Source organism: Lysinibacillus sphaericus, from assembly GCF_001629735.1.
Classification (GTDB): domain Bacteria; phylum Bacillota; class Bacilli; order Bacillales_A; family Planococcaceae; genus Lysinibacillus; species Lysinibacillus pinottii.
Genome location: NZ_CP015224.1, coordinates 230,686 through 288,356, shown reverse-complemented (window position 1 = coordinate 288,356; position 57,671 = coordinate 230,686). Strand labels below are relative to the sequence as shown.

General features: G+C 38.3%; 55 protein-coding genes (2 of these 55 only partly in view). 4 read left to right on the top strand and 51 right to left on the bottom strand.

Features of this window, described 5'->3' with window-relative positions; genetic code table 11:
* The 36 genes from dprA to A2J09_RS01150 form a co-directional block, all read right to left on the bottom strand.
* Window positions 1–148: the beginning of a DNA-processing protein DprA gene (dprA, locus tag A2J09_RS01325; protein ID WP_012293253.1), read on the bottom strand. Its footprint begins 749 nt before the window's first position; 148 of the gene's 897 nt are visible here — the first part of the coding sequence; it begins with the start codon at window positions 146–148; its stop codon lies off the left edge, out of view.
* 167 nt (window positions 149–315) lie between these two features.
* Window positions 316–1,218, bottom strand: coding sequence for a succinate--CoA ligase subunit alpha (sucD, locus tag A2J09_RS01320; protein ID WP_012293252.1), 903 nt, complete (start codon window positions 1,216–1,218; stop codon window positions 316–318).
* Between the two features lie 17 nt (window positions 1,219–1,235).
* Window positions 1,236–2,396: an ADP-forming succinate--CoA ligase subunit beta gene (sucC, locus tag A2J09_RS01315; RefSeq protein WP_025113922.1), complete on the bottom strand. Its 1,161-nt coding sequence runs from the start codon at window positions 2,394–2,396 to the stop codon at window positions 1,236–1,238.
* Between the two features lie 162 nt (window positions 2,397–2,558).
* A complete protein-coding gene (locus A2J09_RS01310; RefSeq protein WP_012293250.1) occupies window positions 2,559–2,861 on the bottom strand; it encodes an EscU/YscU/HrcU family type III secretion system export apparatus switch protein in 303 nt (100 codons plus the stop codon).
* Entirely contained in the window at window positions 2,858–4,747 is a 1,890-nt protein-coding gene (locus A2J09_RS01305; protein WP_036160958.1) for a hypothetical protein, read from the bottom strand. The genes A2J09_RS01310 and A2J09_RS01305 overlap by 4 nt, the downstream gene beginning before the upstream one ends.
* A gap of 50 nt (window positions 4,748–4,797) precedes the next feature.
* Complete coding sequence (locus A2J09_RS01300) at window positions 4,798–5,559, bottom strand: ribonuclease HII (RefSeq protein WP_012293248.1); 762 nt, start codon at window positions 5,557–5,559, stop codon at window positions 4,798–4,800.
* 154 nt (window positions 5,560–5,713) lie between these two features.
* Window positions 5,714–6,586, bottom strand: coding sequence for a ribosome biogenesis GTPase YlqF (gene ylqF / locus A2J09_RS01295; protein WP_012293247.1), 873 nt, complete (start codon window positions 6,584–6,586; stop codon window positions 5,714–5,716).
* A gap of 57 nt (window positions 6,587–6,643) precedes the next feature.
* Entirely contained in the window at window positions 6,644–7,207 is a 564-nt protein-coding gene (gene lepB, locus A2J09_RS01290; protein ID WP_012293246.1) for a signal peptidase I, read from the bottom strand.
* 105 nt (window positions 7,208–7,312) lie between these two features.
* Window positions 7,313–7,657 carry a 50S ribosomal protein L19 gene (gene rplS / locus A2J09_RS01285; protein ID WP_008181294.1) on the bottom strand — a complete coding sequence of 115 codons (345 nt, stop codon included), beginning with the start codon at window positions 7,655–7,657 and terminating at the stop codon, window positions 7,313–7,315.
* A gap of 116 nt (window positions 7,658–7,773) precedes the next feature.
* A complete protein-coding gene (gene trmD / locus A2J09_RS01280; protein ID WP_025113917.1) occupies window positions 7,774–8,511 on the bottom strand; it encodes a tRNA (guanosine(37)-N1)-methyltransferase TrmD in 738 nt (245 codons plus the stop codon).
* Complete coding sequence (gene rimM, locus A2J09_RS01275; RefSeq protein ID WP_031418980.1) at window positions 8,511–9,026, bottom strand: ribosome maturation factor RimM; 516 nt, start codon at window positions 9,024–9,026, stop codon at window positions 8,511–8,513. The genes trmD and rimM overlap by 1 nt, the downstream gene beginning before the upstream one ends.
* 368 nt (window positions 9,027–9,394) lie before the next feature.
* A complete protein-coding gene (locus tag A2J09_RS01270; protein WP_004269410.1) occupies window positions 9,395–9,628 on the bottom strand; it encodes a KH domain-containing protein in 234 nt (77 codons plus the stop codon).
* A 15-nt stretch (window positions 9,629–9,643) separates the two neighbouring features.
* Entirely contained in the window at window positions 9,644–9,916 is a 273-nt protein-coding gene (gene rpsP, locus A2J09_RS01265) for a 30S ribosomal protein S16 (RefSeq protein WP_004269411.1), read from the bottom strand.
* Window positions 9,917–10,010: 94 nt separating this feature from the next.
* Window positions 10,011–11,369, bottom strand: coding sequence for a signal recognition particle protein (gene ffh / locus A2J09_RS01260; protein ID WP_012293243.1), 1,359 nt, complete (start codon window positions 11,367–11,369; stop codon window positions 10,011–10,013).
* A 12-nt stretch (window positions 11,370–11,381) separates the two neighbouring features.
* The gene (locus A2J09_RS01255) at window positions 11,382–11,717 is read right to left on the bottom strand and encodes a putative DNA-binding protein (RefSeq protein WP_012293242.1); all 336 of its coding nucleotides are present in this window, start codon (window positions 11,715–11,717) and stop codon (window positions 11,382–11,384) included.
* 326 nt (window positions 11,718–12,043) lie between these two features.
* Window positions 12,044–13,390: a signal recognition particle-docking protein FtsY gene (gene ftsY / locus A2J09_RS01250; RefSeq protein ID WP_012293241.1), complete on the bottom strand. Its 1,347-nt coding sequence runs from the start codon at window positions 13,388–13,390 to the stop codon at window positions 12,044–12,046.
* Window positions 13,391–13,392: 2 nt separating this feature from the next.
* Window positions 13,393–16,968, bottom strand: coding sequence for a chromosome segregation protein SMC (gene smc, locus A2J09_RS01245; protein WP_012293240.1), 3,576 nt, complete (start codon window positions 16,966–16,968; stop codon window positions 13,393–13,395).
* A gap of 3 nt (window positions 16,969–16,971) precedes the next feature.
* Window positions 16,972–17,736, bottom strand: coding sequence for a ribonuclease III (gene rnc, locus A2J09_RS01240; protein WP_012293239.1), 765 nt, complete (start codon window positions 17,734–17,736; stop codon window positions 16,972–16,974).
* 396 nt (window positions 17,737–18,132) lie between these two features.
* Window positions 18,133–18,369: an acyl carrier protein gene (gene acpP / locus A2J09_RS01235; protein ID WP_008181678.1), complete on the bottom strand. Its 237-nt coding sequence runs from the start codon at window positions 18,367–18,369 to the stop codon at window positions 18,133–18,135.
* A 58-nt stretch (window positions 18,370–18,427) separates the two neighbouring features.
* On the bottom strand, window positions 18,428–19,174 hold the full coding sequence (fabG, locus tag A2J09_RS01230) for a 3-oxoacyl-[acyl-carrier-protein] reductase (RefSeq protein WP_012293236.1): 747 nt from the start codon (window positions 19,172–19,174) through the stop codon (window positions 18,428–18,430).
* Window positions 19,167–20,120, bottom strand: coding sequence for an ACP S-malonyltransferase (gene fabD / locus A2J09_RS01225; RefSeq protein WP_036160954.1), 954 nt, complete (start codon window positions 20,118–20,120; stop codon window positions 19,167–19,169). Before fabD ends, fabG begins: the two co-directional genes overlap by 8 nt.
* A 17-nt stretch (window positions 20,121–20,137) precedes the next feature.
* Window positions 20,138–21,130 (bottom strand): phosphate acyltransferase PlsX, encoded by a 993-nt coding sequence (gene plsX, locus A2J09_RS01220; protein ID WP_031418975.1) that lies wholly within the window; start codon window positions 21,128–21,130, stop codon window positions 20,138–20,140.
* A 2-nt stretch (window positions 21,131–21,132) separates the two neighbouring features.
* Complete coding sequence (gene fapR, locus A2J09_RS01215; RefSeq protein ID WP_031418974.1) at window positions 21,133–21,705, bottom strand: transcription factor FapR; 573 nt, start codon at window positions 21,703–21,705, stop codon at window positions 21,133–21,135.
* 129 nt (window positions 21,706–21,834) lie between these two features.
* Window positions 21,835–23,880 (bottom strand): ATP-dependent DNA helicase RecG, encoded by a 2,046-nt coding sequence (gene recG / locus A2J09_RS01210; protein ID WP_031418973.1) that lies wholly within the window; start codon window positions 23,878–23,880, stop codon window positions 21,835–21,837.
* A 132-nt stretch (window positions 23,881–24,012) separates the two neighbouring features.
* Window positions 24,013–25,116 carry a mandelate racemase/muconate lactonizing enzyme family protein gene (locus A2J09_RS01205; RefSeq protein ID WP_012293230.1) on the bottom strand — a complete coding sequence of 368 codons (1,104 nt, stop codon included), beginning with the start codon at window positions 25,114–25,116 and terminating at the stop codon, window positions 24,013–24,015.
* 33 nt (window positions 25,117–25,149) lie between these two features.
* Window positions 25,150–26,301, bottom strand: a complete 1,152-nt coding sequence (locus A2J09_RS01200) for a M20 metallopeptidase family protein (protein ID WP_012293229.1) — start codon at window positions 26,299–26,301, stop codon at window positions 25,150–25,152.
* A 12-nt stretch (window positions 26,302–26,313) separates the two neighbouring features.
* Window positions 26,314–27,717 carry a YfcC family protein gene (locus A2J09_RS01195; RefSeq protein WP_012293228.1) on the bottom strand — a complete coding sequence of 468 codons (1,404 nt, stop codon included), beginning with the start codon at window positions 27,715–27,717 and terminating at the stop codon, window positions 26,314–26,316.
* 285 nt (window positions 27,718–28,002) lie between these two features.
* On the bottom strand, window positions 28,003–28,863 hold the full coding sequence (locus A2J09_RS01190; RefSeq protein ID WP_012293226.1) for a LysR family transcriptional regulator: 861 nt from the start codon (window positions 28,861–28,863) through the stop codon (window positions 28,003–28,005).
* A gap of 162 nt (window positions 28,864–29,025) precedes the next feature.
* Complete coding sequence (gene sdaAA / locus A2J09_RS01185; RefSeq protein WP_012293225.1) at window positions 29,026–29,934, bottom strand: L-serine ammonia-lyase, iron-sulfur-dependent, subunit alpha; 909 nt, start codon at window positions 29,932–29,934, stop codon at window positions 29,026–29,028.
* A 14-nt stretch (window positions 29,935–29,948) separates the two neighbouring features.
* On the bottom strand, window positions 29,949–30,611 hold the full coding sequence (sdaAB, locus tag A2J09_RS01180) for an L-serine ammonia-lyase, iron-sulfur-dependent subunit beta (RefSeq protein ID WP_031418969.1): 663 nt from the start codon (window positions 30,609–30,611) through the stop codon (window positions 29,949–29,951).
* Window positions 30,612–30,963: 352 nt separating this feature from the next.
* Window positions 30,964–32,613, bottom strand: a complete 1,650-nt coding sequence (locus A2J09_RS01175) for a DAK2 domain-containing protein (RefSeq protein WP_012293222.1) — start codon at window positions 32,611–32,613, stop codon at window positions 30,964–30,966.
* A gap of 18 nt (window positions 32,614–32,631) precedes the next feature.
* A complete protein-coding gene (locus tag A2J09_RS01170) occupies window positions 32,632–32,991 on the bottom strand; it encodes an Asp23/Gls24 family envelope stress response protein (protein WP_012293221.1) in 360 nt (119 codons plus the stop codon).
* 382 nt (window positions 32,992–33,373) lie between these two features.
* Entirely contained in the window at window positions 33,374–34,978 is a 1,605-nt protein-coding gene (locus A2J09_RS01165; protein WP_012293220.1) for a M20/M25/M40 family metallo-hydrolase, read from the bottom strand.
* Between the two features lie 37 nt (window positions 34,979–35,015).
* On the bottom strand, window positions 35,016–36,443 hold the full coding sequence (locus tag A2J09_RS01160; protein ID WP_012293219.1) for an amino acid permease: 1,428 nt from the start codon (window positions 36,441–36,443) through the stop codon (window positions 35,016–35,018).
* A 110-nt stretch (window positions 36,444–36,553) separates the two neighbouring features.
* Window positions 36,554–37,315 carry a dimethylarginine dimethylaminohydrolase family protein gene (locus tag A2J09_RS01155; protein ID WP_031418968.1) on the bottom strand — a complete coding sequence of 254 codons (762 nt, stop codon included), beginning with the start codon at window positions 37,313–37,315 and terminating at the stop codon, window positions 36,554–36,556.
* Between the two features lie 16 nt (window positions 37,316–37,331).
* Window positions 37,332–38,204: a dimethylarginine dimethylaminohydrolase family protein gene (locus tag A2J09_RS01150; protein WP_031418967.1), complete on the bottom strand. Its 873-nt coding sequence runs from the start codon at window positions 38,202–38,204 to the stop codon at window positions 37,332–37,334.
* 294 nt (window positions 38,205–38,498) lie between these two features.
* Between A2J09_RS01150 and A2J09_RS01145 the strand changes: the two genes are divergently transcribed.
* Together A2J09_RS01145 and rpmB are read left to right on the top strand one after the other, a co-directional pair.
* Complete coding sequence (locus tag A2J09_RS01145; protein ID WP_031418966.1) at window positions 38,499–39,242, top strand: IclR family transcriptional regulator; 744 nt, start codon at window positions 38,499–38,501, stop codon at window positions 39,240–39,242.
* Window positions 39,243–39,429: 187 nt separating this feature from the next.
* Entirely contained in the window at window positions 39,430–39,618 is a 189-nt protein-coding gene (rpmB, locus tag A2J09_RS01140; RefSeq protein WP_004227417.1) for a 50S ribosomal protein L28, read from the top strand.
* A 119-nt stretch (window positions 39,619–39,737) separates the two neighbouring features.
* On the opposite strand, the gene spoVM is transcribed toward rpmB, so the two are convergent.
* From spoVM to A2J09_RS01070, 15 genes are all read right to left on the bottom strand, one after another.
* The gene (gene spoVM / locus A2J09_RS23275) at window positions 39,738–39,839 is read right to left on the bottom strand and encodes a stage V sporulation protein SpoVM (RefSeq protein ID WP_099805045.1); all 102 of its coding nucleotides are present in this window, start codon (window positions 39,837–39,839) and stop codon (window positions 39,738–39,740) included.
* Window positions 39,840–39,857: 18 nt separating this feature from the next.
* Window positions 39,858–40,511 (bottom strand): thiamine diphosphokinase, encoded by a 654-nt coding sequence (locus tag A2J09_RS01135; RefSeq protein ID WP_031418965.1) that lies wholly within the window; start codon window positions 40,509–40,511, stop codon window positions 39,858–39,860.
* Window positions 40,508–41,176: a ribulose-phosphate 3-epimerase gene (rpe, locus tag A2J09_RS01130; protein ID WP_012293214.1), complete on the bottom strand. Its 669-nt coding sequence runs from the start codon at window positions 41,174–41,176 to the stop codon at window positions 40,508–40,510. Before rpe ends, A2J09_RS01135 begins: the two co-directional genes overlap by 4 nt.
* A 2-nt stretch (window positions 41,177–41,178) precedes the next feature.
* A complete protein-coding gene (gene rsgA, locus A2J09_RS01125) occupies window positions 41,179–42,063 on the bottom strand; it encodes a ribosome small subunit-dependent GTPase A (RefSeq protein ID WP_012293213.1) in 885 nt (294 codons plus the stop codon).
* Between the two features lie 11 nt (window positions 42,064–42,074).
* Window positions 42,075–44,063, bottom strand: coding sequence for a Stk1 family PASTA domain-containing Ser/Thr kinase (gene pknB, locus A2J09_RS01120; protein ID WP_012293212.1), 1,989 nt, complete (start codon window positions 44,061–44,063; stop codon window positions 42,075–42,077).
* Window positions 44,064–44,065: 2 nt separating this feature from the next.
* Entirely contained in the window at window positions 44,066–44,815 is a 750-nt protein-coding gene (locus tag A2J09_RS01115; protein WP_031418963.1) for a Stp1/IreP family PP2C-type Ser/Thr phosphatase, read from the bottom strand.
* A gap of 6 nt (window positions 44,816–44,821) precedes the next feature.
* Window positions 44,822–45,964 carry a dual-specificity RNA methyltransferase RlmN gene (gene rlmN / locus A2J09_RS01110; protein WP_012293210.1) on the bottom strand — a complete coding sequence of 381 codons (1,143 nt, stop codon included), beginning with the start codon at window positions 45,962–45,964 and terminating at the stop codon, window positions 44,822–44,824.
* Window positions 45,964–47,325: a 16S rRNA (cytosine(967)-C(5))-methyltransferase RsmB gene (gene rsmB / locus A2J09_RS01105; RefSeq protein ID WP_012293209.1), complete on the bottom strand. Its 1,362-nt coding sequence runs from the start codon at window positions 47,323–47,325 to the stop codon at window positions 45,964–45,966. The genes rlmN and rsmB overlap by 1 nt, the downstream gene beginning before the upstream one ends.
* Window positions 47,322–48,263 carry a methionyl-tRNA formyltransferase gene (gene fmt, locus A2J09_RS01100; RefSeq protein WP_012293208.1) on the bottom strand — a complete coding sequence of 314 codons (942 nt, stop codon included), beginning with the start codon at window positions 48,261–48,263 and terminating at the stop codon, window positions 47,322–47,324. Before fmt ends, rsmB begins: the two co-directional genes overlap by 4 nt.
* Before the next feature lies 1 nt (window position 48,264).
* Entirely contained in the window at window positions 48,265–48,759 is a 495-nt protein-coding gene (gene def / locus A2J09_RS01095) for a peptide deformylase (RefSeq protein ID WP_031418961.1), read from the bottom strand.
* Between the two features lie 89 nt (window positions 48,760–48,848).
* On the bottom strand, window positions 48,849–51,260 hold the full coding sequence (gene priA, locus A2J09_RS01090) for a primosomal protein N' (RefSeq protein WP_012293206.1): 2,412 nt from the start codon (window positions 51,258–51,260) through the stop codon (window positions 48,849–48,851).
* Entirely contained in the window at window positions 51,257–52,267 is a 1,011-nt protein-coding gene (gene coaBC, locus A2J09_RS01085) for a bifunctional phosphopantothenoylcysteine decarboxylase/phosphopantothenate--cysteine ligase CoaBC (RefSeq protein WP_031418956.1), read from the bottom strand. The genes priA and coaBC overlap by 4 nt, the downstream gene beginning before the upstream one ends.
* A gap of 100 nt (window positions 52,268–52,367) precedes the next feature.
* On the bottom strand, window positions 52,368–52,595 hold the full coding sequence (rpoZ, locus tag A2J09_RS01080; protein ID WP_008173785.1) for a DNA-directed RNA polymerase subunit omega: 228 nt from the start codon (window positions 52,593–52,595) through the stop codon (window positions 52,368–52,370).
* A gap of 3 nt (window positions 52,596–52,598) precedes the next feature.
* Window positions 52,599–53,216 (bottom strand): guanylate kinase, encoded by a 618-nt coding sequence (gmk, locus tag A2J09_RS01075; RefSeq protein ID WP_008173787.1) that lies wholly within the window; start codon window positions 53,214–53,216, stop codon window positions 52,599–52,601.
* Window positions 53,217–53,259: 43 nt separating this feature from the next.
* Window positions 53,260–54,135, bottom strand: a complete 876-nt coding sequence (locus A2J09_RS01070; RefSeq protein ID WP_031418953.1) for a YicC/YloC family endoribonuclease — start codon at window positions 54,133–54,135, stop codon at window positions 53,260–53,262.
* Between the two features lie 258 nt (window positions 54,136–54,393).
* Between A2J09_RS01070 and A2J09_RS01065 the strand changes: the two genes are divergently transcribed.
* Window positions 54,394–56,088 carry an Rqc2 family fibronectin-binding protein gene (locus A2J09_RS01065; RefSeq protein WP_036162599.1) on the top strand — a complete coding sequence of 565 codons (1,695 nt, stop codon included), beginning with the start codon at window positions 54,394–54,396 and terminating at the stop codon, window positions 56,086–56,088.
* A gap of 252 nt (window positions 56,089–56,340) precedes the next feature.
* Window positions 56,341–57,671 carry the 5' portion of a methyl-accepting chemotaxis protein gene (locus A2J09_RS01060; RefSeq protein ID WP_012293202.1) on the top strand. The gene runs 355 nt beyond the window's last position, so 1,331 of the gene's 1,686 nt are visible here — the first part of the coding sequence; the start codon lies at window positions 56,341–56,343; the stop codon falls past the right edge of the window.

Here is a 57,671-nt window from a genome sequence, read left to right as displayed (position 1 = left end):
GTAAAATATTCGCGATTTCACCATAATGAGCTTCTTCAAAAGTGTTTAAAACGTTCACTGGGGACAATAATCGTTGAAGTTTTTGAAGAGGTAAAGGATATACATAATGCAAAGCTAGTAATCTCTGTGTATCTACTGCAAGAATCATTTTACAAACCTCCTTTATAATAGAAGAAAGTAAATGACCGCATGGTGTTTTGAACACAACTTTGTGTGTAATTTTCAATACAGGAAATAGGAAATTGATAATGAAGGAAGATAAACAGTGTATAAATAAGGAAAAAGATGTAGCCACTATGTGCTACATCTTCCATTTTAATGGGTTTTACACTTTTCGTATAGCCCTTTTTCTTTAATTACTTTAATAAGTGTTTCACCAATAACAGATGGTGTTTCTGCTACCTCAATGCCTGCCGCATTCATAGCTTTAATTTTCTCTGCAGCTGTTCCTTTACCGCCAGAAATGATAGCACCTGCGTGCCCCATACGTTTACCTGGAGGTGCAGTTTGTCCACCAATAAAGCCAACGACAGGTTTCGTCATATTGGCTTGAATCCATGCAGCCGCTTCTTCCTCAGCTGTACCACCGATTTCACCAATCATAACTACTGCATATGTTTCTGGGTCATTATTAAACGCATCAAGTACATCGATGAAGTTTGTACCATTTACAGGGTCTCCACCAATCCCAACAGCTGTTGTTTGACCAATACCAGCTTGTGTTAATTGATGTACTGCTTCATACGTTAATGTACCAGAACGAGATACAACTCCTACATGACCTTTTGTATGGATATAGCCAGGCATGATACCGATTTTACATTCATCAGCTGTAATAACACCCGGACAGTTCGGACCTACTAGGCGAGTCTTTTTACCTTCCATGTAACGTTTAACTTTCACCATATCAAGAACCGGAATATGTTCTGTAATACAGATTGTTAATTCTAATTCAGCATCAACAGCTTCTAAGATTGCATCTGCTGCAAACGGAGCAGGAACGTAGATAACTGAAGTTGTCGCGCCTGTTGCAGCTACAGCTTCTGCCACTGTATTGAAAACAGGAACTCCTTCGATTTCAAGTCCACCTTTACCTGGTGTTACACCTGCTACGATCTTAGTACCATACTCAAGCATTTGCTTCGTATGGAAAAGAGCTGTTTCGCCCGTAATCCCTTGTACAATTACCTTCGTATCTTTGTTAATAAATACAGCCATTGTTCTCCCTGCCTTCCTTAGCCTACTAGTCCCACAATTTTTTGTGCACCGTCAGCCATTGAATCCGCTGCAACGATGTTTAAACCAGATGCATTTAAAATTTCTTTTCCAAGTTCTACATTCGTACCTTCTAAACGTACAACTAGTGGCACAGCTAAACCGATTTCTTTAGCAGCTGTCACAACACCCTCAGCGATAATGTTACATTTCATAATTCCGCCAAAAATGTTTACAAAAATGCCTTTTACGTGTGGATCAGAAAGGATAATTTTGAAAGCTTCAGTTACTTTTTCAGCTGTTGCACCGCCCCCTACATCAAGGAAGTTGGCCGGGCTACCGCCGTAGTAGCTAATTGTGTCCATAGTCGCCATAGCAAGACCAGCACCATTAACCATACAGCCAATGTTACCATCTAATGAAATATAGCTTAAATCATATTTTGATGCTTCGATTTCTTTTGGATCTTCTTCATCGAAATCGCGTAATTCGACAATATCTTTATGTCGGTATAATGCATTGGCATCAAAATTGAACTTAGCATCTAGTGCTACTACCTCGCCTTGTCCAGTTACAACAAGTGGATTAATTTCAACAATTGATGCATCTTTGTCGATAAATGCTTGATATAAACCTAACATTAATTTAACAGCTTTCCCTACAAGGTTTGCTGGAATATTCATATTAAACGCCATACGACGTGCTTGGAAACTTGTTAATCCAACCACTGGATCAACTACTTCTTTGAAGATTTTTTCCGGATTTGTTTCCGCTACTTCTTCAATATCCATACCGCCTTCTTCGGATCCCATCATTGTAACGCGGGAAGTTGCACGGTCTAAAACTAAACTTAAATAGTATTCTTTTTGGATATCAGAACCTTCTTCAATATATAAGCGTTTTACTTCTTTTCCCTCAGGACCTGTTTGATGAGTCACTAAAATTTTCCCTAATAATTCTTTTGCGTACGTACGTACCTCATCAAGGTTTTTAGCGATTTTTACACCACCTGCTTTACCGCGTCCACCTGCATGAATTTGCGCCTTGACTACAGTTACATTAGAGCCAAGTTCCTTCGCTACTTTCACTGCTTCATCAGGGGAAAAAGCAACTTTTCCGTTTGGTACAGCTACACCATATTTTCTCAGAATCTCTTTCCCTTGATATTCATGGATATTCATAATACATCCTCCCATCAAACATTTGCATAGAATTGTTTTACTAACATAGTCTATTCTAACGAAACATTCTGATAAAGTCTACACTTTGTCTTTTGTTCGAATTTTCTCTATTATTATGACGTATTCTTCTATTTTGTGTACTAAAACAGCTTGCAAAAATAATCAGAATACTTCATTTTTTCTATATTTTCGCGCATGTTCTTGATCCAAACGATAAATAAAAGCAAAAACCTCTGCCACAGCCTGATATAATTCCTCAGGAATGGACTCGTTTAAATCTAATTGACCAAGCAGTTGAACTAGGTTAGGATCCTCATAAATCGGCACATTATGCTCATTAGCCCTTGCCAAAATGTTCTCGGCAATTTTCCCTTTTCCCTTTGCTACAACAGTTGGACTATCGAATTGACCAAGTTTATACGTTAACGCAATTGCCTCTTTACGGGTGAATTTTTCTTCGCTCATACGCGGATATCCACCCCACTCTGTTCCTCTTGCTGTTCTATTACAGGACTACTTTTGACCACTTGCCCCTTGTCAAATTGCTTCATAAAAACGCCTGATAATTGATAATTTTTCTCTGCCAGCCCATTTTTTAATGCTGCCTTTAGTGGTTCTGCAAGAGATTGAATCTCCAAATATTCATTAAAGACCGTTACTGTAACCACTCGATTTTGAACCTGCATATCAATGACCGTTTCTTGCATGGAGGCCATTTGTAAATAAAATAATACCCTTGCATAGTTGGCATCAATCTTACCATCATCCTTCATGCGACCATTCCATTGCAATGTTGCATCCATTCTCTTACCGAAAAACTCAAGCGGTACTTGCATAATTAATTGATGTTGGTGTCCATTTTCTCCTGAAGATAGTTGCATCCCATTCATTCGTGTCATTAGCATTTCTGCCGCTTCCTTCAATTGCGGTGTCATATTAGTTTCCTGCAATAATGTATGAAGCTGTGGTTTTAATTGATGTGCAATCATTTGTAAATCCGCTGATTTATTTCCGAGTGTCGCCTCATAGCTTACCCCTAAATTTTTCAATACCGTTTTCATAGCATGCTCCATTGCCTTACTATCCATCGAATTTTGAACAAGAGCGTCTGCTTGTGTCACTATTTGTTGAACAAAGGGCTGTGAAGAAGCGATGCTATTTTTTACGAGATTACGCATCAGGGCTTCATTTTGTAATGGAGAAGCTACCTCTTGCTTTACTAAAGACAGTAGATGATCTTTTACTGACAGTCCTTTTATGTCCTGTGTAAATAAATGATTAGACATATTTTGCGAAAAGGCTTTTAATAATTGATCTTGCATTTGCTTAGCAAAAATATCTAATGTTTGCTTGGTAACAGGCAATTGATTAAAACGATCAATTAGTTGATTAATCTGTTGCTTTTGATCATTTGTTAAAAAGTGCTGATTGGTTGTCCATGATTTAAGCTGTTCAATCAGCTGAGCAGCATTTTCAGGCTTGGTTGTTAGGATAGCTTGAACGACTTGACCCGCTTGCTGCATTTGCTGAGAAGCTTTTGCATCATTCATACTTGACCAATTTTGCAATGTAGCCTGATTCGGTATTATCCCAGACTCCTTTAAGATCGACAGAGCTTGCATTTTTTCACTGGTTGTAGCGGTATTATTTGTTAAATTTTCGAGAACTTTCGCAAGAACCACGCTACCCGTTTCTACTTCAAATGGCTTTGCAATAGCTTGTACTTGTTGCATTAAATTTTGCTTAAGCTGTTCAGGTAAGGCTGTATCTCTTGCTAGAAGCTGTGCAAAGTTTTCCATAATAGCCGCCATGCCAGAAGTCTTCTGTCCACTAATTAGCGCTTGAAAGACCTCATTAGTCATGGGCATTTTAAGCTCTATCATTTTTTGAATCGTTTGCAAAGCATCCATTTTAGATATACCTTCTGGTAATGCCTTTAACCACATTTCAGCTTGTAATAGCTGATCTTTTGAAATAGGTAGCTCCGCCTTCATAAAATGTCCTAATAATTGCTGCATCTCTGCTGTCTTAGGTAAATTCATGGATTCTAATAGCTGATTAATTTGCTGGCTTGGTGAAGTGGTGGGCGTCATCGGTCCTGACACCACTTTTAATTCTGCTTGTGGGTCTGTTCCTGTTACCTGGAAAAAATGGGCATCTCCAGCTTTTAATGGAACTTCAAGTTTAGCTATAAATTTTTGATTTCCTACTTGTATCTCTGCCATTTGATCAGGGTATAATTTCTTAATCGTTCCATGAAATACTTGCCCTTGTTTTAAGGCAAGTGGTTGATTACTTGCAGTTATTTGATTTTGTTGCATCTGGATTGGATTAAATGATGTGGCTGTCATATAAGATACTCCTTTCATCAATTACTCCTTCGGTAATTGGTACTAACGTATTATTCAAACATGGATTTGATCGGCTCGAACGATTTACGATGGTGTATCGTTGGTCCGTATTCTTCTAGTGCCTTTAAATGCTGCTTTGTACCATAGCCTGCATGTTGTGCAAAACCATACATAGGAAAATCTTTATCTAATTGTTCCATGTAATCATCTCGGGCTGTTTTAGCTAGAATGGAGGCTGCTGCTATTGCTAAGCTTTTGGCATCTCCTTTAATGATGGAATCCTGAGGGATAGCCATAGGTAATGTCATGGCATCTACTAAAACGTAATCAGGTTTTCTCGATAACGATTCCACACTTGCCTTCATAGATTGTTTGGTCGCCTCATAAATATTAAGCTCGTCTATTTGTTGAGCCGATTGGAAGTGAATAAAATAACTAATAGCATGTTTTTTAATTAAAGCGGCAAAGGCATTTCGTTTATCCTTCGATAATTGCTTAGAATCATTCAAACCAACTAGAGCCTCACTATTTGTTGGCAAAATTACAGCTGCTGTAACGACGGGCCCCGCTAGAGGACCACGCCCCGCCTCATCTACACCTGCAATTAATGCATCTATTCCCCCATAGCTTAAATCGAATGCCACTTTTTCTTGATGTTCCTGAATCAATTGCCGCTTTTTGTCTTGCTTCTTCTGCCAAGTAAGCCAAGCCTTTTGGACACCTACTCGTTCATCTTCCGCAATACCCGACATCCACTCTTGCCATTCTTCCGCATCTTTTAGTGCAACTGTAATTTCTTTAATACTTTTCACTTTCTTACTCCTTCTTGCCTCTACGCATTAAACCTAAATCCATTTCAGTCATTATGTAGCTCAGATTTTTCCTCTATATAATTATTATCGGTAGAAAAATTCATTCCTAAAAGAAAAACTGCCACGAAGAGGGTGTGACAGTTTCCAAAACTTTTTATTGTTCCGATTCTTTTTCTAGTTGTTCATTAACAAAATCAAATGTTAATTTGCCTAATTGCAAGCCACGAATATCTCGCACGATTAGTTGAGCTACTTGATCATAATCAATTTCTCCACCTGCACCAAACACACGTCGAAGTTTCCCAATATGGTCAAAAGTTTCAACCAAGTCTTCATGGATGAACCCAAAGCCGTAACGCTCCTCCATACGCTTTGGATAATGAACGGATAAGAAGCGTAAGCCATATACTGCTAAGTCTTCCATGTTTGTTATGGTGTCTTTAATAGCACCCGTTAAAGCTAATTTAAAGCCTACTTCTTGATCTTCGAATTTTGGCCATAAAATCCCTGGCGTATCTAATAGCTCAAGTTCTTTCCCAACCTTAATCCATTGCTGCGCCTTTGTTACACCTGGGGTATTCCCAGTTTTAGCAATATTTTTTTTCGCCAAGCGATTAATCAATGTGGACTTCCCAACATTCGGTATTCCAACAATCATTGCACGAATAGCTCTAGGCTTCATCCCTTTTGCTTTCATGCGATCAAACTTTTCTTTTAATATTTCCTGTGCTGCCTTCGTTACTTGTTGTAAGCCTTTACCCTCAAGCGAGTTAATAGCGACTGCTTTATGACCACGCTGTGCAAAATATTCTACCCATTTACGTGTTTCTTGCTCGTCTGCCATATCTGCCTTATTCAAAACTAATAAACGAGGTTTTTGATTGATGACTTCGTCAATCATTGGATTACGAGACGATAAAGGTAAACGTGCGTCTATTAACTCAAATATAATATCAACAAGCTTTAATTTTTCCGTTACTTCACGTCGGGCCTTTGCCATATGCCCTGGAAACCATTGAATTGTCACTGCTGTGCCTCCTAAACTAAAAGAAAAAGGGAGTTCCTAAACGCTCCCTTTCTTGCATTACTTTACAATTTTTATGTCATTAAACGGCCAGAAAATCAAACTTGTGTTGCCGATGATTTCCTTTTGATCTACTAGACCAATATGTCGACTGTCTTTACTATTTCGACGATTATCCCCCATGACAAAAACATACCCTTTTGGAATCTCATCTAATGAAACATCGATGTCTTTTAAGGTAAAGTCTTCTGTTAATGTTCCCCCTGTAATTTGAGCTTTATAAGCATCTAAATAGGGCTCATCAATTGGCTCACCGTTGATATATAATTGATCATCTTTATATTCCAGTGAATCTCCTGGCAATCCAATTACACGTTTAATGTAATTTTTTTGTTCAGGTGCATGAAACACAACAATATCAAAGCGTTTCGGTTCACCAATTTTATAACCAATTTTATTCACAATCATGCGGTCGCCATCTTCAAGGGTTGGCATCATGGACTCACCATCAACTGCAATTGGTGTAAATAAAAAATATCGTATAATTGCAGCAATCGCAAATGCAATTAATAGCGCTTTTGTCCATTCCCATAATTCATTCTTTTCTTTCACCTGTTTTTCCATTGAGAAATGCCCCCTTGTCTAACACTATTTTAGTTGATAGGGAATTAAGATGACAAGCAAAAAGAAAAGGAGCTTGCGTACAAGCCCCTCACTTTTAAGTCATAATTATCGAATTTCTTTAATACGAGCAGCTTTACCACGTAGGTTACGTAGGTAGTAAAGTTTAGCACGACGTACTTTACCACGACGTACAACTTCTAAGTTAGCGATTTTTGGTGTGTGTACAGGGAATGTACGCTCAACACCTACACCGTAAGAAATTTTACGAACTGTGAAAGTTTCGCTAATACCGCCACCACGACGTTTAATTACTACACCTTCGAAAAGCTGGATACGTTCACGAGTACCCTCTACTACTTTCACGTGTACCTTAACAGTATCACCAGGACGGAAAGCAGGTAGATCCGTGCGAAGTTGAGATTTTGTAATTTCTGTAATAATGTTTGACATTGTTTTCTCTCCTTAGACAGATGCTCTTGCACGCAATCTATGCCACAGCGGAACACCGTAATTCAGTACTTCACATAGAAGTACAGATTAAATGTTATCATAAATATACTAGGCAATCAAGCATCTTGTTGATTGTTTTTAAGTTTTTCTAAATACAATTTTTGCTTGTCAGTTAAAGGATATAGATCAAGTAAATCAGGACGACGTTCAAAGGTTCTTTTCAACGATTGCTCCTCACGCCATTGCTCAATTTTTGCGTGATTGCCCGATAATAAAACATCTGGCACCTTCATTCCTCGAAATTCTGCTGGTCGAGTATAATGAGGATGCTCTAAGAGACCAGTTGAAAAGGAATCTTGTATATGTGAATCTTCTTGGCCTAATACACCTGGTAATAGGCGTACAACACTATCGATAACCGTCATGGCTCCTAGTTCTCCACCTGTTAAAACGAAATCCCCAATAGAAATTTCATCTGTTACAAGGTGCTGGCGTATACGTTCATCATAGCCTTCATAGTGACCACATAAAAAGACTAATTCCTTCTCTTGTGACAATTCTTCTGCTTTTTTTTGGGTGAATCGTTCTCCTTGAGGGCACATTAAAATGATGCGTGGTTGTTTTCCTGCACAAATTGCTTCTACAGCGCTAAACATCGGCTCAGGCTTTAAAACCATGCCTGCTCCGCCACCATATGGATAGTCGTCAACTTGATTGTGCTTATTCCCCGAAAATGTACGGATGTCGGTTACCTCTAGCTTGACCGCATTTTTTTCTTGAGCTTTCTTTAAAATAGAAGCCCCGAAAACACCTGAGAACATATCGGGAAAAAGGCTCAGCACATGAATATTCATCATAATAAACCTTCCATTACGTGAATGACAATTTTCTTCTCATCCACATCAATATCTTTCACGATATCTTCTATATAAGGGATATAATGCTCCTTCTTTGAGCCTTTAACCACCCATACATCATTAGCACCCGTTTGTAGAATATCGTTCACAACACCAATTGTTTCGCCTTCTTCAGAAACAACTGTACAACCTATAATCTCATGGAAAAAGAATTCATTTTCTTCCAGGAGATCATCAGTCATTTGATCTTTTGTCACTTTTAACAAACCTTCTTTAAACGGCTCGACCAAATTGATGTTATTCATGCCTTCGAATGTTAATAAAATAAAGTTTTTATGACGACGCACAGATTGAATCGTTACCCAAGTTGGCTTTTTATCGTCCTTTTTAAAGGCAGCAAGCTTATTCCCTACCGCAAAACGCTCTTTTTCAAAGTCTGTTGTCGATAATATACGCACCTCTCCTCGAATACCGTGTGTATTGACAATTCGACCTACATTAAACCATTCCATTCAACTATCACCTCATTAAAACGTACTACTCTCTCCAATTGCATTCGCTTTCTACCTTTTCCCGTAGTTAGCAAATTTACTTCGGAAAAATGTAGGTTCAGCTAAGACAATCAATTGTCTCGTCCATATTAATATAATCAATTGCCTCTAGCTGTAATCTTAGTTAAAACTTTATGCCCTGTTTTTCCTAAATAAAAAGAACAATTCTAGGCGAAATAAAGAAAAAAGGAAGGAACCTACAAGCTCCCTCCTTCTTAGTCCAGATATTACGCTTCATGCTAAAGGCCACTTCGAACTCCTAAGCGACATGTAAACACACCTATCAGGACTCAATTGTACTCGTTGCAAGAGCGCGAAAATCTTTTCTATTAATCCAATATATCGACGTAGGTCTTCTTTTGATGGTGACTACCTGCCGCTGAATAAACAATTGTACGAATTGCTTTCGCTACTCGCCCTTGCTTGCCTATGACTTTCCCTCGATCCTCTGGATGAACAAAAAGTTTATAAACAATTCGATTTGCATTTTCATCCGTCTCAATACGAACTTCTTCTGGATAATCGACTAACGGTAAAACGATTGCTTCAATCAGCTGCTTCAAAGACGTCGCCCCCGATTATTTACTGAATTTTTGGTTATGGAATTTCTCCATGATACCTTGTTCTGAGAACAGGTTACGTACTGTATCTGATGGTTTTGCACCGTCAGCTAACCATTTAAGAGCTTTCTCTTCATCAATGTTTACAGTAGCTGGTTGAGTTAGTGGGTTGTAAGTACCAACTGTTTCGATTTGACGGCCGTCACGTGGTGAACGAGCGTCTGCAACTACGATACGATAGAAAGGAGATTTTTTAGCTCCCATACGTTTTAAGCGAATTTTAACTGCCATTTTAATAGCACCTCCGAATAAGTTTCACACAAGATAGTATATTATCAATGTTTAGGTTGTTTGTAAAGTGTTTTTTCTTAACACCTAAAAATTATTATTTAAACAATGAATCAAAGCCTGGTAATTTCATTTTTTTCTTGCCCTTACCACTTGCCATTCCAGTCATTTGCTTCATCATTTTTTTCATTTCATCAAATTGCTTAATCAGACGATTCACCTCTTGAATAGAGGTCCCTGAACCTTTAGCAATGCGCTTTTTACGGCTGCCATTAATCAATTCAGGATTCGTCTTTTCAGCAGGCGTCATGGAGTAAATAATCGCCTCTACACGCCCCATTTGCTTATCATCAACTTTGACATTATCTAAGCCTTTGATTTTGTTTGCACCAGGGAGCATCTTTAAAATTTCATCTAGAGGTCCCATTTTTTTAACTTGCTGTAGTTGCTCCACGAAATCATCAAATGTAAAGGATTGAGTCTTGAATTTTTCTTCTAACTCTTTGGCTTTTGCCTCATCTACATTTGCTTGGGCCTTTTCGATCAGCGATAGAACATCTCCCATACCTAAAATACGAGACGCCATACGTTCAGGATGGAAAGGTTCTAGCGCATCCATTTTTTCGCCCATACCGACAAACTTAATCGGTTTCTGCGTTACAGAACGTATAGATAATGCCGCACCACCACGAGTATCACCATCAAGTTTCGTTAACACAACTCCTGTAATACCAATAGCCTCGTTAAAGCTTTCTGCTACGTTCACGGCATCTTGACCTGTCATTGCATCAACAACAAGAAAGACCTCATCTGGCTCTTTTAATGCGCGTATATCTTTTAATTCTTGCATCAAATCCTCATCGATGTGCAAACGGCCGGCCGTATCGATAATTACGACATCGTGATGGTCTTCTTTCGCCTTTTCAATTGCCTGACGCGCAATCTTTACAGGAGAAATATCAGTGCCTAACGAAAAAACTGGTAATGAAAGCTGTTTACCTAATGTTTCTAATTGTTGAACAGCTGCTGGACGATAAACGTCGGCTGCCACTAACAATGGTTTACGATTATATTTTTTTCGTAGAACATTAGCCAATTTACCTGTAGTTGTCGTTTTCCCTGCTCCTTGGAGACCGACCATCATAATAACAGTTGGAGGCTTCGTATTAAATTTAATTGGGCTTTGCTCGCCACCCATTAATTCGGTTAATTCATCTTGTACAATTTTAATGACTTGTTGACCTGGTGTTAAGCTTTGCATAACATCTACACCAACAGCACGTTCACTAACCTTTTTTACAAATTCCTTGACTACTTTTAAGTTAACATCCGCCTCAATTAAAGCAAATCGGACTTCACGCATCATTTCTTTGACGTCTTGCTCTGATACTTTCCCTTTGCCCTTAATTTTTTGGATCGTTCCTTGGAGTCGTTCCGCTAATCCTTCAAAAGCCATCGCTTTCGCCTCCTAATCCCATTCTTTCAGCTGTTCAATAAGCGCTAACTGCTCTTCAGCTGTCATACTTTGTTCTGTTATCCCCATTGTTAGCTGTGAAAGCATTTGGGTACGTTGTTGAAATTTTTCAAGTAAACATAATTTTTCTTCATATTCCTCAAGCATTGCTTCTGTTCGACGAATATTATCGTAGACAGCTTGGCGTGAAACCCCATACGATTCAGCGATTTCACCTAGTGAGTGATCATCCAAATAGTATAGTTCCATATAACTTCTTTGCTTATCTGTTAATAATGCTTGATAAAAGTCGAAGAGAAAGTTCATGCGTGTTGTTTTTTCAAGTAGCATCGAATATTTCTCCTCCTGCTATTTAGTCATTTGTATCATATCGAAAAGCGCCCGTCTGTGTCAAGGTAATCTCCTTGTCTAAAAGCCTCATTTACTTACTTTTGGGCATTTCTTGCCTTGAACTAGTATTACTTCCCAACATGTCAATTCAATTTTTCATAGGCGAGCGTTTCTACACGATTACACCCTAGGAAATGAATGTCACATTTCTTATGGAGAGGTTAATCTAACATTAATGACCTATAAAAAAACAAACATTCATCCCCTCCGATACATGAAGGAGATGAATGCTAAATCAAGATAAAATGGCAAAGCCAATTTATCTGTTATTCTTCATTGTTTTGTAATTCTTTATCTAAACCATCAGCAAATAACCCATAGACATATCGTTCTGCATCAAATGGCTGTAAATCGTCCATTTTCTCTCCAAGACCTACAAATTTCACAGGAATGTGTAATTTATTACGGATTGCAAGCACAATACCACCCTTAGCTGTACCGTCCAGCTTTGTTAAAACGATACCTGTCACATTCGTTGCTTCTTTAAATGTTTGTGCTTGAACAAGGGCATTTTGACCAGTTGTTGCATCTAACGCTAATAATACTTCATGCGGAGCACTTGGGATTTCACGGGAAATGACACGATGTACTTTTTCAAGCTCGTTCATTAAATTCACTTTGTTTTGTAAGCGTCCAGCAGTATCACAAATTAACACATCTGCTTTTCTGTTTTTAGCAGCACGAATTGCATCATACATAACTGCTGCTGGATCAGAGCCCTCAGATTGTTTAATCACCTCACAGCCTACACGATCTCCCCACACTTGTAATTGATCAATAGCACCTGCACGGAATGTATCACCTGCAGCTAAAACGACTGTTTTGCCTTGGGACTTTAGACGATGAGCAAGTTTACCAATTGTCGTTGTTTTCCCTACACCATTCACCCCAACAAATAGAATGACTGTCAGTTCACCATCAGGCTGCATATTTAATTCAATTAAATCTTCTTCACCTTGCTCATATATTTCTACAAGCTTTTCAGAAATTAAAGTTTGTATACCATTTGTATCTTTTATATTTTTACGTTGCACTTCGAAACGTAATTTATCCATAAGTTCCATGACCGTTTCAAAACCAACATCGGCCTGTAATAAAAGGTCTTCTAATTCCTCAAAGAAATCCTCATCTACTTTACGATAACGCGCAACAAGGTCGTTGACTTTCGATGTAAAGGAATTACGTGTTTTTTCAAGGCCGGCTTTAAATTTTTGCGTAATAGACCAAGCAGAAGGTTTTTTCTCCTCAGCTGGTTGTTCCTCAATAACTTGTAGTTCTAGCTGCTCTTCTTCCTCGCTTGGAGAAGGCTCTAAATCTTTTGTACCTTCGATGTCTGAAGATTGTTCGGATTCTTTTGTCTCTTCAATTTGTGAAGATTGTTCGGATTCTTTTGTCTCTTCAATTTGTGAGGGTTGTTCGGATTCTTTTGTCTCTTCAATTTGTGAGGGTTGCTCGAATTGCTCAGAAGGTTCTTCAATCACAGTCATTGGTGACTCACTGTCTCCTTCTGATTCCTGTTGATGAGAATCCACATCATGTTCAAGAGCCTCTAGTTTTTCTTCCTCCGCTGGATTCCCCATCAATTTATCTTTTAAACGCTTAAAAAAGCTCATCCTTATTTGCTCCTTTGCTCCGCAAGTACGGGTTCGTCTTCTAATTTTACTGATACGAGTTTCGATACACCTGACTCCTGCATAGTTATACCATACAGGACATCCGCTCCCTCCATCGTTCCTTTACGATGGGTAATGACAATGAATTGTGTTTCACCACTAAACTTTTTCAAATATTGGCTGTATCTCACAACATTTGCTTCATCTAAAGCAGCCTCGACTTCATCGAGAATACAAAATGGGACTGGTCTTATGTTTAAGATGGAGAATAATAAAGCGATCGCCGTTAGCGCACGTTCACCACCAGAAAGTAAACTTAAATTTTGTAATTTTTTCCCTGGAGGTTGAGCAACGATTTCAATGCCTGTTTCTAGTAAATTTTGCGGGTCAATAAGCACTAAATCGGCTTGCCCCCCACCAAACAATTCACGGAACACAAGTCTAAATTGTTCTCGAATTGCAAAGAACGTTTCGCTAAAGCGCATTGTCATTTCTTCATCCATTTCTTTAATGGCTTCATGCAATGTTTCTTGCGCCGCAAGCAAATCCTCTCGCTGTTCAGTTAAGAAAGTATGTCGTTCGAGTACTCTTTCATATTCTTCAATCGCACCTAAATTAACAGGTCCAAGCTCTTCAATTGATTTTTTAAGCAATTTAACACGTCGGCGTATAAATTCCTCATCTTCTATAGCCCGTGCTTCTTCTTGTGCTTCTTCGAAGGTTAGCTGATAGTTTTCCTCAAGCTGTTCTGTGAAATTGTCCATCTCAAATTCAACACGGTTTCGTTTCAACTCATTTCCACGTATCGCTTCAAGATATCCTTTATGGATTCGTTGTAATTCCTTCAGCTGCGCCTCTAGCGTTGAAAGTTCATTCTGTTGCCCTACTTTTTCTTCTTTTTTCTGAGAAATTGCCTGTTGTAGCTCATCTCTTCTAGCCTTCCAAGTCATCACCTGTTCATCGACCTCTTCATCACTTAAATAATTTGTCGATTCATCAGATTGAAGCCATAATATTTCCTGAGAAATATTTTCAACTTTTTGTTGAGCTTTGTTTAATTGTAGGGCTAAATCAGCTGTAGCTATTTGAACTTGTGACATTTGTTCCTGCATTACAGCTAATTGTGAGCGTTTTTCTGCCAATTGCTCTCGTAATACATCTTTTTCTGTCTCACTTTGTAGTTTAACCTTACTTAATTGCTCAACCGTTTCGTTGATTTCGATTAATTCTACTGCAAGCGCGCTTAAACGTTCCTCTGCTTCTTGCTTTTGAGCCAATAATGCCTCTTCTCGTGTTTTTACATCTTGTGTTTCAGTCGAGGCAAAAGTTACTCTAGCCGACAAGCTTTTCTCCACAGCTTCTAACTCACGTAAACGACCCGCCTGCTGCATCTCATCTTTTCGTAATTGCTCCCCTTCAAGCTTCAGCAGCTCTACTTGATCACGAATTGTTGCTAGCTTTTCCTTTTCCGCTGCAACAGCCTGTTCGGCACCATAAATGGAAGCTTGTAGAGACTCTAGCTTTAGAACTAAACCATCTAATTCCGCTTTTCTTGTAAAGAGTGAAGATTGCTGTTTCAAAGCACCACCCGTTAACGAGCCCCCTGCATTAACAATATCTCCATCAAGCGTAACAACTCGATAACGGAACCCACATAATCTAGCAATTTGACTTGCCCCTTCAAGATTTGCTGCAACGATGACATTCCCTAGAAGGTTTTCAACAATCGTTCGATTATCTTCATTGAAAGTCACTAACGCATCCGCCATTCGAACAAATGCTGGGTGCTCAGTGGCCAATTGGATAGTCGCTAGATTAATTTTGCGTGATTTCATTACTGTTTTCGGTAAGAAGGTCGCACGTCCAGCTCGCTTTTGTTTTAGCCAATGAATAGCCTGTTGGGCATGGCGTTCATTAGTTGTGACAATGTGCTGAGAGGCAGCTCCTAAAGCGGTTTCTATTGCTTGTGAATATTTCCCCTCAACTTGAATTAACTCAGCTACGGCACCCTCAATACCTTGTAATTCCCCTTTATCTCGTGCCAGTAGTACTTCTTTAACACCTTGGAAAAACCCTGAAAAGTCAGCTTCAAGCTCCGCTAACGTGTCTTTTCTAGCTTTAAGTTGCTGCTGATGCTGATAAGCTTTATACAGCATATCTTGCTTCTCAGTAAAGGTTGAATTAACATTTTTCAACTGTATTTGCAAAGCATCATATTGGTCTAGCTTTTCTTGCAAATCATTTGTTGTTGTAGTATGTACTGCTACTAGCTGTTCTTTTTCAGCAATAATTTGCATAAGCTCTTGCCCAATTTCATCAGTTTGGTCAGACATTCGTGTTGCCATAGCTTTTTGTTGAGCCAACTGCTGATCGATATTTTTTAACTCATTTTTGATGGTCGCTTCTTCATTCAACGAATCGATATATCGATTTTTTTGCTCCTCAATTTCTTGTTCAATTTCTTTTACCGAGCGATTTAATGATTGCTCTAACTGTTTAATGCTCTGTTTTAGCACCGACACGGCTTGTTGTTTTTCTGAGAATACAGCTTTTTTCTCTTGCTCCTGAATAAGCAATGCCTCTACTTCTGCTTTTGCTTCTTGTAATGACGTATTCAGTTGCTGTAATTGATTGGACGCATTTTGACGCTTTTCAGCCATTAGCGCCTTTCGTCCATCCCATCGTTCTACCTCCATTGTGGCATTAACTAGGTCAGCTTGTGAAACATCCAAATATTCATCAAGCTCTTTTAATAGCTTACGAATATGAATTGTCTGTTTATCGAAAGCTGCAATATCTTGAGCTTGCTTTTGCTCTATCTCAGATAGGTTTGTGTATTCTTCTTTTAGCGCACGCAAAGACTGTGCACAATTTTTAAAATCATGCACAAGAATGGCAATATCAAAATCTTTTAGCTCAGTAGACATTTGTACATAGTCTCTTGCACTAGATGCTTGCATTTCGAGAGGTCCTAGACGACTGTCTAATTCATGAAGAATATCTAATACACGATACAAATTTTCATCTGTCTCAACAAGTTTATGCTCTGCTTTTTTCTTTCTTATTTTATACTTTAGTACGCCAGCTGCCTCTTCAAAAATCGAACGACGGTCATCAGGTCGGCTATTTAAAATTTCATCGACACGACCCTGTGAAATTATAGAAAAAGCCTCTTTTCCAAGGCCTGAATCCATAAACAAGTCCGTAATATCCTTCAGGCGACACTGCTGGTTATTTAATAAATATTCACTATCACCTGAACGGTATACGCGTCTTGTTACGCTGACTTCTGTATAGGAAAAAGCAAGTTGCTCGTCGGTATTATCTAATATTAGTGTTACCTCTGCAAAGTTGAGCGGCTTCCGAGAGTCACTCCCTGCAAAAATTACATCTTCCATCTTTGATCCACGTAACGACTTTGCCGATTGCTCTCCAAGTACCCAACGTATTGCATCTGTGACATTACTTTTTCCACTGCCATTTGGTCCGACAACCGCTGTAACACCGGGTACAAAGTCAATACCAATGCGCTCCGCAAATGATTTAAAGCCAATCACTTCTAGTCGTTTTAGGAACATCTTTTAAGCCTCCTCTTTTGCAGCTTCTTCTCGCATCATACGCATAGCACATTGTGCAGCTTGCTGCTCGGCTTCTTTTTTCGATTTTCCTCGACCAATACCAAGCTCTTGTCCGTTCAGTAAGACGCTTGATACAAAGGTACGATTATGTGCAGGACCTTTTTCATCAATGATTTCATAATGAAGAAGTCCATTATTTGTTTGCTGTACCATTTCTTGCAATTGGCTTTTAAAATCCATCACATGCGAAAAAGCACCGACTTCTACTTTTGGGAACACGATACGTTCTAAAAATGACACGACCGTTTGTAAATCTTGATCTAAATATAAGGCACCTACAAATGACTCAAACACATCTGCAAGTAGTGCTGGGCGTTCCCGTCCACCTGTTAATTCTTCACCTTTTCCAAGTAAAACAAAGCGACCAAAGCCTAGTTCATTTGCAAAAATAACTAGAGATGGTTCACAAACAATGGATGCTCGTAACTTTGTTAACTCACCCTCGCTCATATTGGGGTATTTCTCAAAAAGATATTTAGAAACAGACAGTTCAAGTACTGCGTCCCCTAAAAATTCAAGACGCTCATTATCCGTAAATAGCTTACGGCGATGCTCATTCACATAAGATGAATGCGTGAATGCTTGATACAATAAATTTTTATTAATAAATGTGATATTTAATTCATGCTGTAGCAGCTCGAATTGATTGCGTACTTTTTCAGGAAGTACGCCAGATTTCTGCATAGTTCCTTTTCTTTTCATAGCCATTGAACAAATCTGCCTTCCTAATAGTTTCTACCGTTTTAGTGTACCTTTTTCAAAGCGTTTATGCAAAAGTATTTCGGCATAAACACAATATTTTGGAAAATTTTCAGCAAATTTATTTCCAAAATCAATTAAGCCTTGGCACATTTGTGTCCCAATCGATCTTCGGGATGTAAATCCACTATATAATTGAAACAAAAAGAGGACGTCTATAGATCGAAAACCGATCTATTTCGTCCCCTTTGAATACATCTTGTCTATTAGATCTGCTTCCCTGTAAAGAAAAGCAGGAAACTATTTCTCCTTTATTCAACCAATCATAAATACCATTTGTATAATTACGATAACCATTACACCAATAAGGGTGATAAATTTCTGCTAAATAAAGTACAAACGAAATTAGTTTATTTTACTTTCGATGTATGAAATTGCAGAACCTACTGTTGAGATTTTTTCAGCATCTTCATCAGAAATTTCCATATCGAATTCGTCTTCAAGCTCCATTACAAGCTCAACTACGTCTAATGAGTCAGCACCTAAATCATCACGGAAAGAAGCTTCAAGTGTTACTTCGCTTTCTTCAACACCTAAACGGTCCACGATTACTTTTGTTACGCGTTCTAATACTGTAGACAAATGATTCACCTCCCCTCAAATGATTATACAAAAAATTAGCGCTCCTGCCTAATTGAAATTACATGACCATACCACCGTCTATATGAAGCGTTTGTCCAGTCATATAGTTTGCGTCATCGGATGCAAGGAAAACAACTGCCTTTGCAATATCCTCTGGTTGCCCTAGTTTTGCAAGCGGAATTTGAGTTAGCATCCCTTGTTTAATATCTTCTGGTAACTGATCTGTCATTTCAGTTTCGATAAAACCAGGTGCAATAGCATTAACTAAAATATTGCGAGACGCTAATTCCTTCGCAGTTGTTTTTGTTAACCCAATAACACCCGCTTTAGCAGCTACATAGTTTGCTTGGCCCGCATTTCCAGCTACGCCAACAATCGATGAAATATTAATAATTCGACCAGCACGTTGCTTCATCATTTGACGTGTTACCGCTTTGGTACATAGGAAAACACCCTTAAGATTCGTATCTAAGACATCATCCCATTCATTTTCCTTCATGCGCATAAGTAAATTATCTCTTGTAATACCAGCATTATTCACTAAAATATCAAGGGAGCCAAATGTTTTCACAGCTGTATCCATTAATGCTGTCACTTCTTCTGTTTGAGAGACGCTAGCTTGTACAGCAATTGCCTCACCACCACCTTCTTGAATTATAGCAACCACTTCTTCAGCTTTTGCTTGCGAGCCACTATAATTCACGACAACTTTCGCACCTTCGTCAGCAAGCTTTAATGCAATAGCACGACCTATTCCTCGTGAAGCTCCTGTTACAACAACTACTTTTCCCTCAAGTTTACGCATTGATTGACCACTCCTTTGACGCTTCTAGAACCGCTTCTAATGATGCCTCATCATAGACACAATAGGCAGCAACAGAGCGATCGATTTTTTTCAATAGACCACTTAATACTTTACCCGGGCCACATTCAATAAAGACATCCACACCTTGTGCAATCATTTCGCGCATAGATGCCTCCCATTGAACAGCACTATAAACCTGTTCAACAAGCTCTTGTTGAATAGCCGGAACATCCGTTAACTCCTTAGCCATCACGTTCCCTACAACAGGAATTTGCGGAGCCGCTAAAGTAACATCAACCAACGCAGCTTTCAGCATCTCTGACGATGGTCGCATCAGTTCAGAATGGAATGGACCACTTACAACTAATGGTATTGCACGCTTAGCCCCTGCATCTTTTGCAGCGCTTGATGCCTTCTCAACACCCTCTTTTGTTCCTGAAATAACAATTTGCCCCGGGCAATTAACATTGGCGACCTGCACAGGATGACCTGTTGCAGACACTTGCTCAGTTACTTCATTTAATGCTTCTAATTCCATGCCTAAAATCGCTGCCATAGCACCTTGTCCAGCAGGTACAGCTTCGTTCATATAGAGTCCACGTTTATGCACAATCTTCACGGCATCTTCAAAGGACATGACGCCCGCAATAACCAATGCACCATATTCTCCAAGGGAGTGACCTGCTGCATAATGCGGTTGAATTCCGGCTGCACGTAGCTTCTCTGCTACCATTACACCTGTAGTTAATAGCGCTGGCTGAGCATGATATGTTAAAGTTAATTCCTCCGCTGGACCTTCTAACATTAGCTTAGATAGCTCCAAATCGAGAGCTTGGTCTGCACGATCATAGAAGGCTTTACTTTCCGCTGCATTTTCAACAAACTCTTGCCCCATTCCCACTACTTGCGAACCTTGTCCCGGAAAAATAAATGCTATTTTCGTCATTTGAAAAATCCCCTTTGTTAATCAATTTCTATGTGGCGTACTGTTTCTGTAATTGTCGAAATAACAGTATGTTCAACCATTGTGTTTGCTTGGCGGATAGCACTAAAAATCGCTTTCGCATTAGATGATCCATGAGCCTTTATTACAGGTGCCTGTAAGCCAAACAATCCAGCCCCACCGTATTCTGTATAGTCCATTTTATGTTTTAAGTCACGTAAATTATTTTTCATAAGGACCGCCGAAATCTTCGTTTTTGTTGAGGACATAAACGCCTCTTTTAACATTGAAAATAAAGCGCCCGCCGTACCTTCAATTGACTTCAACACCATATTCCCCGTAAAGCCATCCGTAACAACAACATCAGCTACTCCTTCAAGTAAATCACGTGCCTCTACATTACCAATAAAATTCAAATTCGCTTCTTTTAATAAATCAAAGGTTGCTTTCGTTAATTCATTTCCTTTTTTATCTTCAGTACCGATATTTAATAAGCCGATTCGAGGTTTTTGTAACCCGCCAACTTTTTTCGCATAAATATCGCCCATAATCGCATATTGTACTAGATGTTCTGGACGGGCATCTGCGTTAGCACCTAAATCAAGCATTAAAAAGCCCTTACCATCAAGTGTTGGTAATGTCGTCGCTAAAGCTGGTCGGGCAATTCCTTCAATACGACCTACTTTAAATAAACCACCTGCCATTAAAGCACCTGTATTTCCTGCTGAGAGACAAGCATCTGCTCTACCCTCATCCACTGCATCCATCATGCGCGCCATGGAAGAATCTTTTTTTCTACGAACAGCACGTGCTGGATCGTCGGTTCCTTCAACTACTTCCTCACAATGTACGATCGTTAATCGATCATGCTGCTTTAAAAATGGCTCAAGCTTCTCTTGCTGTCCATATAATTGAATTTCTAAATTTGGAATTTGCTCTAATGCCAAGAGTGCACCTTCAATTACTGATTTTGGTGCATTGTCTCCACCCATTCCATCTAGCGCTAATTTCATTATTACTCACCTTTACCTTTCGTACGGTACATATCAAATTCACCAACAAAAACGGTTTCGCCATTAACAGTAGATGTTACCTCAACTTTTGTCCGATGATTTTTATCATCTCGTCCGATAACAATCGCTTTTGTAATAACACGATTTCCAGCACGAACAGGTTTCACAAACGTAATAGTAGAATGTACTGTCAATGCTAGTTCATCGTTAATAACGGCAACCGCTAAAGAGTTTGCTTGTGCGAACAAATGATGTCCACGTGCGATGCCGTTGCGCTGGAAAACATGCTCTTCTTTCACATCAAAAATCGAAAGTGCTCGATTATCTAATTCAATATCAACAATTTCTCCGATGACCTCATCAATCGGTAGAGATTTCACTTCATTTTCATAGTTTTTTGAAGCGACATCTTTAATACGCTCTCGTAATTCTGGTATGGATAATTCCATACGGTCTAAGCGAATTGTTTGAACACTTACCTGAAACTGTGTTGCTAGCTGTTCATCTGTGACGAATGGATTTTCAGCTATCGTTTCAGTTAGTAGTCGCTGTCGTTCTTTTTTTGTTCGTCTCAACATCATTCGCCACCTTTTGAGTTGTTATTAGCACTTGGTACTAATATCAGTATATAGAGGTTAAAAAAAGAATGCAAGACTTGTTTTAAAATCAAGTGCCTGCATTCTAGCGTGAATCATATTACTATATTAATCGAAGCGCTCCCCTTGCATAACGCCAGAATCTTCTAACATTTTGCGTAAGTACTGATAGTCGTCATCATGCCAAAAGGCATCGGTTTCCAGCATCATAGTTGCATCTTTGCGAGCGGTTTCAAGAATCCGATAATCATGGACTAAATCAGCTACTTTGAAATCTGGTAAACCACTTTGCTTGCGTCCAAAAAAATCCCCTGGCCCTCGCAACTCTAAATCTTTTTCAGCTAAGCGGAAACCATCATTTGTTTCTGTCATAGACTGCATTCGCTCTTTTCCTTCGTCAGATTTAGGATCAGCAAGTAAAATACAATAGGATTGATGCTCACCTCGTCCAACACGTCCACGTAACTGATGCAATTGCGCTAAACCAAATCGTTCAGCGTCATAGACAATCATAAATGTCGCATTCGGTACATTCACCCCTACCTCAACGACTGTCGTTGAAACTAAAACCTGTATGGAACCATCACTAAAAGCACGCATGACAGCATCCTTTTCATCTGCTGATAAACGTCCATGCATTAATCCCACTTGATAGCGGCCATTAAAATAAGTCGCTAGCTGTTCATAAATTTCAACTGCATTTTGAACATCAAGCTTATCGGATTCCTCAATGAGAGGACAAATGGCATAGGCCTGTCTTCCAGCGGCTAGCTCTCCTTCTAGTTTTGACATGACCGATCCGAATTGCTCTTTTTTCATCCAATGTGTTTCAATTTGTTTACGCCCTGCCGGCATTTCATCAATCATCGACACATCCATTTCTCCAAATGCTGTAATGGCAAGTGTTCTTGGAATAGGAGTCGCTGTCATAAAGAGCACATCTGGGTTTTCCCCTTTATCTCTCAGTATACGTCGTTGTTCAACACCAAAGCGATGTTGTTCATCGGTAATAACAAAACCTAGCTTTTTAAAAATAACATCTGGCTGGATTAAGGCATGTGTACCAATCACAATATCAAGCTCTCCATTCGCCAAATCTGCTAGTATTACACGTCGCTCCTTCATTTTGGTTGACCCAGATAACAAAGCTACACGTACGCCAAATGGTTGGAACCATTCTTGCAAGTTCTCCAAGTGTTGCTCTGCTAAAATTTCCGTTGGTGCCATTAATGCCCCTTGATAACCCGCTGATACTGCAGCATATAGACCGATAGCTGCTACCACCGTTTTCCCTGAACCTACATCACCTTGTAATAAACGATTCATTCGATGTGGTTCCTTCAAATCTTTACAAATTTCATTGACAACGCGTTTTTGAGCATTGGTCAATTCATACGGTAACGCAGCGATAAATTCACGGAGCAAATGCACATCATATTGAATCACAGTTCCTTGTTCATTTTCCTTACGTACCTTACGTAATGCTTGCATACGTAGCTGGAAATTTAATAGCTCTTCATAGGCAAAACGTCTTCTTGCTTGTTTGGCATGTTGCGCATCTTGCGGAAAATGAATCCCCTCCAAGCCTTCTTGTATAGGCAAAAGCTTATAGGAATCCTGAAAATGTTGTGGAATAGCATCAGGCAAATTAGCCCCATATTCGTCCAATACTTGTCGCATATATTTTCGAAATCTTTTTTGTTGAATTAATCCTTTCAGACTGTATACAGGTTCAAAGTCCACTTGATCCGTTTTAGGTCCAAATGAGACCGATGTGCCATTGATGACCTGTCTACCACGATCCCATTTCCCAGTCACTGTAATAATGGAACCAGGTACAAGCTTTTGCTTTAAATAGCCCTGATTGAAAAATACGACTTTCACTAAATGTCTTCCAGCTAAAACGGTTACTTGGAGTCTTGATTTATTGCGGCCTAAAAATAAAATGGTAGGTTCCCGCTCCACCTTACACTCAACTGTAACCCGTTCGTTATGTGGTGTTTGCGCTAAATCCTTTAAACGAAAATCTTCATGTCGATGTGGGAACGTCCATAATAAATCAGCTATTGTATTGATTCCTAGTGATTCAAGATGTGCTGCTGTTTCTTTCCCGACGCCTTTTAATTCATTGACGGGTCCATATAATTCAGTCATCTTATCCCACACTCCCTTCATTGCTTGTTTATGTAGTGTTATAGCCTCTCTATCTTAATGTACCATAAATTATTTCCCTAACCCTACATATAAGCAAAAACCCTACCATTGATTGATAGGGTTAGATTTTGATTATTTAATTTCACAGGAGAAACATGTAATTTCTTTCACATATTGCTCATCAACTTCTATTCCCAATCCAGCTTTATGGCTTAACTGCAGGATGTCTTTATCGTATGTAACATTTGCCACGTCTTTTACAAACATTAAAGGCCCAACCATCTCGTTGGTATGGATAATCGACTTACTGATCGCTAGGTGTGCCCCAGCCATTGTTGCGATTGCTGATTCTACCATAGAGCCTACTTGACAAGGCATCTCTGCAGCCTCTGCCAGACTTGCAAGAGCTAGAGCTGGATAGATTCCACCTGATTTCATCAATTTTATATTTAGCATATCCGCAGCGCGCATTTCTATGACATCGACTAAATCATAAATATTATGAACACCTTCATCCACCATAATACTACAAGGTGAAAGGGCTCTAATTTCTTTTAATGCTCTTAAATCATGTGCTTTTACAGGTTGCTCGTACCAGTCTACATGACAAGCTATTGTTTCCCTTATTACTTTTAGTGTCTCCATCCTATTCCAACCTTGATTGGCATCTACCCGGAGTTGCACCTCATCACCTATTGCTTCTCTTACCGCACGAATACGAGCAATATCTAATTCAGCATTTGTACCAACCTTAATTTTAATATTACGGAAACCCGATGCTACAAATTCACTTGCATCTTTAGCCATTTCCTCAGGACTCTTAATACTAATCACTCTTGGCACCTGTAATTCCTTATGTGCTTTTCCACCAATTAATTGATAAACTGGTTGTCCAGTTATTTTCCCCATCAAATCATAGAGCGCAATGTCCAATGCTGCTTTTGCTGAAGGAACTCCATCGATTTTTTCATTAAACTTTTTATGAATACGCTCTACTGCAAATGGGTCTTCATTAATCAATAGTGGTGCTAATACATGTTTAATAACGTGATACGTACTCTCCCAAGTTTCACCAGTCACATTTTGATCAGGCACAGCTTCGCCCCAGCCAACTACCCCCTTATCCGTCTCGATTCTGGTAAGAATAGTAGGCATATCATCTAAATGAACATACGAAATAACGAATGGTTCCTTTAATTGTAAACGTGCTGCAAACACTTCAACCTTTTTTATCACGATGTAAAACTCCTTTTCGTATAAATAGTTTGATTATTTATGTTGCAAGATAATATTTATAAATAATTGAATCGCATTAGGAAAAACATCTTCATCTAAATCAAATCGTGGATGATGATGTGGATATTGGCTTTTTTCCCCCCCCATACCTACAAAAACAAATGCTCCAGGCTTATGTTGTAAATAATAAGAAAAGTCTTCTCCACCCATGACTGGTTCGACTACCTTAAATGCGGTATCTCCAAATTGTTCACGTACAATCGATTCAATAAATCGCGATTGTGTCGAATCATTGACGAGCGGAGGTGTTCCTAAAATAAAATCGATTTTGCCCTCTGCTCCAAATGCTCGACAAATTCCTTCTGTTAAACTTACCATTTTCGTTTTTATAATTTTTACAGTGTTCGGTGTCAAAGCTCTGATTGTTCCGGTTAATTTTGCCGTATCAGGAATAATATTATAAGTGGTTCCAGCTTGAATATTACCTACTGTAATGACACCCGCATCAATAGGATTAACATTTCTACTTATGATACTTTGAAAAGCCTGCATTAAATGGCTCGCTATATAAATAGGATCAATTGTTTCATGTGGCATTGATCCATGACCACCATATCCTTGAATTATAATTTCAAAATCATCAATAGAAGCCATCATTGGTCCATGTGTTAGTCCCATCTTCCCTTTCTCTAAACCTTGCCATAAGTGAATGCCAAAAATAGCCTCTACATCTTCCAACACACCTTTTTGAATTAATAAATCAGCACCACTTGGGGTGATTTCCTCTGCTGATTGAAATATAAGCTTAATATTCGGCTCGATTTTTTCTCTATTCAAGCTTATCCATACAGCAACTGCTAATAAAATTGCAGTATGACCATCATGGCCACACATATGAGCAACACCCTGCTTGTTGGAGATATATGGTTTATCCCCCTCTTCTACTATAGGTAATGCATCTATATCAGCACGTAATGCAATAGTTTTTGATCCATTTGTCCCTTTTATAAATGCCACTACACCTGGAGGTTCGTAATCTAGAATTTCTATATCTAATTCCTCTAGTCTTTGGCGAATAAACTCACTTGTTTCGTATTCCTGACCCGAAAGCTCTGGGTATTGGTGCAGATGACGGCGATCCTCTATTGCTTTTTCTGCTAATTTTTTTATATTCATTATTTCCATTGTTAAACTCCTTTAGAAAGGTCCGTATTGTATGACTTGTGCTATAATAAGAGATATAACAGCTACTGTTATTTGAATAAGCATAAACGGAAAAATCCATTTTATCCATTTCCCCCAAGGAATACCCGCTATTGATAATCCCGCCATTAAAAAACCTACAGTTGGGAATATAATATTCGACATACCATCTCCAAATTGATAGGCAAGTACTGCTGTTTGTCTTGTAACGCCAATCATATCTGATAAAGGCGCCATAATCGGCATTGTTAAGGCAGCCTGTCCACTACCGGATGGTACTAAAAAATTTAAAAATAACTGGAAGATAAACATCCCTACTGCATTTAGTGCAGGTGGAACTGAATCAAGCAATGCAGACGTGTAAAATAGGATTGTATCAATTAACCCTGAGTTATTGAAAATCACTAAAATAGACTGAGCTAACCCAATGATAAGAGCGCCACCCACTAAGTCTCCTGCACCCTTCATAAATGAATTAGCAATATGTGAAGGTGATAGTTTGCCAATAAGCCCCATTAAAATACCAAACAATAAAAATAAACCGGCTATTTCAGTAATGTACCACCCTAGTTTTACAACCCCATACATCAATACGATAAAATTCAAAAGAAATGTAGCCATAACAAGCTTATGTCTTATTTCCATTTTTGAATTCCCCTGCACAAAACCACTCTCATCATTTCTGAAATTTCCGTAAAATCCCATTTCAGGATTATTTTTCACTTTCTTTGCATATCGATAAACATATATTGTTGCTACTGTATATAAGACAATAAATATGATAATTCGAAAAGCAATCCCTGAAAATAAAGGCAAGCCCGCAATTTCTTGTGCTATTCCTACTGTAAACGGATTCATAACAGCTGCCGAAAATCCGACAGATGCACCTAAAATAACAATAGCAAAACCCGTAATTGCATCAAAACCTAAGGCAACAGCCAGCGGTGCAAGAATTCCTACGTACACAATCGTTTCATCAGACATCCCCATTAATGACCCAGCACAGGCGAAAAACAACATCAATACTGGTATTACTAACATTTCACGTTTAGCCATTTTTACAGATAGCATGGCGATAAAGGATTCCAATGCGCCTGTGGCTGAAAGTATTCCAAAGGTACCTCCTACAATCAATACGAAGAAAATAATACTTGCTCCTTGCATCATGCCAGAATGTACGCTGCTAAAAATATCTAAAAATCCAATGGGGTTCATCTCTGTAAAACTAAATGTTCCCGGTTGAATCACTTGACGTCCATTAACTTCTTTTCGTTGAAATGAACCAGCTGGGATAAAATACGTTAAAATAGATGCTACAACAATAAGGCAAAAGATTAACACATAAACATTAATTCCTTTTTGTTGCTCAATTTCTTTATTAGCTATAAATTTACTCATCCACCATCCTCCTTCGTTGAATCATTGATTAAAAACAAATTTTTATTACCACTATCAATGCATATCGTATCTCTCCAACATAAAAAGCCATCCCCTTTTTTTGAAATTTCCGTCTTATTCATTGTAATAGATAAAAAAATAAATAAAAAATTACTATTTCGAATAGTTACTATTGATAAATTTACATATAAATTCATCGGGATACATCAAAAAAATTACAAATAAAAAAATGTTACATTCCTGCGATTTCACCAGGTTGCAACATTCTTTTCATATACAAATCATTTAAATTGTTTTCCATGTATCTTTAACTAAATCAATAAAAGTACTTACATTACTAAATGTTTTAGCATTTTGAGGATAGATTAAATAAGTAGGTAACTTTTTAGGGAATCGGTAAAGAACTTGAAGACTCCCTTTACTTACCTCTTTTTGTATAATGAGATCACTCAGCAAGGCTAGACCCACTTGTTCCATTACTGCTCTCTTTATCGCTTCCTCGCTTCCAAATTCCACTATCGTTTGGGGCTTACACTGAATTTCTTGAAGGCAACTGACAATACAGTCATCCATACCATAGGTTATAAAGGGATAATCATCGAATATTTCCTGAACAGTATGATCCTTTATAATAAAAGGATTTCCAACTAATACCAAATCCTCTTCCTCCAATAAAATCCCCTCTACGCCAGCGTAACTCGGGTATCCAGCTACAAAACCTATATCTGCTTGATTTGAACTCACAAGTTTCGCAGTTTCTTTACTATTGGCACAAAGAAGTTTTAGGTTTACCTGGGGATATTGTTTTAAATACGAGCCGATAATATGGGATAAATAATAGCCACAATAAAATTCTGGCGCAGCAATTGTCAAATGGCCAAATGGCTTTTCGAAATTCTTTAAATCCTGTTCCATTTCCTCTATAATCCCAAATAATTGATTTGTATGTTCCTTTACTATTTTTCCTACTTGAGAAAGAAACATTTTCTTGCCTATTCGATTAATTAAGATATGTCCTAATTCTTCCTCTAACGCTTTAATTTGTTGGCTAATTGTAGGCTGGCTATAATTTAAAATTTGAGCCGCTTTTGTAAAGTTGAGGTAAGTTGAAACAACATGAAACGTTTTCAAATTACGTAAATCCATCTCTATTCACGTCCCTGCTATAAATTAAGATACATACATTTCCCTTATTAAAATTTAATTATACTTAAATCGACTATGTACGTAAGAGGGTTTTTCTTTCCATTACGTTATCAACCAACATAAAAACATGCTACCTGTTGGGATAGCATGTTTTTCATGTTTTTATTGGATAGCTTTAATACTTTGTAATCCACCATTTTCGAGAATGGCTTTACTAATAGCCTTACCTGTTGGAGTTGCCGCTAAACCACCGCGTGCTGTCTCTTTCAGGTTTGGACTCATAGATTGTCCAATGCGATACATCGCTCCAATTACTTCATCACATGGAATTCGGCTTGTGACACCTGCTAGCGCCATATCTGCGGCTACAAGAGAATTGGCAGCGCCCATTGCATTACGTTTAACACAAGGTACTTCCACTAAACCTGCTACAGGATCACAAACAAGGCCCAGCATATTTTTTAACGTAATCGCAAATGCTTCTGAACATTGTTGTGGTGTTCCTCCAGCCATCTCAACAATAGCTGCCGCTGCCATACCTGCCGCTGAACCAACCTCTGCCTGACAGCCACCTTCAGCACCTGAGATGGAAGCATTATTAGCCACAACAAAGCCAAATGCACCAGATGTAAATAAATAACGAATCATTTGCTCACGAGTTGGATTCAGTTTATTTTTCACCGCAAAAAGAGTACCTGGTACAACCCCTGCGGAACCTGCTGTCGGCGTTGCACAAATTGTTCCCATTGCTGCATTGACTTCATTGGTTGCAACTGCTTTACTTACTGCATCTAATAATAAATCCCCCGAAAGTGATTTTCCTTGTGCAATGTAATTTTGAAGTAACACGGCGTCCCCACCAGTTAAACCTGTAACGGATTGTACACCCTTTAATCCACGTTCAACCGCTTCTTCCATCACGGTTAGGTTTCGATCCATTTGTTGAATAATTTCTTCTCTTGTTCTGCCAGTTATCAATATTTCCTGCTCAATCATAATTTCTGATATTAATTTATCTTCCTGTTCTGCTCGTTCCACAAGCTCCCGAACATTATGAAATAAAACGTCCATTCTGGGACACCCCCTTAATTATTAATTTTAGATACTTTTGTAATATATGGAATTAACGAAATCTGCTGTAGCACTTTTTCCTCAATATTTTGATCGACTTCAATAACCATTAAAGCTGTTAAACCACGTTCTATACGTGATACTTCCATATGTCCAATATTAACCTCGTGCATCGCTAAGCAATTGGCTACGTTTGCTATGCAGCCAGCACGATCGTCATGTACAACAAGAATCGCCGGCATGCCACCTGTTAAACGTAATTTAAAGCCATTTACTTCACTTACTTCTATTTTACCGCCGCCAATAGAAATCCCGACAACAGACATTTCACCTTCATCGTCTCCAATAACTAGACGTGCCGTATTTGGATGCTCAGTATTAGCTGTTTCTGGAATAAATTCATATTCCAATCCTGCTTTTTCTGCATCTTCAAATGCCGTTTTAATACGATCATCAAATGTGTCGTAGTTCAATAAGCCCCCAACGATGGCAACATCTGTCCCATGCCCTCTATACGTTTCTGCGAACGAACCATATAAATGAATTTTCGCCCATTTAGGTTGTCTACCAAATAAATCCCTTGCAACTCGTCCGATACGAGCCGCACCTGCCGTATGAGAGGAGGAAGGCCCAATCATCACTGGTCCAATAATATCAAAAACCGAAGTAAATTTCATACAAACACCCCTCTATTCTATTCCTATAATAATATTTATATTTACTTATATCATGCTTGATAGTTACTACAAAAGTAAAGTATTTAATTTGTCAGCTTTCAGAAAATTACCACTACTATAATTTGTGGCCAAACTAGATATGTTATACTTTGTCCATACCCTGTGCACATACAACAAAAACCGTTGATATTCCAATATTTCCAATTTTTATATCTTCTAGATACGTACATTCAACTATGAATAGTACGTATGTTTCCGACTAAACAGAGACATCACTTTCTTTGTAGCATAAACAAAAGCAGTACACATTTTGTGCACTGCTTTCTTTACGGGATAGCAAAGTAGCATGTAATTATTCTACTGAAATAATATATGGATATAACCCTTGTTTTCCATCAAATAATTCAACTTCTACGTCTGGATAGTTCTTCTCAATGAATGCTACTAGCTCTGTAGCATCTTGTTCAGTTGTATCCTCTCCATAAATAACTGTGACAATTTCTGCATCCTCATCAACTAAATCGATGATTACTTTTTCAGCTGCATCTTTTAAAGCTGGTGTAGAAAGGACAATTTTCCCTTCTGCTAACGCCATAAAATCATCTTTATGGATTTCAACACCATCAATAGATGTATCACGCACAGCATAAGTTACTTGACCAGTCTTTACATTCGCAAATGCTTCAGTCATCGACTTCTTGTTTAGGTCAACGGCTGCTTCTGGATTAAATGCTAAAATCGCAGCCATACCTTGAGGAATTGTCTTCGTTGGGACAACTGCTGCTTCAATTTCTAACAGCTCTACAGCTTGCTCTGCAGCCATCACAATATTTTTATTATTTGGGAGGATTAAAACTTTTTCTGCACCAATTTCTTGTACCGCTTTCACGATATCTTCTGTTGAGGGGTTCATCGTTTGCCCGCCTTCAATGACATAAGACGCACCAATAGAACGCAATAATCCTGCAACACCCTCGCCCATCGCAATTGTTACAATAGCATATGGATGTTTCTCTATTTTTTTCGTTGTCATAGGTGCCTTATGCTCTTCACCAACGATAGCTGAGTGTTGCTCACGCATATTATCGACTTTTATTTTCATCAGACTACCATATTTTTGTCCAATTGATAAAACAGAACCTGGCTGCTCAGAATGGATATGAACCTTGGCAATTTCTTCATCAGAAATAACAAGTAACGAATCTCCTAAAGGACTTAATTCTTGACGGAATTGCTCCTCATTAAATGGCTCTTTCCCATCTTCTAAGCGCACCATTATTTCTGTACAATAGCCAAATTCAATATCTTCAGTGTTCATAAAGTCTTGAGCTCTATGATGCTCTGCATTGATTAGGTCATCTAATGTCGCATTATTTTTCTCTGGGAGAGGCTCGCCTTTTAAAGAAGCTAAAAATCCTTCATAGACAAACAATAAGCCTTGGCCACCACTATCGACAACCCCTACCTCTTTTAAAACAGGTAATAAATCAGGTGTACGATCTAATGATGCCTTTGCCTCTGCAGTAAAAGCTTCCATAACTGCAATGATATCGGTTTCAGTTTCTGCCACTTCCACACCTTTTTTTGCCGCTTCTCGAGCAACTGTCAGTATTGTTCCTTCGACAGGTTTCATAACGGCTTTATATGCTGTATCTACACCAGCTTGGAAGGCACTAGCAAAACCTTTCGCATCAATTGTCGCTTCTTTTTCAATGAATTTTCCAAATCCACGGAATAATTGTGATAGGATTACACCAGAATTTCCACGGGCTCCCATTAATAAACCTTTTGATAAGGCCTGTGCCGTTTTACCGATATGCTCTGAAGCAGAAAGCTCCGTTTCCTTTGCTCCAGATGTCATCGATAAGTTCATATTTGTCCCTGTGTCACCATCTGGTACTGGGAAAACATTTAATGAATCTACATAATTTGCATTTTGGTATAGGTGATGCGCACCCATTTGTACCATTTCTGCAAACTTTATACCGTCTAAAGACTGCATTCGATTTAGTTCCTCCTCTTAATTCGCTACACGAACGCCCTGTACAAAGATATTGACAGATTTTACGCTCATACCCAATGTTTTATCTACTGTATATTTCACTTTCGACTGTACTTGGTAAGCAACTTCCGAAATTTTTGTCCCGTAACTAACAATAATGTACATATCAATATGTAAATCGTCGTCTTGTTGTCGAATCACAACACCTTTTGTGAAGTTTTCTTTACGTAAAATATCAGTTAGACCATCACGAATTTGATGTTTAGATGCCATGCCAACAATCCCGTAGCATTCTACAGCAGCACCACCAGCAATTTGTGCAAGTACATCTGTTGAAATATCAATTTGGCCGAATTCATTGTTTAACTCAATTGACATAGAAATGCCCCCTTGGCTCTTTTTGACTAAAGTATATTGTAACACTTTCGTTGTAATTTAAGCAACCTAAGGGGGTAAAGAAAGGCTATGTAGCAACGTTTTGTGACTTTAAATCGACGTATTTGTGGATTCATCGAAAATGGTCTTCTTCCAATTAAATTTATTTCCGTCAATTTGTTTTATGAAATATAACGCTCGATCAGCAAGTTAACAGCCTATTTATTTACCCTCATATCTCAAAATCTTACCATGACACATGCCTATGTGAGCATCTCCTTATATTTACTTCCAATATAGATTTTTTTCAGTATGAACATGACAAGTCAATACTAGAAATAAAAAAAGCTGATACTATAAAGCATCAACTTTTTATTGTATTTAATTAAAATAAGCTTTTTATAAGAGTATCTATCATAATAGGCATTTCTTTAAAGGCACTATCTACATGTAATCTTTCTGTTTTTTGGTGTGCATCCTTTCCAAATGGTCCTACATTTAAAACCGGTCCTTGTAATGCGGTCATTTCTTTAAATGGAATATTATACGTATTCCCCCATACAGGTGTATTACGCTCGAAGGCTAACCATTCATCTGATTCATCTGTATAGTTCACATAGCTTAAATCACAAATCCCGTTAAAATAATGTATTTGCTGCACTTCAATGTCGAATGTTTGCGCTGTTTTCTTCATTAATTCAATCGATTTTACAACAAGTGGATGATTGGATGAATTAATAGCCGGGTAATAAGGTGGTGCATATAACAGAACAGTGGCTGGTGCTAATTCCTGACAACGTATCATGAGCTGATCAACGATACGAATTGACTTTTCACGGTCATCCCATGTACTTTGCTTAAGAACTTGTGATTTGATAGAATCGACTTCTTCAGCCCCCAGTTTCCGGACGGCATGTTCTAAGAGAGCTTCATATCGTAATACGTTGACTGTCCCCACACCTTGTACTTTTTCTCGTTTACAGATTTGCAAATACTGTTCGTTACAAGCCGACATTGCTTGAAATGCGACCTTTTCAAATATATCCATTACTTCTGCTGCTGTACGTTTTAATAAAAATACATTATAAAGAGCAGCAGCACGATATGGTGTTTGTGTAGAGTATTCCATTTTCAAGTCTTTTAGCTGTAAAGATACCGGAAGTGGTGTGCTCTCTCCTAAATCTGTTTCGCGGAAAAGAGGATTCCACTCCATATGCTGTGTCATATAAGAAGCAATAAAATTAGCTGTCATTCCCTTTAAAGGCTCACCGACATGTGTTTCTTTGCCATAAAATAGAGCAGCAGGCATAATCTTACCAATAGTGCCTGAATAAATATATTCATTTGTATCAGCGGGTCCTTGTGAAAAGGACGGTTCACTATTTAAAAATAATTGGTACGTTAAATCATACTGTTCACGTATTCTTACAAGCTCTACAACCGCGGCTCTCATTCCCGCTGAATTCACTTCTTCATCTGGGACCGCAGTTAAAATTAAATTAATGGGCCATTGCTCGAAGCTTGCCTTTTCAATTAGCTGCATGTGTAATGCCAGTCCCATTTTCATATCCATTGTGCCACGACCAAACAAATAATTACCTGATTCCAAATCAATTTTAGCGGCTTCTGGTAAATCCTTTTTGTATTTATGCTCCATTAGCTTTTTAGTCAATTCCTCAGGGAAAAAAGCTAGAGGCTCTAACTCACCATATTCCTCAGTATGCACTGTATCGAAATGACTTATTAGCACTACCGTATCGATTGCTGTAGGATGTTTATATAAAGCAGTTACAGCGTTTCTTCCAAGACCTGCCTCATGCAATTCGATAAACTCAGGGTGCTGAGTAAAATATGGAAGCGCTAACAGTTTATTTTTCAATTTATAGGCAAATTCATTTTCCCCCTCAGTCAATGTTCTACTATCCCAGCTAACAATTTCACATAGTAGTGCTCGCAGTTTTTCTGGGGTATTCCACATGTAATTTTCCATAAAAATTCTCCTTTAAATCGAACTCGTTAGAGGGTTTTTAACGAATATCTGATGACTCTTCATTTTTGGTGTCTGTAGTAGCATTAGATGCTTTTTTTAATTTCAATCGATAAAAAATCATACAGGCAATAAAAAAGCCAATGCCATACAATAGGCCAATTCTTTGGGTTGGATCAAATGCTAAAAAAATCAGAATTACTAAGCAAAAGAAAATACAAAATATAGGTATTAACGGAAATAATGGTGTTTTAAATTTTAAATCTGCCAAATTTCCACCAGACTTTATATAACGATAGCGGAACATTAATTGAGAAGCACAAATGCCCATCCATGAAATAGTGACAGATATTCCTGCAACCGACATTAATAAAACAAATACCGCATCTGCTTCCATCACACTTGTTAATAATGATAATAGTGAGAAAGCCATCGTAAAGATTAGTGCATTTAGAGGTACTTTATTTTTAGTAAGACGCCCAAATAATTTTGGTGCCATTCCCTCATGTGACATAGAGAACAGTAAACGAGTTGACGCATACAAACATGAATTACCGACAGATAGGATTGCGGTTAAAATAACAAAATTCATAATACCTGCTGCATAGGGAACACCAGCTATATGCATCAACGTCACAAATGGACTCTCCATTAGACCAAGCTCTGAGGATGGGAAGATGGCTGATAATACGATAATAGAAGCAATATAAAAAACTATAATTCTAAAAAGAATTGTCCGAATAGCTCTTGGTATATTTTTTTCAGGATTTTCGGTTTCACCAGCTGCAATTCCCACAAGCTCTGACCCTTGATAAGAAAAAATAACATTCATCATCGTGACAAAAATAATGGAAATACCCGCTGGGAATAAGCCAGACGGTGCTAAATTTGTCAAATGAGGTGTTGGACGATCTGCTAAAGGTATCAAGCCAAAAATAGCAGCCCCACCTATGATGATAAAGGCAATAACTGCGATTACTTTAATACTCGCAAACCAAAATTCTGCTTCAGCAAACCCCTTTGTAGTTAAAGCATTTAAGACAAATAAAAGAACCATAAATACAGCACACCATATCCAAATAGGTATATCTGGAAACCAATGCTGCATTAAAATTCCAGCAGCTGTAAACTCAACACCCGCTGTCGCCGCTGACCCGACAAAGTACATCCAGCCCAATGAAAATCCAGCTGAGGGGCTAATAAAACGTGTAGCATATGTTTGAAAGGAACCGGTAACAGGCATGTAAACAGCTAATTCCCCTAGACAATTCATGACCATAAATAAAATTAACCCACCAAATAAATAGCCAATTAGTGCTCCACCTGGGCCCGCTTGATTAATGGTATAGCCAACATTTAAAAATAACCCTGTTCCGATAACTCCCCCTAGAGAAAGCATTAATAAGTGACGACTTTTCATCGAACGGTTTAGTTGTTGATTGTGAAATTGATCCCCATTATCCAACATCCATTTAACCCTCCCATATATTGTGAATTTATAGAATATTCTGATATATAAACAACCAAAGTACCCAATCAATTTATCTCTTTTAAATTGATTGGGTTAAGCAGTCCTACTTAAAAACGTAATGATAGGCAGCTTAAGCCACCATCATGTTTTCTAAATTCGGACATCTCTAGTTCAATCGTTTGATAACCTAGGTCAAGTAATTTGCGATTTGTTTCTGGGTATCCAGCTGGAATAATAATATAATCATTGACTTGGATACAGTTAGCAGAGTATTCATCTTCCTTTGGAATGATAATTTTTTCATAGGATTCAAATGCCGGATGATCCACGAACTCACCAGCTAGCACCATACGATTGTCTCCTACATAAGCAATACCAGTTTTTAAATGGAAGAATTCTTTTAATGGGATAATCGTCGCCTCATAGCCCTCTTGTTCAACGATTTCCTTAAATTGTTGAGCCCCTTCTTCATTTGTACGATCTGAAATTCCTACATAAAATTTCTTTTCAGCCTGTAATACATCTCCTCCATCAAGCGTTCCAGATCCTTTTATATAATAAATTTTATCGTAGAATTGCTTTACAGCAGGTTCGATATCTTCAATTTCACGGTTACGAGCAGCAGCCCCTGGATTTGAAATGATAGCAAATTCTGGTGTTAAAACAGCCGTATCCTCTACAAATGTTGAGTCAGGAAATGCCTCATTTACTGGTAATTGTGTTACCTCTACCCCACATTTTTTTAAAGCCTCTACATACTTTTCATGCTGTTCATATAATTTTTCTAAAATTGGTTTTCCTAAATCACTAGTTGTTAAACCGTTTACAAAACTATTTCCTGGATTTTTAACAATAACATTTTTAAACATATTCTTTTCTCTCCTTTTATGCTCTTATTACTGGACAAGTCAGACATGTAGGGCCGCCTGTTCCTAACACAGAAATTTGATGACCTTTATATTCAAAAACTGTTGCACCAGCTTGAATCAGTTGCTGTTTTGTGACCGTGTTTCCTTCAGGAATAACACAAACTCGTGGTGCAAGCGCTAACACATTACAGCCAAGTGTATCGTATTCATCCTTTGGAACTTCCACTAACTGAATACCTCTTTCCACTAGCAATTGGCGGAAAAATACAGGCATTAAACGGGAATGTACAACAGCTAAATCTTTATCAACCATACTAATGAAAGACATTAGATGTAAGCATTCAGCTTCACCTAAATCATGTGGTAGCTGGACAACAATAAATTCATCTACCATTTCAGCTGTCATTTCTTTTAGCTGACGAATGGCTTCATCATTTGTTCGATATCCCCTACCGACAGCAAGTGTTCGATCATCTAACCAAACAATGTCTCCACCATCTGCTACTGCATCGCCAGTGAGTTCTCCAATTATTGAAATACCCTTGTCCTGTAAAAATGCTTTGTAGATGGAAGCCTCTGGCTGTCTTAATTTTTTTCCAGACTTTAATAAAATGGCACCCTTTGGCGTGAATTTTACTGGATCATGGGCATAAAGCGAATCTAGCCCCACCTCGTCTGACAATGGTAGATAATCAATTGTGTCAACATACTTTTTAAGAATCTCAACAAACTCTGCATATTCCTTTAATGCTTCTTCAAAGTTGGGCTCAGATAAGTAGTTAAAAGTTTTCCATTCATCACTAAGATGTTTCTGGCTTCGGAAAGCATCTTTTGGATGTTTTACTATGACGTGTTTTAAAGGTGTATACATTGATGAGCAATAATGCATTCCCTTCACTCCTTTTCCGTTTAGTGGAAAACGTTTCCGTTAAGAGGAAAGTTTATATGAAAAATATATGCGTTTTATGTTATACTGTCAATATATTTAGAAAACTTTTATTTTTCACTTTCTTCTCAAACTACTAAGAAGGCTCTGCTGTATTTGGTCGGAATTTTCAATTCCCATTCTTTTTGTCTTAAAATTATTTATTGAATGAAGTTTGACTTTTCATAGTACCCTTGAGATTGGAACTAGACGTAGATGGAGAATAAAAATAAAATAGGAGAAAAGGAGGTAGGACAAATGCAATTATTAGAGCGAGCTATGACTATTGCGAAGGTTTTAGCTTCTGAAGCAAATGACAGTAGCTTGTCCATTTCAGAGCTTTCAACAAAATGTGATTTACCTCTAAGTACTTTACATAGAATTTTAAAAGCGATGATTAACCAAGGAATGATTGAGCAAGATGAACAAACCAAACATTATCGACTCGGTACCATTTGGATGGAACTCGGTTTGCAAGTCTACGATACGATGGATTATATTAGCAAAATCCGACCAGAGTTAGAGCGATTAGCAAGAGATGTTGAGGAAAGTGTATATTTAAGTAAGCCAGCAGGTTTAGATACGATTATTATTGAAAGAATAGATAGTGCTGCTAATCCGATTCGTATTTATGACCAATTGGGTATTCGTATACCACTACATATCGGAGCAGCCAATAAAGCTATTCTTGCCTCTATGTCTCCCTCACACTCGAAAGAAATATTAGATCAGCTAGTAACACAAGATGAAATACCTGAGTTGGAGGAACAGCTTCGTCAAATTCGACAACAAGGTTATGCGATTAGTCACGGAGAACGAACAGCTGGTACTTCTTCCATTGCCGTTTCCGTTTTAGATGGTTTTGGTGAAGTCGTAGGAGCAGTTAGCATCGGTTTCGTTAGCTTCAATGTTTCGCAAGAGCACGTTCAAACACTCATTGAACGTTTAGTTAATACTGGAAAACGCGTCTCACTGAAACTTGGTTATCGAGGAAAAGATTAGAAGAACTGATTCTTTCAAAGAAAATCTATTTTTGTTCACCAATTTTGCCTGTAAAGGTTTTTTTCTTGAAAGGTTATGTGAAAACTGTTGCACTGAGCGCCATCGTATGTTAAATTATTATGGTATGTGAAATACCGAACTGAAATATAATAATCTTTCAGCATCAACAGTAAGGAGGGAATACAACATGCCAAAACAATGTGTAATCACAGGACGTAAAGCTCGTACTGGTAACAACCGTTCCCACGCTATGAACGCTAACAAACGTACTTGGGGTGCTAACCTTCAAAAAGTTCGTATCTTAGTTGACGGTAAACCAAAACGTGTATGGGTTTCTGCTCGTGCATTAAAATCAGGTAAAATCGAGCGCGTTTAATCGACGCTTCTAAAAAATCGATTTCGCTTTGAGCGTAAATCGATTTTTTTCTTTTGTTATAGAATGATTAACTGCATAAAAATCTACATATAGCAAAGAATGAAAAAATCCGACTACTTTTAGTCGGATTTTTTTACTTTCTTATCTTTTTTAAATAGGTTAATACATGTGCGCGTGATACTACTAACAAATTTCGGCAATTGGAACGTATATACTTTCAGGACTCTCTCCCCCTTACGCTAATCTATGCTTCTTATCATTAAACATATGCCTCTTGAGAAAGATATAGACCCTGAAGTTCCTATTATTTCATTACTTGTAAATCGCGATGTACCTAAAGTGATTTCTTCTTTCGTTGTTTCATATTTTACTTGCCTTAATGTCACATCTTTAATAGGCTCTTCATGTGCAAAGAAGGATAAGTAACGGTATCGGCTATCTGCATAAATAGCATGTGTACCCGGCAATAAAAATTGCAACATATTTGTATGATTAATAATCTTGAATACAATGTGTGGATGCTCTTTTTGTAAACGATAAATAGAGCGAACAGCTGCCTCGTAATGATCTAAACGCCCTCCAGTAACACCTGTCAAAATAATTTCTTGAGGTGCAAACGTAAATGCTTTAAGCAAGGCTAAATCTGTATCTGTTTCATTTTTCTCTTCCTTAAAACGTTGCTGATCATTTGTCTGTGCCAACACCAACTGATATTCTTCATCTGATAATGAATCAAAATCACCAACAATTGCATGTGGCGTAATACCCTGCTCTATTAAATACAAAGCCCCTCGATCTGCACCAATAAACACTACATCCCGTTGTGATTGAAGCGTTGTGAGCGAGCATAGTTCTTGTTTTGGACCACCTGCACAAACAACGACTGTCGTCATCCTTTAATCGCTGCCTCACCAGCCGCTAAAATTTCCTGAAGTGCAGCTGTTCGATCCTCTTTACTATAGATGGCTGACCCTGCCACAAAAATCGTCGCCCCTGCCTGTGCACATGGAACAATCGTTTCTGCTGTAATTCCACCGTCAATTTCAATAGCGATGTCCAACCCACGCTCTTTAATCAGTGTTGATAAAGCCTCAATTTTAGGCACAACCGAATGAATGAATTTTTGTCCGCCAAACCCTGGATTGACAGTCATTAATAATACCATATCGATATCTTCTAGGACATGCTGAATAGATTCGATTGGTGTATGTGGATTTAATACAACCCCCGCCTTTATACCATACGAACGGATTAATTGGATTGTTCGATGTAAATGACGACATGCTTCAGCATGCACCGTAATATAGTCTGCTCCAGCTTGAGCAAACTGTTCAATATACTGATCTGGGTTTTCAATCATTAAATGTACATCTAATGGTAAATCTGTTAATGGACGGATAGCATCTAATACGATTGAGCCAAATGAAATATTCGGCACAAAATGGCCATCCATCACATCTATATGAATTAGCTTTGCACCCGCTTGCTCTACTTCCTTTACTTCTTCTCCTAATTTCGCAAAATTAGCTGCTAAAATTGATGGTGCTATTTGTATCATCCTTAATACCTCGGCTTTCGATCCATAATTTCTTGCATAAATTGTTCGTAATGTTTATAGCGGTAGTCACGAATTTCTCCTGCTTCTACTGACGCTTTAACTGCACATTTAGGCTCTTTCATGTGTAAACAGCCTCTGAATTTACAATGATCCGCCATTCTAGCTATTTCAGGAAAACATGCGCCTAATTCTTCTTTCTCAATTTCATCAAAATCAAACGAACTGAATCCAGGAGTATCGGCCAATAAACCATCACAGACCTCAATCAATTCGACGTGACGTGTTGTATGTTTTCCTCGCCCTAGGCTCTGTGAGATAATACCTGTTTTTAAATTTAATTCGGGGATTAATGTATTCAGCAATGTTGATTTTCCAACACCAGATTGGCCTGCTAGGACAGTTGTTTTTCCCTTTAAAATAGGCTGCAATCTTTCCACCAATTCTTCTTCATCTTTGTAAGTTTGAAGAACTGTATAGCCCATATTTTCATAATCAGTTATATAACTCTGTAATTCCGTACGTTCGTCATTTTCTAGCAAATCCATTTTTGTTAGACAAATAATAGGGTGCACATGGAACGATTCTAAAACAACTAAAAAGCGATCGAGTAATATGGTATTGAAATTAGGCTCTTTTACAGAAAACACTAAAATACCTTGATCAATATTGGCAATTGGTGGCCGAACCAATTCATTTTGACGTTCTAAAATCTTTTGAATGGTCCCATCCGATCCTTCTGTTTCCAAAGAATATTCTACAATATCACCGACAAGCGGGGATTCTCCGCGATTGCGAAAGACCCCACGTCCTCGACATTGAATAAGCTGATGACCGTCATAAACATAATAATAACCACTTAATGCTTTTCTTATTTGGCCTTGCGCCATCCAATTCCTCCTTAATTGACATCATTATAGTTAACTTTTTCTTCTAAGATGATTTCTGAGTCACGGATAATTCTATAACTCGCATCTTTGCCTTCTTCAATAACAAGCTGTATATTGTAAGGCGTATCATTTAAAATTTCCAACTCTGTAACTGGTTCAGAAAATGTATGATTTTTATCTTGAATTTCAATGCGAACTTTTTGAGGTACACCCTCTTCTTTAGGTTTATACTCAATGACTACGGGCTTAAGCAAAAGTTTTTCAGGCTTTTTAGCTGGTCCTTTACTGATAACAACCGATATAACAGAGCCTTCCTCCACCATAGTACCAGCTTTTGTCAATTGTGAAATTACACTGCCAGCAGGAATCGTTTCATGATAATCTTCACGAGATACACGCCAATTGAGGCCCACTCTATTGACATAGTTATCCATATCCGCTTTCGTATAATTCACAACACTTTCCACCCTTACCATTCGAACTCCTTGACTTACTTTAAAGGTCATTGTTTCCTCTTTCGCTATCACTTCTGTATCAGCTGGAATACTTTGCTCGATAATTCTACCTTCAGGTTCACGAGAAGGAACTTCCTCTTTTCTAACTTCTTTATACTTTCCTTTTATTAAAGCCTCTACTTGACTATAATTTTGTCCCACATAATTATCAACGGTCGTTGTCTCCACGCCTAGACTAACAATTAGGTCGATCTCTGAGCCTTTTGCTCGCATCGAATTTTTTTCTGGGTCTGTTTCAATGACATGACCCTTTTCAATGTCTTCATGATTTCGCTCCTGGTGCTCCTCAGCAACCACAAATCCCTCTGTCACTAATTTTTTTGTAGCATCCTCTACAGTCAAATTTGTCACATCCGGGACAGCTATTTTTTTCGGGCTAAATAAATCTGCTGCGAATATGAAGAATAAGAAGATGATAATTACTGCTATCAATAATCCTGCCACAAACTTAGGCCACTTTTTCTTCTTTGCTTTAGCAGGAATAGGTTTTTCTACAGGTTTTTTAGGTTGCGCCTGAGCTGGAGATGTATAGTCCACAATAGGTTCAATGACCCTTGTTTTAGTTAAATCTTCATCTTTCTTTAAAACTTCCTCTTTAATAATTGGAATAGCTTTTGTCGCATCATTATCCACTGGTATGACAAACTTTGGTTCATTTATTCGGGAAGATGATAATACGGTTTCCAAATCTTCATACATTTCTTCCACTGTATTATAGCGATGGGAAGCTGCTTTGGCTGTTGCCTTAAGTACTACATTTTCTAAGCTTTGTGGAATGGTTCCATCAAAAGCACGAACAGAAGGTGTTTCTGCTTGTAAATGCTTAAGTGCAATAGAAACAGCTGACTCCCCAGAAAAAGGTAATTCACCTGTTAATAATTCATACAATACTATACCCAGTGCATATATGTCAGATTGATTTGTAGCTGTACCGCCCCTAGCTTGCTCTGGTGATAAGTAATGCACTGTCCCTAATACAGAATTCGTTTGTGTAAAGGATGTAGCACTTAACGTCATGGCAATTCCAAAATCAGTTATTTTTACATTACCCTCTGCATCCATCAAAATATTTTGTGGTTTAATATCACGATGAATAATATGATTTTCATGGGCATTAGCAATAGCAGACGTTAATTGCTTCATAATATGCACACTTCTAGCTGGTGAAATTGGTGCAAATTCTTGTATGTACTGCTTTAAAGTTTTTCCTTGAACATATTCCATCACAATATAGTGTAGATCACCATCGTCACCTACATCATAAACACTAACAATATTAGGATGTGTAAGACTTGTAGCAGACAGTGCCTCACGTTGAAAACGTCGATGTAATTCATCCTCATTGGAAAAATCATAGCGTAATATTTTTATGGCCACATCCCGATTTAATATCATATCATGAGCTAAATAGACATTGGACATACCCCCGCCACCAATGAGTTCTAAAATCTTATAACGGTCACTAATTCTTTTACCTACAAGCATTCTTACACCTCCTCATCCTTTTTAGTTAGCAGCACGAGGGAGATATTATCTTCTCCCCCGCTAGCATTTGCTAATTCTACAAGTTTACGTCCTTTTTCCATTATAGGTTCGGGATACGTAATGATTGAAGCCATTTCATAGACAGTTAGTTTATTACTTAATCCATCTGAACAAATGAGTAAATACGAATTTGATGCCAACTCTACTTCATAAAAATCTGGTTCTATTGCTTCCTCTGTACCAACAGCTTTTAAGATAAAATTTTTCTTTGGATGCGTCAAAGCTTCCTCTTCACTAATTTCTCCATTTTCAACCAGTACATTAACATAAGAATGATCCCTTGTTATTTGTTGTGCACCATCTTCAAAGAAATAATACACACGACTATCACCAACATGTGCAATGAAACAATGATGTTCTTCTATTAACACTGCAATAAACGTCGTGCCCATTCCTTTACAGTCTTCGTGTGATAAAGAATAGTCATAAATATTTTTATTCAATTGCTTTACTGTTTGTAATAACCATTCTTTCTTTGATGTTGTTGATTCAAAATGATGTGCGTCTGCCTGTAAAAAAAAGGTCTCCATCTGTTTTATTGCCATATCACTTGCTACATCTCCAGCATTATGACCACCCATGCCGTCCGCCACAAGTGCTAGTGCAAGCCCGTCAGGACGTTTAAATAATGCAGCACGGTCTTCATTAATGGATCGTTTTAAACCAATATCACTTTCGACTGTGTATTCCAACACCGGTCACCTCGTTTCTTCAGATCTCTCTTGCGCACGTAATTGACCACACGCTGCTGCAATATCAGAACCTTGCTCTCGGCGGATCGTTACGTTTATCCCATTTTTCTTTAAGGTTTTTTCAAACGCAAAAATTTGGCTACGAGACGTACGAACATAATCACGTTCTGGTACATAGTTAACAGGAATTAAGTTAACATGGCATTTAATTCCTTTAATTAAAGCAGATAGCTCCTCTGCAATTTCTACTGAATCATTTTCACCAGACATTAATCCATATTCAAAACTCACACGTCTACCAGTTTTTTTAGTATAGTATCGAACAGCTTCCATTAACTCATCTAATTTATAGGCACGCGCAATTGGCATAAGCTTTTGACGAGCCTCTTGATTTGGTGCATGTAAAGAAACCGCAAAGTTAATTTGTAATTGTTCATCAGCAAACTGATAAATTTTTGGAACGATACCTGATGTGGATACCGTAATGTGACGTGCACCAATATTTAACCCTTTTTCATGATTGATCACTTTTAAGAAGTTCATCATAGCATCATAGTTATCGAAAGGTTCACCAATCCCCATAATAACAATATGTGATACTCGCTCATTTACCTCATCTAAAGTTTGCTGCACTTTTACAACTTGCTCTACAATTTCCCCAGCCAATAAATGTCGCTTCAAACCACCTAAGGTTGAGGCGCAAAATGTACAGCCAATACGGCATCCTACCTGTGTTGTCACACAAACAGAGTTTCCGTATTCATGACGCATTAATACCGTTTCTATAGAGTAACCATCCTGTAATTGAAATAAAAACTTAATGGTACCATCTTTAGACTCTTGCTTAATAATTGTTGACAAGGTAGATAATGCAAAATTTGCAGCTAGCTTGTCCCTTAATCCCTTCGAAAGGTTTGACATTTCTTCAAATGTCTTAACACGTTTATTATATAACCAATCAAAAATCTGTGCCGCACGGAAAGGTTTTTCTCCATTTTCCTTTAACCAATCCTCTAATTGATGTGGTTGGAAAGAATAAATGGATTCTTTTAAATTTGGTTTTTCCTTTTTCGCACGTCGAACGGGCTTTTCTTCTGCTTCTTCAACTAAATCGTTGATACGTTCATTAAATTTCTTTTGATCCACCATTAGTTGGATTCTCCTTTTTTACGAAAGGCGGCAACGAAGAAACCGTCACTGCCAAAGTCTTGTGGAAAGACTTGAAGCATGCCATTAGCTTGCTTTTCCGCTAATTTTGTTGGTAAAGATTCTAGTTGTATCGCTTCCATTTCTGGATGCGCTGCTAAAAAGGCATTTACTGTGCCCTCATTTTCTTGCTTATCGACTGTACATGTACTGTACACAAGCTTACCCTTTATCTTCAATACTTTTGTCGCTGCATCCAATAATGCTAGTTGGATTGTTTGAAGATTTTCTAAATCTTCTTCTCGCTTCGTATATTTAATATCAGGTTTACGTCGCATAACCCCTAGTCCACTACATGGTGCATCCACTAAAATGGCGTCATACGACTCAGCTTGTAAAAATTCAGGAGCTTTGCGTCCATCAATTGGAGCTGTTTCAATAATATCTAGCCCTAGACGTTCTGTATTATGGTCGATTAAATCTAATTTATGTGGATGAAGGTCTGTTGCTAAAATAGAGCCTTCATTTTTCATGATTTCAGCTAGATGTGTTGTTTTACCGCCTGGTGCCGCACACATATCCAAAACACGCATACCAGGGGAAGGTTTTAGAACATTGGCTGGTATCATTGAACTCTCATCTTGAATAGTAATATGCCCCTCTTTAAATGCATTGGTACGGGCAGGTTGACCATTTGTTACGTGTAGACATTCTGGGATAACGTCGCTTTGTTTCGCTGTTAAACCTTCTTCTTCGAGTTCCGCCATAGCTTGCTCAACAGTTACCTTGGTTGTATTGACACGAACAGTTTGTATAGGTGGTACATTATTTTCATGTAACATACCTGTAGCTACTTCTAAACCATAGTTATTAACAAAACGTTGTACTAGCCAAATAGGATGACTTGTTTCAATAGCCAGGCGCTCAATAGGATTTTCTATATCATTTATAGAAGGGACACCTTGACGCAAGACAGATCTTAAAATACCATTGACTGTCGATGCAATACCGCGATGCCCTCGGCGCTTCGCAATTTCTACTGCCTCATTAACAGCAGCATGCGCTGGGATACGCGTTAAATATTGCATTTGATATAAAGATATTCGTAATAACCAACGAACCCAATGATCTATAGAGCCACGGATAAAAGGCTCTAAGTAATAATCAAGTGTCATTTTATGTTGCAATGTACCATATGTTAATTCTGTTAATAAAGCGCGATCCTTCGCCTCTATCTTATGTCGTTTAATGGTTTCATTGAGAAGTAAATTGCTATAGGCTTGATTTTTATCAACGGCTAACAGAATAGATAGTGCGGCGTCTCGCACATTTCCATCCCAAATAACTACACTTTTTTTACTCATTTAAATTGGTCCCCAATCTGTAATTTAGAACCTGTACCACGTAAATATTCCTCAGCTGTCATGCGCTTTTTACCTGCAGGTTGTACATCATATAATGCCAATGTTGTCCCATTGCCTGCCGCCACTTCAAAATGGTCTTTCGCAATTGCAACAACAGTACCAGGAATAGTATCATGCTTGCTTTTGCCTATAGTCGCCCACCATACTTTAAAATTACCATCTTCAAAAGTGGTATAAGCTACAGGCCATGGATGAAGCCCGCGTACTTGATTGTAAAGAGTTGTGGCGTCATTTGTCCAATCAATACGTTCCTGTTCTCTCGAAATATTGCTCGCAAAGGTAACTTGCGTTTCATCTTGTACAGTGCGGTTATTTGTTCTATTAATAATAGATGGAAGTGTGTCCTTTAATAAATCTCGACCAACCATACTTAGCTTATCAAAAACTCTACCCGTATGATCATCTAGTTCAATAGGGATAGCTCTTTGTGAAATAATATCACCGGCATCAAGCTTTTCTGCCATATACATGATTGTTACGCCAGTTTCTTTTTCACCATCTATAATAGCTTGGTGTATAGGAGCGCCTCCACGATATTTTGGTAATAATGAAGCATGGACATTAATACAGCCAAGTGAAGGAGCATCCAAAAGTTCTTTCGGTAATATTTGTCCAAATGCAGCGGTAATGACTATATCTGGCTGTAACGAAAGAATTTGTTGTAGTTCCTCAGATCCACGTAGTTTTTCTGGTTGTATAATAGGTAATCCTAGCTCTAATGCTGCGGCCTTAACAGGTGGTGGTGTCAATATACGTTTACGTCCTACAGGTCGATCAGGTTGTGTCACCACTGCTTTAATATCGTACCCCTCTTCATGTAGCATACGCAAAATGGGTGCGGAGAAGTCAGGTGTCCCCATAAAAATAATCGAAGTCATTTTATTCCTCCTCTTCTGCATACATTTCTTCAAGCTCTTCTGCTGTTAGAACGCGTTGGATTTTTGAATCAAATAGCACGCCATCTAAATGATCAATTTCATGTAAAATTGCTCTAGCATCAAAGCCCCCTGCTTCTAATTCATAGACACGTCCTTCACGGTCACAAGCTTCAATTTTTACATAGCTTGGGCGTTCAACCTCACCATATAATCCTGGGAAACTCAAGCAACCTTCAATATCTATTTCCGCTCCATCCGTTTCAATAACAGTTGGATTAATCATTTCTAAAATATCGCGTTCCTCACCTAATTCTACAATCGCTACTCGTAACCCTATATCAATTTGCGGTGCAGCAATGCCAACACCATCATATTCAACCATAGTGTCATATAAATCATCCAGTAATGTAATGAGTTCATCATTTATTTCGGTTACTTCTGCACATGGTGTTGAAAGTACTTGTGCTGGGTGTTCGATTACTTTTTTTATTGCCATTATTATATCCTCATTTCTGCTTTTAGCTAGAGCCATACCATTTTATTTATTTGTTAGACATATGCTCGTAAAACTGTGTTTATACTCTCTTATATAGTAGACGGATCTAAATCTACCGTCATTAATATTCCTTGTTTGATCCACTCTGCTCGATACATAGCAAGTAGACGCTGTAATACCGGAATAAGATTTGGTTCAATTTTATATTTTATCAAACATTGATAACGATATCTATTTTGGAGTCGAGCAATACTTGCCGTGGTTGGGCCAATAATAGCCACTTGATTCGATAAATTTCCACGGAGCCAATCAGCCATGCGTCCAGCATATTCAGCAGCCACCATAACATCCTCATGAGAAATCTGCACAAGCGCCACGTAATAATATGGTGGGTAACTGGAACGACGTCGTAAAAACATCTCACGCTCATAAAATGGCTCATAATCCTGCGTTTTAGCTAACTCGATAGCATAATGCTCTGGTGTATAGGTCTGAATAATTACCTCTCCGGGTTTATCATGTCTTCCTGCCCTCCCACTTACCTGTGTTAATAGTTGAAATGTACGTTCTGCTGCTCGATAATCTGGTAAATGTAGGGAGGTGTCAGCGCTAAGTACGCCTACCAGCGTAATATTTGGAAAATCAAGCCCTTTTGCAATCATCTGTGTGCCAAGTAAAATATCAGCTTGTCCCTCTCCAAATGCAGCTAATATTTCTTCATGTGCACCTTTATGCTTTGTCGTATCTACATCCATACGCAATACTCTTGCTTCTGGGAACAGCTTATATATTTCTTCCTCTACCTTTTGTGTGCCAGTACCAAAATAACGTATATGATCACTTTGACATTGTGGACAAATTTGAGGCACATGTTCTTCATAGCCGCAGTAATGGCATTTCAATTTTTCGGTTGTACGATGATAGGTTAAAGAAATATCACAGTTGGGACATTGGACAACTGTCCCGCAATCCCGACATAGCACAAAAGATGAGTAACCTCGTCGATTTAAAAACAACACCATTTGCTCTTTTTTCTCTAATCTTATACGAATTGCTTCTATAAGTGATTGCGAAAACATGGATCGATTTCCTTGTCGAAGCTCCTCACGCATATCTGAAATAAAAACGGTTGGTAAGGACTGATGCAAGGCTCTTAATTTTAATGAAAGTAAGGTATAAACACCCTTTTTAGCTCTTGCAAAAGATTCTAATCCTGGTGTAGCACTACCTAAAATAACAGGGCAATTATAATATTCACTACGCCAAATAGCTACATCTCTTGCATGATAACGTGGTGAGTCTTCTTGCTTATACGTTGACTCATGCTCTTCATCCAAAATAATAAGACCAATATTCGTAAAGGGAGCAAATATTGCTGAACGAGCCCCAACGACTACTCTCACCTTCCCTTGTTGAACTTTGCGCCATTCATCATACTTCTCGCCCACAGATAATCCACTATGCATCACCGCAACCATTTCTCCAAAACGACTACGGAATCGCTCTGTCATTTGAGGCGTTAAAGAGATTTCAGGTACGAGCATAATGGCTTCTTTGCCTTCGTTCAACACTTTTTGTATCGCCTGCAAATATACCTCTGTCTTGCCACTCCCTGTTACGCCATGCAATAAAAACGTTTGCGCTTGTTGCTGCTCCAAAGCTTCATTAATGGCTTGTAAAGCAATTTCCTGCTCATTTGTTAATTGTAAGGCTTGCGTACGTGAAACCTCTTTCGTAAACGGGTCACGATACACTTCTTCTTGAGTAAATTGCGCAGCACCCTTATCAATAACGCTCTCTAAAACTGAAGAAGAGACTCTTGCCTCCTCACAAATTTGCTGTGGTGACAAAACCTCCCCTAAATGGCGCTCCATCCATTCTAGTAATAGACGTTGTTTCACAGCTCTAGTTGATTGCTTTAACGCTTTATCAATAACGTTAGGCTCTTCAGTAATTTTCACCATCCGTATTTCTTTCACATGACCCTGTTGTTTCACAACATTATCAATAGTCACCTTATTTTGTGCAACTAATGGCTTTAATAAAGGAAGTAAACCTGCACGTTCAAACTCTTTAAAATTAGCTTTTTGTCGCTTACCAAAAATCACCTGTACTTCATTGGGTATAGATTGATCTTCATGTAGCTTTACAATTTTTTCATATTTCGCACGTAATGCTGAAGGTAACATTACTTGTAAAGCATCTATTTCATAGCAAATCGTTTGATTCTTCAACCACTTTGCCATTTGAAGCATTTCCGCTGTTAATACTGGTTCCATATCTAAAATTTGAGCGATTGATTTTAATTTATTGAGGGGCACATCTGTTTCAGTTTTTATTCCCACTACAAAGCCTAAAACATTTCTAGGGCCAAATGGCACTTTCACACGACAGCCCATTTCTATTACATTTTCCCATTCTGGCGGCACTTGATAATCGAAAGGACGATCGACATGGTAGGTTGAGACGTCAACAATGACTTCCGCTATCAATAAACTCATTGCTCCTCACCCTTTAAAATATGGGTCCATAATGTGCGGGCAAATTGCTGTGGATTAGTCGTAGCTATTATGCGCCCATTTAACTGAGCTTCCTCACTAAATTCTATCCAACGATCCGATCGAATGTTGAGCATGGGTTCACCAAGCACTTCTTGTCCAAACGTGACAGCCTTGATACCCTCTACTGAAATAAGCGGCGTTTTCTCCATTGTCGGTACATTAGCTGCATGTATCAAGATAATTTCTGGGTTCTGATTTTTAGAGGCTTCAAGCTGTTGCATCACATCATTCAAACTACCATTTTCTATTTGAATAACGTGCGCGCCTAATTCCCTCGCCTCATTAGCCAAAGCCTGTCCAATAAGACCATTAGCTTGTGGGCTAATCACATGCTTCTCATCTAACGGTACATGCAAGGCACCAACTGTCACTACAACTGTTTTATTTGTAAGTGGCTTTATTGTCGCTGGCGCTGCAAAAAAATCCAGTACAATAGCTGTTATTTTTTCAGGCTCCTCTAAGCGCCCCTTTCCAACATAGCCACATGCTAAAAATCCTTCCGAAGGCTCAATAAATTGGTAGCCATCTGCTGCTAATCTTTCTAGATTACGCTTTACTGCTGGATGGTCATACATATGTACATTCATCGCTGGTGCTATCCACACTGGCGCAGTAGTAGCTAGTAAGGTGGTTGATACCATATCATCCGCAATTCCATTGGCCATTTTCCCAATCATATTAGCAGTTGCAGGTGCAACTAAAATCAAATCAGCCCAATCCGCTAAATCAATATGGGCAATCACACTAGAATCTTTTTCATCAAACGTGTCAAAGTAAACATCATTTTTGGACATCACTTGAAAGCTTAATGGATTCACAAACTGTCTGGCAGAGGCAGTCATCATCACTTTTACGTTCGCCCCTGCTTGTGATAGCTTGCTAACAAGAGCAACAGCTTTATATACGGCAATCCCGCCTGAAACACATAGTAAAATATTTTTATTCATGCTAGGTGTCATCCCTTCAAATGATAAGCTCCCAAAGGAGGATTCCCTGGGAGCTCTCGGCATTCTGTATAATCAAATCAACTGCTGACTAACATAGAGGTTAGATTTCGTCTTCGTACACAGTTGACTCATCCTGTGATACTTTCGTAAGAACACCTGCCGCTACTTCTTCAAGTGCTTTTCCTACGTATTTATGAGATACGTACTTGTGTAAACGTTCTGTATTTTGCTCTTCCTGCATTTGACGAGCACGTTTTGAAGCAAGGCTCACTAGTGAATATTTTGAATCGATTTCTTTTTTTAAAGCATCTACTGATGGGTATAACATTGTTTATTCTCCTCTCAACATTGACAAATATCTTTTTTCAACACGTTCTCTACGGCAATGCTCTGCTTTAATAATCGCATTAATACGATCACAGGCATTTGTCACTTCATCATTCTCTACAACATAATCATATAAGCTCATCATTTCAAGCTCTTCACTTGCTGTAGCAATGCGTTTTGCTATGATATCCTCTGTTTCCGTCCCACGTCCAACTAAACGATCTTTTAATTCAGTTAAACTTGGAGGGGCTAAGAAAATAAATAAGGCATCTGGTGCTTTTTTACGAATCTGCGCTGCACCCTGCACTTCGATTTCTAAAAACACATCGCGACCTGCATCCAGTGTTTCATTCACGTAGGCTAATGGTGTACCATAGTAGTTTCCTACAAATTCAGCATGCTCTAATAAGCCACCCTGTTCAATTAACGTTTCAAAGTCTTCTCGTTTCTTGAAAAAATAGTCTACACCATCGATTTCTCCTTCGCGAGGATTTCGTGTCGTCATCGAGATGGAATACTCATAATTCGTATTCGGCTGAGAAAATAATTCTTTTCGCACTGTCCCTTTACCTACACCAGATGGGCCAGACAGAACAATTAATAATCCACGTTCTTTTATCATTTATTCTCTATATCTCCCTTAATTTATAACAGACACGTGCAAGTTATTCGATATTTTGAACTTGCTCACGCATCTTTTCTAAAATTGTTTTCGCCTGAACAACAGCAACCGCTGCTTCTGTAGATTGATTTTTTGAACCAATCGTATTGATTTCACGATGAATCTCCTGCATTAAAAAGTCTAATTTCCTTCCGACTGAAATCGTTTCATGTAACGTTTCTTCCAGTTGATTAAAATGACTATCCAATCTGTCTAATTCCTCGGAAATGTCAACGCGTTCTGCAAAAATCGCTACTTCTGCTAATAAACGGTCATCTAATAAAGTTCCATCTGCAACTTCTGCAATCCGTTCTACTAATCGTGTACGATATTTTTCAACAGCAAGAGATGAACAGGAACGTATTTGATTCACTTGTTCTTTTAACTGTTGCTTATATTGTACAACAACTTCCTGCAATTCTTGCCCCTCACGCTCACGCATAAGTACAAGCTGTTCTATCGCCTGTGAAATCGCTTGTTCAACAGCACTAAGTAAATCCTCAGGTGTTAGTTGTGGTTTTTGCTGTACGAGTGCTTGCTCTAACGATAAAAGCTCCTGCATCGTCCATTTTTCTTCTAGTGGTACTTTACTTGCTAATTGCTCTTTTGCCTTACGATACGCTTCAATTAATGACCAATTAATCTCAATAGATTGCTCTACATTTTCTAAGTCCTTCACATATACCATCACATCAATTTTTCCGCGTGACAAAGCTTGAGAAATAAATTTCTTTGCAAAAATTTCAGCTTCAAGCCATTCTTTCGGAAATTTAGCATTGATTTCTAAAAAGCGATGGTTGACCGAGCGCATTTCTACGGTTAATTGAAAGTCTCTAGTTGTTGTGACACCTCTGCCAAAACCAGTCATACTACGCACCAAGGTTCGTCACACCTTTCTTTGCATACTGGGAATATTATAACATAAGCTTTATCGAATATGACGAATCTCCAAAAAAAATTGGATCGAATAAGAGCTAATTCTACCACAATTGAAGCTATATTTTAATATTCGCCTAAAAAATGCTATGATAAACATACAATTAGTGCTTTGCGGAGGCTTAAAAAGCGAATGCAGATGCAACAAGAAAAAAATACGAAAGTACCAAGATGCTTGTTATCATTGGAAAGAGGAATTCATATGGCATTTGACGGTTTATTTACCTATTCAATAACAGCCGACCTACAACAACTTGTCACAGGTCGAATTACTAAAATACACCAACCTAACGCTCAAGAGGTTGTTTTACATGTTCGTGCAAACGGGAAAAATCATAAATTGCTTTTTTCTATTCATTCTTCTTATGCACGAGTGCATCTTACGGAACAAACGATTGAAAATCCAGCAGAACCCCCTATGTTTTGTATGCTGCTGCGCAAGCATTTAGAGGGTGGATTTATTTCCTCCGTTAAACAGCTTGGGTTTGACCGTATTATAATAGTAGAAATCGAAAGTAAAAATGAAATTGGTGACCCTATAGTTAGACAACTACATGCTGAAATTATGGGTAGACATAGTAATCTACTTTTAATTGATAAAGAGCAAGGTAAAATTGTTGATAGTTTAAAGCACTTGCCTCCATCTGTAAATAGTTTTCGTACCGTTTTACCAGGCCAGCCTTACTTAGCTCCACCAACGCAAAATAAATGGAATCCCTTACTAGTAACAGAAGAAGAGCTAGCAATATTTTTTGCGGAAACAAAAAATGCCAAAGACGTCGTGACACAATTTGCTGGGTTTTCACCTCTTCATGCTGAAGAATTATTGTACCGCATGACACCATCATTAAATCGAGTACAATGTTTCAAAGAATTTATAGCAGGTTTTTCTAATGGTGGAACGAGCCCTATGTATGTATTGGCTAATCACAAAACTTACTTCTCACCAATTGAACTAACCCACTTACATGGGGATATTACAGTTTATCCGAATGTTCATGAGCTTCTTGATCGTGTATTCTTTGCACGTGCGGAACGGGACCGTGTTAAGCAGCAAGCAGGTGATTTAGAAAGATGGCTACAAAATGAAATTGATAAACTGTCTTTAAAAACGAAAAAGCTAACGAAGGACTTTGAACGCGCCTCAAAGCTCGATCAATTTCAGTTATATGGTGAGCTGTTAATGGCTAATATTTATGCTTTTGAAAAGGGTGTCAAGGAAGTTACAGTCATAAATTACTACAGCGAAAATAGCGAAGAGATTACGATACCAGTCAGTGAACGTAAAACACCTATAGAAAACGCTCAAAGCTATTATACGAAATACACCAAAGCCAAAAATGCATTAATCATGGTGCAACAACAGCTTGAAAAAACACAAGAAGAAATTACTTACTTTGAAATGCTAGCACAACAAGTTCAGCAAGCATCACCTGGCGATATTGACGAAATTCGTGAAGAACTTGCCGAACAGGGCTATTTAAAGCTACGCCATTCTAAGAAAAAGAAAAAACCTGTGAAACCTGAACCCGAACGCTATATTTCTTCCACAGGTACAGCCATTTCAGTTGGCAAGAACAACAAGCAAAATGATATGTTGACTTTTAAAATTGCAAAACGCACAGATATCTGGTTACACACGAAGGATATTCCAGGTTCTCATGTTGTCATCCACTCTAGCGAGCCCGATGAAACAACTTTACGTGAAGCTGCCACATTAGCTGCTTATTTTTCGAAGGCAAGAGAATCTTCTTCTGTTCCAGTGGATTATACAGACATTCGTCAGGTTAAGAAACCCAATGGGGCAAAACCCGGTTTTGTAATTTACTTCGAACAAAAAACTTTGTATATCGATCCCGATGAAGCACTCATTTTACAATTAAAAAAGCAGTCGTAAAGATAGAGACCGAGATAAATTTTCTCGGTTTTTTCTTTTTTAAAGTTATGTACACGTAATCCGTCCTACAAAACAATGAAAACAGCCACATCTTGATTGTTTCTTACAGACAATCTTCCTTATTATACTAACAATAAAAAAACATATGAATCATCTGAACTGTTTCTTACTACAGTTATTGACTTCTACCTTTTAGCAAAGCAAAATCAAAATATAAAAGATTGACTAGCATTTTGGAAAGGGCGTATCAATATGTCTGTAGGCAAAAAATTAAGTTTCGGTTTCTTTACCATTATTCTCACGTTAATTATTTCGTTAATGATTATGTTCATATTATTTTCAAACATTGAAAAAAAGATTGAGAATGCATTGGAAGTTCACGTAGCCCTTGTGGAATTAGCAGATGATATTCAATTTGAAATGGCCATGCAAGGTCTTTTTATTCGCGCCATTATTATCGAAGACAACCCTGTAAATAAAGAAAATTTCACAGAACATGCAAATTTACTCGATGAGCATGTAGCTGAAATCAAAGAAAAATCAAATTCCTCTGAAATGGATACATATGCAAAAGAATTAAATGCTTTTAATGATGCTTTTAATAAATCAGCTACTGACGCACTCACACTTTTTGAAGCTGGTGACCTAGAAGGAGCTTTGCTAAAGGTTAATGGTGAAGTCCAGCAGGCTAATAAAGGCATTCAGGATATATCCAATAAAATTGCGAACTATCAAAAGGGACAACTTGAAAAGGTTACACAAGAATCTAAACAAGCTGTTTTCAACTCTCAAATCATTTCAATTATTGCTATCATTATTGGTGTTGCCCTTGGTATTATCCTGATGGTTTATATACAGCGAACTATTTCTCGCCCTTTAAAATCGGTAGTCCATGCGGCAAACCAAATAGCTATCGGAGAATTACACCATCAAGATGTGACTCACCACACTAAAGATGAAATTGGTCAACTTTCAACGGCCTTTAATTCAATGAAAGGCAACCTAAAAAATTTATTAACCCATATTCAAGACAATGCTGAGCATCTAACAGCATCAGTAGAAGAACTTTCGGCTTCTACCGAAGAAATTACTTCCTCAGCTGATGAAATAACGGTGCGTATTAATGAAACTGCCAATGTTGCTAAAGCAGCTACCGTCGCTGCCAATGAAAGTGCCCATGCTATGGATGAAACAGCTGTAGGTGTTCAACGTATAGCAGAAGCTACACAACAACTTCATCACAGTGCTGTAACAACAAATGAATTAGCTACAAACGGCAACAGCACCGTAGAGAATGCTCAACTACAAATGAATGTGATCCATGATTCAACGCAAATAATCAACAACCTTGTACAAAAATTAAGTAAACAATCCGAAGAGATTAGCCAGATTACAACTGTCATTACAGCCATTACTGATCAAACTAATTTATTGGCACTCAACGCTGCCATTGAAGCAGCACGTGCGGGTGAGCATGGAAAAGGATTTGCTGTTGTCGCAGATGAGGTCCGTAAGTTAGCTGAAGAATCCAAACAATCGGCTAATCAAATCGTTGTCTTAACGCAGGAGATTCAAGAGGATAC

Coding starts and splice junctions, on each gene's coding strand:
- rsgA (WP_012293213.1), bottom strand. CDS start 42,063: ATGGCGCAAGGCCAAATAAGAAAAGCATTAAGTGGTTATTATTATGTT.
- plsX (WP_031418975.1), bottom strand. CDS start 21,130: ATGAAATTAGCGCTAGATGGAATGGGTGGAGACAATGCACCAAAATCA.
- ffh (WP_012293243.1), bottom strand. CDS start 11,369: ATGGCTTTTGAAGGATTAGCGGAACGACTCCAAGGAACGATCCAAAAA.
- A2J09_RS01150 (WP_031418967.1), bottom strand. CDS start 38,204: ATGCATTATTGCTCATCAATGTATACACCTTTAAAACACGTCATAGTA.
- A2J09_RS01175 (WP_012293222.1), bottom strand. CDS start 32,613: ATGCAGTCTTTAGACGGTATAAAGTTTGCAGAAATGGTACAAATGGGT.
- A2J09_RS01155 (WP_031418968.1), bottom strand. CDS start 37,315: ATGTTTAAAAATGTTATTGTTAAAAATCCAGGAAATAGTTTTGTAAAC.
- A2J09_RS01170 (WP_012293221.1), bottom strand. CDS start 32,991: ATGTCAATTGAGTTAAACAATGAATTCGGCCAAATTGATATTTCAACA.
- pknB (WP_012293212.1), bottom strand. CDS start 44,063: ATGCTTGTAGGTAAAAGAATTAGTGACCGTTATAAGATTTTAGAACTC.
- A2J09_RS01195 (WP_012293228.1), bottom strand. CDS start 27,717: ATGAGTAAATTTATAGCTAATAAAGAAATTGAGCAACAAAAAGGAATT.
- A2J09_RS01310 (WP_012293250.1), bottom strand. CDS start 2,861: ATGAGCGAAGAAAAATTCACCCGTAAAGAGGCAATTGCGTTAACGTAT.
- A2J09_RS01065 (WP_036162599.1), top strand. CDS start 54,394: ATGGCATTTGACGGTTTATTTACCTATTCAATAACAGCCGACCTACAA.
- rimM (WP_031418980.1), bottom strand. CDS start 9,026: ATGGAATGGTTTAATGTAGGTCGAATTGTCAATACACACGGTATTCGA.
- rpoZ (WP_008173785.1), bottom strand. CDS start 52,595: ATGTTATACCCATCAGTAGATGCTTTAAAAAAAGAAATCGATTCAAAA.
- A2J09_RS01200 (WP_012293229.1), bottom strand. CDS start 26,301: ATGGAAATAATGAATATAAAAAAATTAGCAGAAAAAGCAATAGAGGAT.
- rpe (WP_012293214.1), bottom strand. CDS start 41,176: ATGATACAAATAGCACCATCAATTTTAGCAGCTAATTTTGCGAAATTA.
- rnc (WP_012293239.1), bottom strand. CDS start 17,736: ATGGCTATGAAAAGAAAAGGAACTATGCAGAAATCTGGCGTACTTCCT.
- rlmN (WP_012293210.1), bottom strand. CDS start 45,964: ATGGTGGATCAAAAGAAATTTAATGAACGTATCAACGATTTAGTTGAA.
- coaBC (WP_031418956.1), bottom strand. CDS start 52,267: ATGAATAAAAATATTTTACTATGTGTTTCAGGCGGGATTGCCGTATAT.
- rpsP (WP_004269411.1), bottom strand. CDS start 9,916: ATGGCAGTTAAAATTCGCTTAAAACGTATGGGAGCTAAAAAATCTCCT.
- rpmB (WP_004227417.1), top strand. CDS start 39,430: ATGCCAAAACAATGTGTAATCACAGGACGTAAAGCTCGTACTGGTAAC.
- ftsY (WP_012293241.1), bottom strand. CDS start 13,390: ATGAGCTTTTTTAAGCGTTTAAAAGATAAATTGATGGGGAATCCAGCG.
- recG (WP_031418973.1), bottom strand. CDS start 23,880: ATGACTGAATTATATGGACCCGTCAATGAATTAAAAGGCGTCGGGAAA.
- A2J09_RS01255 (WP_012293242.1), bottom strand. CDS start 11,717: ATGCTACTTGAAAAAACAACACGCATGAACTTTCTCTTCGACTTTTAT.
- A2J09_RS01160 (WP_012293219.1), bottom strand. CDS start 36,443: ATGTTGGATAATGGGGATCAATTTCACAATCAACAACTAAACCGTTCG.
- A2J09_RS01135 (WP_031418965.1), bottom strand. CDS start 40,511: ATGACGACAGTCGTTGTTTGTGCAGGTGGTCCAAAACAAGAACTATGC.
- sdaAA (WP_012293225.1), bottom strand. CDS start 29,934: ATGGACGTTTTATTTCATAATGTTCGGGAGCTTGTGGAACGAGCAGAA.
- smc (WP_012293240.1), bottom strand. CDS start 16,968: ATGTTCCTAAAACGACTAGAAGTGATTGGCTTTAAATCATTTGCGGAG.
- A2J09_RS01305 (WP_036160958.1), bottom strand. CDS start 4,747: ATGACAGCCACATCATTTAATCCAATCCAGATGCAACAAAATCAAATA.
- rsmB (WP_012293209.1), bottom strand. CDS start 47,325: ATGAGTAAAAAAAGTGTAGTTATTTGGGATGGAAATGTGCGAGACGCC.
- priA (WP_012293206.1), bottom strand. CDS start 51,260: ATGAGTTTATTGATAGCGGAAGTCATTGTTGACGTCTCAACCTACCAT.
- sdaAB (WP_031418969.1), bottom strand. CDS start 30,611: ATGAAATTTACTTCGGTTTTTGATATTATTGGACCAGTGATGATTGGG.
- def (WP_031418961.1), bottom strand. CDS start 48,759: ATGGCAATAAAAAAAGTAATCGAACACCCAGCACAAGTACTTTCAACA.
- A2J09_RS01190 (WP_012293226.1), bottom strand. CDS start 28,863: ATGGATTTACGTAATTTGAAAACGTTTCATGTTGTTTCAACTTACCTC.
- fmt (WP_012293208.1), bottom strand. CDS start 48,263: ATGACTTCGATTATTTTTATGGGGACACCTGACTTCTCCGCACCCATT.
- fabD (WP_036160954.1), bottom strand. CDS start 20,120: ATGACGAAAATAGCATTTATTTTTCCGGGACAAGGTTCGCAAGTAGTG.
- A2J09_RS01145 (WP_031418966.1), top strand. CDS start 38,499: ATGCAATTATTAGAGCGAGCTATGACTATTGCGAAGGTTTTAGCTTCT.
- fabG (WP_012293236.1), bottom strand. CDS start 19,174: ATGCGTAAACTTGAGGGAAAAGTAGTTGTTGTAACAGGAGCTTCACGA.
- trmD (WP_025113917.1), bottom strand. CDS start 8,511: ATGAATATTCATGTGCTGAGCCTTTTTCCCGATATGTTCTCAGGTGTT.
- lepB (WP_012293246.1), bottom strand. CDS start 7,207: ATGGAAAAACAGGTGAAAGAAAAGAATGAATTATGGGAATGGACAAAA.
- gmk (WP_008173787.1), bottom strand. CDS start 53,216: ATGATAAAAGAACGTGGATTATTAATTGTTCTGTCTGGCCCATCTGGT.
- A2J09_RS01165 (WP_012293220.1), bottom strand. CDS start 34,978: ATGGAAAATTACATGTGGAATACCCCAGAAAAACTGCGAGCACTACTA.
- sucC (WP_025113922.1), bottom strand. CDS start 2,396: ATGAATATCCATGAATATCAAGGGAAAGAGATTCTGAGAAAATATGGT.
- sucD (WP_012293252.1), bottom strand. CDS start 1,218: ATGGCTGTATTTATTAACAAAGATACGAAGGTAATTGTACAAGGGATT.
- rplS (WP_008181294.1), bottom strand. CDS start 7,657: ATGTCAAACATTATTACAGAAATTACAAAATCTCAACTTCGCACGGAT.